This is a genomic window from Desulfurispirillum alkaliphilum (genome assembly GCF_055378285.1).
In genome coordinates, this window is sequence record NZ_AP042405.1 from 459,258 (window position 1) to 515,484 (window position 56,227).

The window sequence follows — 56,227 nt, forward strand, 5'->3', positions numbered from 1 at the left end:
TCGAGATAACGGGAATCGCGAGCTTGTCTGCCAGGCGAGGGCCCTGAGTGCCCTTGCCTGATCCCGGCGCTCCCAAAAGAATCAGTCGCATTATCTGCCTCCCGATCTGTTGGTGAGGAAGCCGTCATAGCTGCGTGAGAGCAGATGGGCTTCTATTTGATTCATGGTGTCCATGCCGACGCTGACCACGATCAGCAGTGCCGTTCCACCGAAATAAAAGGGCACGCTGAGGTATTTGATCAGGAAAGTTGGACTCACTGCCACGAGAGTCAGGTAAAGTGATCCGCCAAAGGTCAGACGCGAAAGCACATTATCCAGGTACATGGAAGTTTCTGCACCCGGGCGGATTGAGGGTATGTACCCGCCATTCTTGCGCAGGTTCTCGGCAACATCCTTGGTATTAAAGATAATCGCCGTATAGAAGTAGCAGAAGAAGATAATGAAGGCCGCCAGCAGTCCGGTATAGAGCCAGCCTCCCGGAGAGAACAGCTGCATGAACATTTCCACGTTGGGCGTCCGCTCCAGCATGTCGCCAAACGTCAGGGGAAAAGCGATGATACTGGAAGCAAAGATAACCGGGATAACACCAGCGGTGTTGACCTTCAGGGGGATGTAGGTGTTTTTGCCACCCACAACCTTCCCGGAGACCATACGCTTGGCATAGGCCACGGGTATTTTACGCTGACCACGCTCGATGAATACGATGGCGGCAGTCATGAACAGTGCCGCAAATACCAGCCCAAGGGCCAGGAATATGCTCATCTCGCCGGACTGCAGAAGCGTGTAGGACTGTACGATAGCGCCTGGGATAGCCGCCACAATACCAGCGAATATCAGCAGGGAAATCCCGTTTCCAACACCACGTTCAGTCACCTGCTCACCCAGCCACATCAGGAAGGTGGTTCCCGCAGCCAGGGAGATCGCCGTCATCAGCTGGAAGCTGAAGCCTCCATACATGACGATGGGCATGCCGCTGGGAGAGGTCATGGCCTCCAGTCCAATTCCTATGCCATAGCCCTGTACAAATGCCAGAACCACGGTGGCATAGCGGGTATACTCGGTGATTTTCTTCTGACCATCGGGTTCCTTCTTGAGTTTCTCAAGGGCTGGAACCACTACCGTCATCAGCTGCAGCACAATGGAGGCGCTGATATAGGGGATAACTCCCAGGGCAAAGAGGGTCACCCTCCCGAGCGCGCCACCACTGAACATGTCGAAAAACGTCAGGAGGGCACTGCTTTGGGCTGAGAAAAACTCAGACAGCGCCTGGGGGTCAATCCCCGGTAAGGGGATATGAGCACCCAGACGGTACACTGCCAGGACTCCCAGCGTAAACAGTACCTTCTTGCGCAGGTCGGGCAGCGTGAAAATGTGCTTGAATGCTCCCAGCACTACACAACCTCGGCCTGACCGCCTTTAGCCTCGATGGCTTCACGGGCGGATTTGCTGAATTTCACGGCCTTGACGACCAGTTTCTTCTCCAGTTCGCCATTCCCCAGAACTTTAATGCCATCAAGGGAGCTTTTCACCACTCCGGTCTTGCACAGCAGGTCCAGGTCAACAACGGTGCCCTCATCAAAGGAATTCAGCTGTGAAAGATTCACAATGGCATATTCCTTGCCACAGGGGTTTTTGAAGCCGCGCTTGGGCAGGCGACGATACAGAGGCATCTGACCACCCTCAAAACCAACGGCAACCTTACCACCACTGCGGGACTTCTGTCCCTTATGGCCCTTGCCGGCGGTCTTGCCCCAGCCACTACCGGGGCCGCGACCGATGCGCTTGCGATTTTTTCTTGAGCCGGGAGCCGGCTGCAGGTCATGCAAACCCATGCTTATATCTCCACTTCTTCCACTTTGATCAGGTGCTGAACCTTGCGGATCTGCCCTGCCATGGTTGGCACATTTTCCACGATACTGGAGCTGCCGATTTTGCCCAGTCCCAGGGACTTGACAACCCGGCGCTGCTTTTCAGGACGTCCGATGACACTACGCACCAGAGTCACTTTGACTTTTGCTGCCATGTTTACCCCCTGAGTTGTTCCACCGGGATACCCCGCATCTCAGCCACTTCTTCCGGTGACTTGAGGTTGCGCAGTCCCTCGATGGTGGCCTTGGCCATATTCTGTGGGTTGTTGCTGCCGAGGCTCTTGCTGAGGATATTGGTAACACCGGCTACTTCCAGCACAGCGCGCACCGCAGACCCGGCGATAATACCCGTACCTTCGGAGGCGGGCTTCAGGAGAACCTGGCCGCCGCCGAATTTACCGATAATTTCGCAGGGGATAGTGCCCTTGCGCAGGGGAACCGTAACCATATTCTTCTTCGCCTTCTCAATTCCCTTGCGAATAGCTTCGGGAACCTCACGGGCCTTGCCTTTTGCCACGCCAACACTGCCATTACCGTCACCGACAACAACCAGTGCTGTAAAGCTGAACCTTCTTCCGCCTTTTACCACTTTGGCCACGCGGCCAATGTGTATGATCTTATCCTGAAGCTCAGGTTGCTCAGAACGAATTTCGTCTCGCAAATTATCCTCCCTTGCCTGCCGTTAAAACTTCAGGCCGTTTTCCCTTGCAGCTTCGGCAAGGGCCTGAACGCGACCATGATAGATAAATCCGCCCCTGTCAAACACCACTGATTCGATGTTCTGCTCCTTGGCCTTGCGGGCCAGAAGAGCACCCACCTGCTTGGCGGCCTCAATGTTGCCACCGTTCTGCAGTGACTCCAGCTCTTTTGACAAAGAGCTGGCTGCGGCGAGGGTGATACCCTGAGCGTCATCGATAATCTGGGCGTATATGTGGGAGTTGCTACGGAACACCGCCAGGCGAGGCCGCTGGGTCGAACCCTGGACCTTCTTGCGCACCCTGCGATGGCGAGCCTGTCTGCGGATGACTGTATTACTGGTCTTTGCCATCTTTCACTACTCCTTGCGCTTACTTCTTCTTACCGGACTTGCCGGCTTTCATGCGAATGCGCTCGCCAGCGTAGCGAACACCTTTGCCCTTGTAGGGCTCGGGCTTACGGAAGAATCGGATCTCCGCTGCGGCCTGACCTACAAGCTGTTTATCGGCACCAAGAATATGAATCTTGTTCTGACCCTCGACTTCGATTTTCAGTCCGCTGGGTGTCGGGTAGACAACCGGGTGGCTGAAACCGAGGCTCAGTTCAAGGTTATTGCCCTTGAGGGCCGCACGGTAACCAACACCGACCAGTTCAAGGCTCTTCTTGAACCCAGTGCCTACTCCCACCACCATGTTGTTCACCAGGGTGCGGGTCAGGCCGTGCAGGCTGCGGTTTTCCTTGGAGTCGTCAGGGCGCACGACGCGCACGACGTTCCCTTCCATTTCCAGCTTCATATTGGGATGAACCTTACAGGTAAGTTCGCCCTGGGGTCCCTTGGCTTTGACCACACTCTCTTCAATGGTGAGGGTCACATTCGCCGGTACTTCGATTGGTTTATTGCCTATTCGAGACACAGCCCCTCCTTACCATACATAGGCGAGAAGTTCCCCGCCCACTTTTTGTTTGCGCGCCAGACGATCCACGATAACGCCACTGGACGTGGATACGATGGCTATACCCAGGCCGTTGAAAACCTTGGGAATCTCTTCACTCTTCACATACACTCTGCGTCCCGGACGGGATACACGCTTCAGACCGCTGATAACGCGATCTCCACTTGGAGTGTACTTCAGGCTGATTCGAATCACATCGAACTTGCCCTTCTTCATAACATTGTAACCGCGGATAAAACCCTCTTCCTTCAGCAGCTTCACAACGTGAAGCTTGAGCTTGGACAGGGGAACATCCACTTTATCGTGCTTTTCCTGGTTGGCGTTGCGTATCCTGGTAAGCATATCTGCAATTGGATCCGATGTCAGGTACATGCCTTGTTCTCCTTCTTACCAGCTTGACTTGGTTACCCCAGGCAATCGGCCCTCGCCTGCGAGTTTGCGGAAACATACACGGCAAATACGGAACTTTCTGATGTAAGCCCGAGGTCTGCCACATATTTCGCATCGGTTATATTGTTGAACGGCGAACTTGGGCTTGCGCTTCGCTTTCGCTATCATGGACTTTTTCGCCACAATTTCCTCCTGGCTATTTCTTGAAAGGCAGGCCCATTTCCCTCAGGAGAGCGCGCCCTTCTTCATCCGTTTTGGCGGTAGTTACAAGCGTGATGTCCATCCCGCGCAACTTGTCGATCTTATCGTAGGTGATCTCAGGGAAGATAATCTGTTCCTTCACACCCAGCGAATAGTTCCCCCGTCCATCAAAGGACTTCTCACTCAGGGGCTTGAGGTCGCGTACACGGGGCAGCGCGATGTTGACGAGTCGGTTGAGGAACTCGTACATACGCTGACCGCGCAGGGTCACTTTCAGCCCGATGGGCATTCCTTCGCGCAGGCGAAAGGTTGCCACTGATTTCTTGGCGCGGCACAGAAGGGGCTTCTGACCAGTAATGGCAATAAGCTCCTGTTCTGCAAACTCGATAATCTTCGCGTTTTGCACCGCTTCACCAAGGCCCATATTGACGACAATTTTCTCCAGTTTCGGAACCTGGTTGACGTTCTTATAGGAAAACTCTTTCATAAGAGCAGGAATGGTTTCCTGTTGAAATTTTTCCTTCAAGCCAGACATGAATCACTCCTTCCCGGCCTAGTCAATGACTTTTCCCGTTTGCTTGCAGTAACGGACTTTTTTCCCATCTTCAATCTTGAACCCGATCCTGCAGCCTTTGCCGGCGTCGGCGTCATAGTACATGACGTTTGAAACGTGCAGGGGCATCTCTTTTTCCACAATGCCACCTTCACTCATTTGCGTGGGCTTGCGATGACGCTTGACCACATTGATACCTTCAACGATCACTCTGCTTTTCTGGGGGTAGACTTTGGTCACACGACCAGTTTTACCCTTGTCCTTCCCGGCAATCACGATAACCTGATCGTCGCGCTTGATCTTCAGCTTTGCTTTGGACATGTTTAACACTGCCTCCTGTTGCTCCGGAGCTGGCAGCTCCGGGTTCGTTCCTTACCACGTTTCCCGGACGGGACAATGGCATAGGGAACATCGGGCCCGCTCAGACGACTTCTGGCGCCAGGGAAACTATCTTCATATAGTTCTTGGCTCTGAGCTCACGGGCTACTGCACCGAAAATACGTGAACCGACCGGCTCATTGTTCTTATTGATGATTACTGCCGCGTTACTGTCAAACTTCACATAGGAGCCATCGGCACGACGGACTTCCTTGGTGGTTCGCACAACAACAGCCCTTACCACTGAACCCTTCTTGACGTTGGAGTTGGGCAGGGCAGTTTTCACTGAGCAGATCACCACGTCACCCAGCGAGGCATAACGTTTCTTTGAACCACCAAGCACCTTGATACACATGAGCTGCTTGGCTCCAGAGTTGTCGGCCACGTTAAGCCTGGTCTGCATCTGAATCATGTGGTTCTCCCGTTCCTTACTTCGCGCGTTCCAAGATCTCGGTGACGACCCAGTGCTTTTCCTTGCTCAGAGGACGGCTTTCGATGATACGAACGGTATCTCCGGCATTGCACTGATTCTGCTCGTCATGAGCCTTGAACTTCTTGCGGTGCTTAACAAACTTCTTGAACTTGGGGTGCGGTTTGCGGGACTCGACAGAAACCACGACGGTCTTGTCCATCTTATCGCTGAGCACAACCCCAACAAAGGACTTCTTGCCACTTTTGCTTTGTTCTTCCATTGGGAAATCTCCTTAAAAGACCTTGAAATTGCTTACACAGCGCTCTGCGCGGATTTTTCACGCAGAACGGTCTTGATACGGGCAATTTCCTTGCGCTTCTTTTTCACGGAAGCAGTATCCTCCAGCTGATTCATCGCCAGTTGATACTTCAGGTGAAAGATTTCCTGACGCAAGTCCTGCTCTTTTGAGTGGAGATCTTCCACGGATAATTGTCTGAGCTCTTCCATCATTTACTTCTCACCCTCTTGCTCTGTTCGCTTCACGAAGCGGCACTTGATGGGAAGCTTGTGCATGGCAAGCCGCATCGCCTCGCGAGCCAGCTCTTCGCTTACACCATCCATTTCATACAGCATTGTACCGGGCTTCACCACGGCTACAAATCCTTCTACGCTGCCCTTTCCCTTACCCATGCGCGTTTCAGCAGGACGTGCGGAAATCGGCTTGTGGGGGAAAATGCGGATCCAGATCTTACCACCACGACGAATGGAGCGGGTCATAGCGATACGTGCCGCTTCAATCTGCCGTGAAGTTATCCAGGCTGGCTCCAGAGCCTGCAGGCCAAAATCGCCAAAGCTGACTTCATTGCCCTTTTGTGCAGTGCCCTTGATTTTGCCACGGAACTGTTTACGGTATTTCTGCTTTTTCGGCATCAACATATCTTGTGACTCCTCAAGCTTCTTTTACGGCTTCACGGGTTGCACCGGCAGCCGCCTCGACCTTCTGCGCCTTCTTGGAAGTGTCGAGTATTTCACCATGGGACATCCACACCTTGACACCGATGATGCCGTACGTGGTCTTGGCTTCAGCAAAGCCATAGTCAATGTCCGCTCTGAGGGTGTGCAGGGGAACCCGACCTTCGCGATACCATTCGGTACGAGCGATCTCAGCGCCGCCAAGTCGGCCGGCACAGGCGATCTTGATTCCTTCGCCACCCATCTTCATCGTCATGCCAACAGCCTTTTTCATGGCGCGGCGGAATGCCACACGACGCTCAAGCTGCATAGCTACGTTCTCGGCCACCAGTTGGGCGTCGAGCTCCGGCTTCTTCACTTCCTTGACATTGACGAAGATATTCTTCTTGGTCATGTCGGAAAGCGACTTGCGGACTTTCTCAATCTCTGCGCCTTTTTTCCCGATGACAATGCCTGGACGGGCGGTGTGCAGGGTAATGTTTACCTTCCCCGGCGCGCGCTCGATTTCAACACGGGAGATGCCGGCATGGTAAAGCTCCTTGCGCAGGTGCTTCTCGATGCGCAGGTCCTCATGCAGAAAATCTGCATAGTCCTTGTTGGCATACCATTTGGAATTCCATGTCTTTATGATTCCCAGGCGTAAACCCGTTGGATGAACCTTCTGACCCAAAATGTACCTCCAGTCAACTAGCCCAGTACAATGGTGATGTGGCTGGTGCGTTTTTTGATTTCATACGCCCTACCCATTGCACGGGGCATGAAGCGTTTCATGGTAGGACCCTGATCGACATATGCTTCGGTCACCACCATCTCATCGATGTTGGTGAGCTGGAAGTTCTCACGGGCATTGGCAACAGCGCTATCAAGAACCTTCTTGATATCCTCTGCAGCGCCCTTGGGGGAGAACTTCAGAATATTGTTGGCATCGTTGACCTTCTTCCCGCGAATCTGGTCGATAACCAATCTGGCTTTGCGCGGGGAGACCCGCACGAATCTGGCTTTAGCTTTTACTTCCATCTACCGCTCCATGGATCCCGTTTAACGCTTGGAACCTTTTTTCTTGTCCTTGTCGTGACCACGGTATGTCCTCGTCGGGCTGAACTCGCCCAGCTTGTGACCGATCATCTCCTCTGTGATATACACAGGGATAAACTGCTTGCCGTTGTGTACAGCAAAAGTGTGGCCGATAAACTCGGGAATAATGGTACTGCGACGGGACCAGGTCTTAATGACCTTTTTGTCTTTGGCCTCGTTAAGCTTCTCTACCTTTACGATCAGGTAGTTATCCACGAAGGGCCCCTTTTTAATTGAACGTGGCAAAGGATACCTCCTCGTCTTACTTTCTGCGGTTCACGATAAATTTGCTGGAGAGCTTCTTCTTATTGCGCGTCTTGTAACCCTTAGTCGGTTTGCCCCATGGAGTTACGGGATGACGGCCACCACTGGTGCGACCTTCACCACCACCATGGGGGTGATCGACGGGGTTCATGACAACGCCCCGGCTCTGGGGACGAACGCCCATCCAGCGGTTGCGTCCGGCTTTGCCCAGACTGCGCTGCTCGTGTTCGAGATTCCCAACCTGGCCGATAGTGGCCATGCACTCTGCCAGAATGTAACGAACTTCGCCACTGGTGAGTTTTACCAGAACATAGCGCTCTTCCTTACCCATAACCTGGGCGAAGGCTCCAGCACTGCGAACCAGCTGAGCTCCCTTGCCGGGACGCATCTCGATGTTGTGTACAATGGTACCAACCGGGATGTTCTTCAGCTTCATGGCGTTCCCGATGACAATGTCAGCAGCTTCGTCGGCAACCACGGTTGCGCCAACCTGCAGCTGCTTGGGAGCCAGAATGTAGCGTTTCTCGCCGTCACGGTAGTTCACCAGAGCAATCAGGGCACTGCGGTTTGGATCATATTCGATCGTGGCAACCTTGCCCTCGATACCGAATTTATCACGACGGAAGTCGATGATACGATATTTGCGCTTATGCCCGCCGCCACGGTGACGGCTGGTGATACGACCGTTGTTGTTACGTCCACCGGACTTCGGCAGAGCTTCAACCAGCTTTTTTTCGGGTTTTGACGCCGTTACGGCGGCAAAATCCATGGTGACCAGCTGGCGTCGACCCGGAGAAGTCGGCTTATGTCTTTTCACACCCATTGTGTCATTCCTCGCTCTTGGGTTATTCCTCGAAGATCTTGATCTGGCTGCCCGCTTCCAGGGTTACGATGGCCTTTTTCCAGTCTTTGCGTTTGCCCATGCCCATGCGGGTACGTTTCACTTTCCCGTTCATGTTCATGACGTTGACATTGGCAACCTTCACATCGAAGATCTTCTCAACGGCATTCTTGATCTCAATCTTGTTGGCGCGGGTGTCCACTTCAAAGGCCACCTGGTTGCGCTGTTCATTGAGTACAAAGGAACGCTCAGTCATGATGGGACGCTTGATAATGTCATACATCTGCATATTACTGCTCCCCCACACTCAGGCGTTCAGCCGTTGCCTTTTCAAAGGCCAGCACTTTGGCATTTACCACGTCGTACACATTCAGGCCCTCGGGCTTGATCAGCTTGACGAAGGGCAGGTTGCGCATGGCCAGCGCCTTGGGGCTGTCCATCTCATCCACCACAAACAGAACCTTGCGATCCAGGGAGCACTTGGCAAATACCTGGTTGGCCAGCTTTGTCTTGGGGGACTCCAGCGCGAAATCGTCAAACACCACGATGCTCTGCTGAGCGGCTTTTTCGCTGAGAGCTGAAACCAGTGCCTGGCGACGAACCTTTTTGTTCACCTTTTTCTCGTAGCTGCGGGGAGTTGGTCCGAAGATGACTCCACCAGTACGCCACAGAGGCGAACGGGAAGTACCAGCGCGGGCGCGACCGGTACCCTTCTGACGCCACGGCTTTGAGCCGCCACCGGAAACCGCGCTGCGGTTTTTCACCGCATGGGTTCCCTGCCTGCGGGCAGCAAGCTGGGCTACTACCACTTCATGCATGAGGTGGGGTTTTACGGCGCCACCGAAGAGCTCATCGCTCAGGGCAACCTCTCCCACCTTTTCGTTATTCACGTTTATAACGCTTACTACAGGCATCTACAAACTCCAATATCCTTTGTTAGGCCTTTTGCGACTGGCTGATTTCAATGATCCCGCCTTTGGAACCGGGGATGGCCCCTTTCACCAGCAACAGGTTCTGATCAGCCATGACCTTCACTACTTCAAGGCACTGCACGGTTGTGGTCTTTCCACCCATACGGCCAGGCATCTTCTTATTCTTGAAGGTGCGGCTGGGGGTAGCACACATACCGATGGAACCAGGGGCACGGTGGAATGTGGAGCCGTGAGTTGCCCGACCTCCGCCGAAGCCATGGCGTTTGATAACGCCCTGGAAACCTTTACCTTTAGAAGTGCCGGTGACATCAATTTTATCACCAGCAGCAAAAACTTCAGCCGTGAGTTGCTGACCTACGCTGAAACCAGCGGGGTCTTCTACACGGAACTCCTTCAAATGCCGCTGGGGAGCAACCCCGGACTTGGCAAAGTGGCCTTTGAGGGGCTTGGAAACTCTTTTTTCCTTCAGCGCCTCTTCAAAGCCAACCTGCACAGCGGCATAACCGTCACTATCCACTGTTTTCACCTGCACAACCGTGCAAGGACCAGCTTCCACAACTGTAACGGGAATGACTGTACCATCTTCACAGAAGATCTGAGTCATACCTATTTTTTTCCCGATTAGAGACTTCATCGAACCAACCCTCTCTAGAGTGTGTTACAGGCTCTTAGAGCTTGATCTCGACTTCCACACCGCTGGGAAGATTTAACTTCATCAAAGCGTCAGTGGTTTTGGAAGTCGGGTCCAGGATATCAATGAGTCGCACATGGGTCCTCATCTCAAATTGTTCCCTGGAGTTTTTGTTCACGTGGGGGCTGCGGATGACGCAGAACTTCTCGATCTTCGTGGGCAGAGGTACGGGACCTGCCACCTTAGCATCCGTACGACCAGCCGTTTCCACGATTTCCTTGGCTGCGGCGTCCAGGATCTTGTGGTCATAGGCCCGTAACTTGATACGGATCTTCTGGTTTGCTGCTGTCATAGCTTACTATCCTCTTCAGAAGGGGGGTTACCCCTTCACCTTCTCAATGATTTCTTGAGCGATGTTCTTGGGAACTTCCTCATAGTGATCGAACTGCATGCTGTACGCGGCGCGACCCTGGGTGGCGCTGCGCAGATCTGTCGCATATCCGAACATCTGGGCCAGAGGAACCATTGCCTTGATGACCTTGGCGGCTGCCTGGTCTGACATTCCTTCGATACGACCACGTCGGGAGTTAAGGTCGCCCATAACGTCGCCCATGTAGTCCTCGGGTGTCACCACCTCGACGGCCATGATTGGCTCAAGCAGCACAGGGCTGGCCTTGCGGCACGCTTCCTTGAAACAGATGCTGGCTGCGATCTTGAACGCCATCTCCGAGGAGTCAACATCGTGATAGGAGCCGTCGTATACGGCAGCACGCACGTCGACCATGGGGTAGCCAGCCATGACGCCACTGTCCAGAGCCTCGACAATACCCTTCTCAACGGCAGGGATGTATTCGCGGGGAATAACACCGCCTTTGATCTCGTCAATGAATTCAAAACCAGCGCCGGGCTCAAGGGGCTCGATACGCAGGAACACGTGGCCGTACTGACCTTTACCACCAGTCTGCTTGGCGTATTTGTGCTCCTGGGAAACCGTGCTGCGAATGGTCTCGCGGTAGGCAACCTGGGGAGCGCCCACGTTGGCATCTACCTTGAACTCGCGCAGCAGGCGGTCTACGATGATCTCCAGGTGCAGTTCGCCCATACCGGAGATAATCGTCTGACCTGTTTCGAGGTCACTGTTCACGCGGAAAGTAGGATCTTCCTGGGCCAGCTTCTGCAGGGAAATACCCAGCTTCTCCTGATCCGCTTTGGTCTTGGGTTCAATGGCAACCGAGATAACGGGATCCGGGAATACCATGGACTCCAGGATAACCAGTTTATCGGGATCGCACAGGGTGTCCCCGGTGGTGGTGTACTTCAGGCCAACCGCAGCAGCGATATCACCGGAAAACACTTCCTTGATCTCTTCACGCTTGTTGGCATGCATCTTCAGCAGACGGCCAACGCGCTCCTTTTTGTCCTTGGTGCTGTTATGCACATAGGACCCACTCTGGAGCACACCGGAGTAAACGCGGAAGAAGGTCAGGGTTCCCACAAAGGGGTCGGTCATGATTTTAAATGCCAGAGCGCTGAAGGGCTCGGCATCGTCAGCATGGCGCTCGATTTCCTCGCCCTGCATGTCCACGCCCTTGATGGCGGGGATATCGACAGGACTCGGCATGTAATCGATAACCGCATCCAGCAATGTCTGCACACCCTTGTTTTTGAAGGATGAGCCACACAGCACTGGAGTAAACAACAGGTCAATGGTTCCCTTGCGGATAGCCGCTTTCACTTCTTCCAGGGAGAGTTCTTCTCCGCCCAGGTATTTTTCAAGAAGGGTGTCATTGACCTCGGCAACTGCTTCAAGGAGTTTCTCACGATATTCCTCTGCCTGCTCCTGCAGCTCAGCGGGGATATCAATGATGTCATACTTGGCGCCCATGGTCTCGTCATTCCAGACGATACCGCGCATCTGCACCAGGTCAACGATACCGCGGAACTCGTCCTCGGCACCAATGGGCAGACACAGGGGAACAGGGTTCGCCCCCAGGCGCTCACGGATCATGTTCACGCCACGGAAGAAATCCGCGCCGATACGATCCATCTTGTTTACAAAGGCCATGCGGGGTACATGGTACTTGTCCGCCTGGCGCCACACAGTCTCAGACTGGGGCTCCACACCACCGACAGAGCAGAACACGGCGATAGCGCCATCGAGAACGCGAAGGGACCGTTCCACCTCTACGGTGAAGTCCACGTGTCCTGGAGTATCGATAATATTGATGCGGTTTTCTTTCCAGAAGCAGGTTGTGGCCGCGGAAGTAATCGTAATCCCGCGCTCTTTCTCCTGCTCCATCCAGTCCATGGTCGCCGCGCCATCGTGCACTTCGCCAATCTTGTGGCTTACGCCGGTGTAGAAAAGAATACGCTCGGTTGTCGTCGTCTTTCCTGCATCAATATGGGCCATGATGCCGATGTTGCGCGTGTTTTGCAGTGAAATCTCTCTAGCCAATTGAATCCTCTCCTTACCAGCGATAGTGGGCAAACGCTTTGTTTGCTTCCGCCATCTTGTGAGTGTCTTCCCGCTTCTTCACAGCTTCCCCGGAACTCTTTGACGCATCTGTAATCTCGTTGGCCAGTTTTTCAACCATACCCTTGCCCTTGCGCTTCTTGGCATAGGCAATGATCCAACGGATACTCAGTGTCTCCTGACGACGGGGCTTCACTTCAACGGGAACCTGGTAAGTTGCTCCACCGACGCGACGTGACTTGACTTCCAGAGCCGGCTTCACATTCTCCACCGCCTGCTGGAAAACGTTCAGGGCCTCGTCATCACCAAATCGCTCTTTCACCTTGTCAAGCGCACCGTAGAGAATACTCTCGGCCACGCTCTTCTTGCCGTCCCGCATCAGGCGGTTGACGAACTTGGAAACCAGCACGCTCCCGTAAATGGGATCAGGCAGTACTTCCCGTTTCTCCGGCACTCTTCTTCTAGGCATTCCTCAACTCCTCAAAACGACAGTTACTTCTTCGGCTTTTTCGCGCCATACTTGGAACGCGACTGAAGCCGACCATTGACGCCCGCCGTATCCAGCGCGCCGCGAATGACCTTGTACCGAACACCGGGAAGGTCTTTGGTACGGCCGCCACGACACAGGACAACCGAGTGCTCCTGAAGATTGTGCCCGATACCGGGAATGTACGACGTCACTTCGATGCCGTTTGTGAGCCTTACACGAGCTACTTTACGCAGCGCCGAGTTCGGCTTCTTGGGCGTCGTCGTGTACACGCGCGTACACACTCCCCGCTTCTGGGGGCAGTTCTTCAGGGCAGGTGAGCCCGTCTTGGACAACTGCAACTGACGGTTCTTGCGGACCAACTGATTAATTGTTGGCATCCGTAGTTACCTCCCTACATCAAAAAAATCCCGACACAAGACGCACTTGTGCCGTGTGCAAAAAACCTACGGAAGTTATCAAACCCCGTGGGGTCTGTCAAGGAGATTGAACGTTTTTTTTCATGCTGTAAAAAGGACTTGGCAGACGACACGCATTTTTTCATTGCACCGGCAGAAAAAATTTGTATAATTCGCAGGCTGTCAATATGGAAAAGTGTCCGAGCGGTTGAAGGAGCACGCCTGGAAAGCGTGTATACCTGCAAGGGTATCGGGGGTTCGAATCCCCCCTTTTCCGCCATTACGCACAGCCCGGCCCTGAATCGTAAAGATTCAGGGCCTTTTGCGTCGGGGAATTTTCAGCAGCGCCCGTCCATGGTACAGTCAGGCACCGGAAGAAACTTCACCGGAGACAGGCATGAACCCAAGCAACCCCAGACAGTGGCAGTTCTGGATCGACCGGGGCGGCACCTTCACCGATGTCATCGCCCGCACACCGGACGGCTCCATCCTCACCCGCAAGCTGCTTTCCGAAAATCCCGGCCACTATGATGACGCAGCCCTCCAGGGCATTCGCGACCTGCTGGGCCTGGACACCGCTGCCCCCATTCCCCCCGAACACATCAACGCGGTGAAAATGGGCACCACCGTTGCCACCAACGCCCTGCTGGAGCGCAAGGGCGAGCCCACCCTGCTGCTGGTGACCAGGGGTTTTGCCGATGCCCTGCGCATTGGCTATCAGGCCCGTCCCGATATCTTCGCTCTGGAAATCGCCCTGCCGGAACTGCTCTATGGCGATGTGGTGGAGGTGGATGAGCGAATCATGGCCGACGGCACCGTGCTGCAGGCCCCCGACGAACAACAGGTGCGAAGCGCGCTGCAGCAGGCGTATAATGGCGGCCTGCGCTCCTGTGCCATCGCCTTTCTCCACGGTTACCGCTTTCCCCGCCACGAACAGCAGGTGGCCCGGATCGCCCACGATCTGGGCTTTCCCCAGGTCAGTCTCTCCCACCAGGCCAGCCCCCTCATCAAGTTTGTGGGGCGGGGCGATACTACCGTGGTGGACGCCTACCTCTCCCCCATCCTGCGGCGTTACGCCAACCAGGTGGCAGCCGCCCTTGGCAACACCCGTCTGCAGTTCATGAAATCCGATGGCGGCCTGACCAATGCCCGCTGCTTTGCGGGCAAGGACGCCATTCTGTCCGGCCCGGCGGGCGGCATTGTGGGCGGCATTCACACCGCCCGCATTGCGGGGTACGACCAGGTCATCGGCTTTGACATGGGGGGTACCTCCACCGATGTTTCCCACTACAGCGGCGAACTGGAACGCAGCTTTGAAACCGTCATCGCCGGAGTGCGCATGCGCGTCCCCATGATGACCATTCACACCGTAGCCGCTGGCGGCGGCTCCATCCTCCATTTTGATGGCTCCCGCTACCGGGTCGGCCCCGATTCCGCCGGAGCCGACCCCGGCCCCGCCTGCTACCGGCGCGGTGGCCCCCTGAGCGTCACCGATATCAACGTCATGCTGGGCAAGCTGCAGCCCCGCTTCTTCCCCGCCGTCTTCGGCCCCCATGGCAACGAACCCCTGGATGCCGAAATTGTCGCCGAGCATTTCCAGGAGCTGACCCGGCAGATCCGCGCGGCCACCGGCGATGCACGCAGCCCCGAAGAGGTGGCCGAAGGCTTCCTGAAGATCGCCGTGGAAAACATGGCCAACGCCATCAAACGCATTTCCGTACAGCGCGGCCACGATATCACCCACTACACCCTCAACTGCTTCGGCGGAGCCGGAGGCCAGCACGCCTGCCTGGTGGCCGATACCCTGGGCATGCCACGGGTGCTGATTCATCCCCTGGCCGGAGTTCTGTCCGCCTATGGCATGGGTCTGGCCGACATGACCACCATCGGCGAAGCCACCGTGGAGGAGCCCCTGAGCCCCACCCTGTGCGAGCGCCTGCAACAGGTCATCCATGAACTGGAGCAGCAGGGCCGCAGGGAGCTGCTGGAGCAGGGAGCCGCACCGGAGAGCATCCACAGCCGACATCAGCTGCTGGTGCGCTACCAGGGCACCGACACCTCCCTGCTGGTGGATTTCGGAAGCGTCGGGTCCATTCGCCATGGCTTCGAAGCCCTCCATCAGCAGCAGTTTGGCTTCTGCACTCCCGATACGCCCCTGCTGGTCAGTGCCGCCGTGGTGGAAGTCATCAGCCGAAGCGCCAGCCTGCAGGACGAACCCGACCTTCCTTCCCCCGCAGGCCCACTCCCCAAGCCCCTGGACCTGGTGCGCACCTTCATGGCGGGCACCTTTCACGACGCCACCCCCGTCCATGACCGCCAGTACCTGCAGCCCGGCCACTGCCTGCAGGGCCCGGCCATTATTCAGGAGCCAGTGGGCACCATCGTGGTGGAGCCAGGCTGGCAGGCCAGCGTCAACCCCAAGGGACACATCATCCTGGAGCGCTATCAGGCGCGCCCCCGGCAGTACGCCGTGGGCACGGAAGTGGACCCGGTCATGCTGGAAGTGTTCAACAACCTCTTCATGTCCATCGCCGAGCAGATGGGCACCACCCTGGAAAAGACCGCCAGCTCCGCCAACATCAAGGAACGCCTGGACTTCTCCTGCGCCATCTTCGACCATGGCGGCGCCCTGGTGGCCAATGCGCCCCACGTGCCCGTGCACCTTGGCTCCATGGGCGAAAGCGTGCGGGCCATTCTTCAGCAGCGCCAGGGCACCATGCGGCCCGGCGATGTGTATATGCTCAACGACCCCTACCAGGGCGGCACCCACCTGCCCGACGTCACCGTGGTCACCCCTGTCTTTGACCACAGCGGCGCCGAAATTCTCTTCTATGTGGCCAGCCGCGCCCACCACGCCGATATCGGTGGCATTACCCCCGGTTCCATGCCCCCCGACAGCCGGGCCATTGAAGACGAAGGGGTCCTGATCACCAACTTCCAGGTAGTCAGGGACGGCCAACTGCTGGAGCCGCAAGTGCGCCGACTCTTCAGCAGCGGTGCTCACCCAGCCCGCAACCCCGACCAGAACATCAGCGACCTCAAAGCCCAGATCGCCGCCAACAACTGCGGCGTGCGGGAACTCCATAAAATGGTCGACCACTACAGCCTGCCCGTCGTCCACGCCTATATGCAGCACGTGCAGGACAACGCCGAGGAGCAGGTGCGCCGGGTGCTCCACGTCCTGGAAGATGGCCAGTGGGAAAAAATCATGGATTGCGGTGCCCGCATCCGCGTAACCATCCGCGTCGACCGCCACCATCGCAGCGCCACCGTCGACTTCACCGGCAGCTCCCCCCAGCAGCCCGGCAACTTCAACGCGCCCCGCGCCGTTACCCGCGCCGCCGTGCTCTACGTCCTGCGCACCCTCGTGCAGGACAATATCCCCCTCAACGACGGCTGCCTCAAGCCCATCCAGCTCATCATTCCCAAGGGCTCCATGCTCAGCCCCACTTACCCCGCCGCCGTCGTCGCCGGCAACGTGGAAGTCAGCCAGGTCATCACCGATACCCTCTACGCCGCCCTGGGCGTACTGGCCAACAGCCAGGGCACCATGAACAACCTCACCTTTGGCAACAGCCGCTACCAGCACTACGAAACCCTCTGTGGCGGAGCTGGAGCCGGTAACGGTTTTCACGGCGCCAGCGCCGTCCACGTCCACATGACCAACAGCCGCCTCACCGACCCCGAAATCCTGGAAACCCGCTTCCCCGTCCTGCTGGAAAGCTTCTCCATCCGCCATGGATCGGGAGGCGCAGGCACGTGGCAAGGCGGCAATGGCGCCGAGCGGCGCATCCGCGCCCTGGAGCCCATGGAAGTCGCCATCCTCGCCAACAGCCACCAGGTCGCCCCCAGCGGCCTGCAGGGCGGAAGCAATGGAGCCACCGGCCACTGCTGGGTGGAGCGCCGCGACGGCACGAAAGAAGTGCTGCTGAGCACCGGTAAAGCCACCATGCAAAAGGGTGATGTGGTTGTGGTGCAGACACCGGGAGGCGGAGGATTTGGCGCTGGTTGAGCGGAAAAAACCGAGATGGGAAAAGGCAGTACCCCACGCAAAGCTCTCAAAAGCTCAAAGAAAGGCAACAAGAGTATCTCACCCCCGTTCGCTGCGCTCACTCAAGGCGCAAGGTGGAATACGCTGACAACCATTCACGGTCTCACAGTAATATTTTGGCAGGAGCGCAAGTGTTGCTACACCGTGAAGAGTTACTTATGCTGTAACTTTTCCTTATTAAATGGCGAATATACAGGAAAACTATTACCCGGAGCTCATATGCCAAGTCTGCAGTGCCCCACATCCCCATTCCAGAACATCCTTGACCACAACCATATTCAGCTGCAGCGTCAGCCCATCACTACCCTGCAGATCAATGTAGGCAAGGTCTGCAACCAGTCCTGTACCCACTGCCATGTGGAAGCTGATCCGCTGCGCAGCGAGATGATGGAGGCCGCCACTTTCCAGCGACTGGTGGAGCTACTGCAGAATGCTCCTGGAGTGCACACCGTGGACATCACCGGGGGCGCGCCGGAATTGAATCCCCACTTCCGGGCCTTTGTGCGCACAGTGCATGCCATGGGCAGAACGCTTTTGCATCGCTGCAACCTCAGTGTGCTCTTTGAACCCGGGCAGGAAGATACCGCCGCCTTTCTGGCCGAACATGGCGTGGAAGTCATCGCCTCTCTGCCTTGCTACCTGAAAGCCAATGTCGACCGGCAACGGGGCGAAGGCGTTTTTGACAAGAGCATACGGGGACTACGCCTGCTCAATGAACTGGGCTATGGCCAGCCGGGCAGCAGCCTGAAGTTGAACCTGGTATATAATCCCAGCGGTGCCCACCTGCCCCCCAGCCAGTCGGCACTGGAGGAATCCTACCGCCAGCAGCTGGCCCAGCACTACGGCATCCTCTTCAACCATCTCTACACTCTTACCAATATTCCCGTCACCCGCTACGCCCGCCATCTGCGACATCACGGGCAGTATGACGACTATATGCAGATGCTGGTGGACAACTTCAACCCTGCGGCCGCCCACAACCTTATGTGCATGCAACAAGTATCGGTAGCCTGGGATGGCAGCCTCCATGACTGCGACTTCAACCAGATGGCAGGCCTGCCCATAGGTGGTACACCTCTGCATATATGGGATGTGCACAGCCTGGAGCAGATCCCCCGCTCCATTGCTACCGCCGAGCACTGCTTCGGCTGCACCGCCGGGGCGGGTAGCTCCTGCGGCGGGGCCATCGCATGAGAGTCGGCTCCATGGCCCTGGTGTTTCTTTTGCGTTCAGCTGCCTTCGAGGCTTCATCTATTCCCCTGCCCTTTGGGAGTATGCAGGACGGTATCAGCCCGCAGTGGCAAGCCCAGGAGTTTCGCGGCACCAGCCCCACCCATTATGAGCTGGTGGAAGAGGAAGGAACGCTGGTATTGCAGGCCAGCAGCCAGAACCAGGCATCGGGCCTGGTGCATGAAGTTGATATTGATCTCGCCACATACCCCATTCTGCAGTGGCGCTGGAAAGTGGAAAACATCATCCCCGATGGCAATGCCCTGACCAAAGCCGGAGACGACTACGCCGCACGGGTATATGTGGTCTTTCCCCACTGGTTCCGCCCCAACACCAAAAGCATCAACTATATCTGGGCCAACCATTTGCCCCAGGGGCAGATGGTGCCCAACCCCTTCTTCAGCAATGCCCGCATGGTGGCCGTGCAAAGTGGCAACCAACATGCCGAAACCTGGATTACCCAGTGCCGCAATGTCTACCAGGACTACCGGGAAATCTTTGGCAGCTCACCTCCAAAAGCTGGCGCCATTGCCCTGATGACCGACACTGACAATACCGGCGGCCAGACCCGCGCCTGGTACGCCGATATCCGCCTGATAGCCGCTGACTCCCATGCCGATCCACAAGAATATTGCCCATGAAAAGGAGAACCACATGCACATACCCACCAAGCCACTGAATGCCTATCCCTGGTGGCTGAAGCCCTTCTTCTGGAGCCAGAAACGCCGCTATGGCAGCGTACTGCAACCGGGTCTGCTCTGGGGCCGGGTGCCCAAACTCTTCGCCGCCGTGGCCATACTCTACGGCGTGCTTGATCGCCGCTCATCCCCCATCGATCCCGTGTTGCGTTCCCTGGTCACTGTGCGGGTATCCCAGATAAACTGGTGCCACTTCTGCGTGGATATCAACTCCGCTACCCTGGCCAGGCGCAGCGGCAGCATGGACAAGGTGGAAGCGCTGAGTGGCTGGCGTGAAAGCGACCTGTTTGATGAAATAGAGCGGACGGTGCTGGAGTACACCGAAGCCATAACCCGCACCGATGGGCAGATCAGTGATGATCTGATGGCGCGGCTGCGGATGTACTTTGACGATGACGCGCTGGTGGAGCTCACCGGCCTTATTGCCTTTCAGAACCTCTCCAGCAAGTTCAACGCCGCTTTGGATGTGCCAGCCCAGGGATTCTGCCAGGTGAAAACGCCGGAGAGTCAGGACACAGAAAAGACGGGGATAAGTGTCACGCAAATCCCACCAAAACACCAAGAAATAAAGAGTTGAAAGCAACCAACTTCTAATCCTCAACCTGAACGGGCGCCTTGCCTCCCACACACTGCTTGCTGCTCGCTACCAACAAAGATCAAAACCGCCGGAGAAAGCCTCTCTGGCTGAGCGATGGGGAAAGCGCGCGGATTTTTCTCTTTTGCCATGAAACTCCCTTGCCATAGGACTTGCAATGACATATAAGGATATTCGAATATCCATAGAGGAGTACCCATGCACCCTGAACAGTCGCAAAACTGGGCGGCCATACTCAAAGCCCTGGCCCATCCAACCCGTCTGCTGATTGCCGCTGAACTGCTGCAGGGAACGCGCTGCGTTACGGACATGGAAGACATCCTGCCCGCATCCCAGGCCAATATCTCCCAGCACCTGGCGGTGCTGCGCCATGCCGGCCTTGTGGACTTTGCCCAGGACGGTGCCCTGCGCTGCTACTACCTCAGCCGCCCCCAGTTGGTGGCCGGTTTCTTTGACTTGCTGGCCCAGGATAGTGGCCCTATCCACAAGACAAAGGAGCAGATTCAGCGGGAGAAGGAGTTACCTGCGGAGGTGAAAGGGTGAGCCTGATCTACCTTGACTCCAACGCCAGCACTCCCGTTGCCCCGGAAGTGCTGGCTGCCATGCAGCCATATCTGGAGGATCACTTCGGTAATCCTTCCAGCCAGCACTGGGCCAGCAGCGGTGCCAAAGATGCCCTGGAGGCAGCACGCGGCCAGGTGGCCAACCTGCTGGATTGCGACCCAACCGAAGTCGTCTTTACCAGTGGTGGCAGCGAAGCCAACAACCACGCCATCAAGGGCGTCTATTTTGCCCTGCGCCATCAAGGAAACCACATTATTACCAGCGCTGTGGAGCATCCAGCTGTACTGGAGCCCTGTCGCTTTCTGGAAAGCCTGGGCGCGCGGATAACCAGACTGCCGGTTGACGGCTACGGGATGGTTGACCCGGAGCAGGTGCGCCGGGCAATCGACAAAGACACCATCCTTATTTCCATCATGCACGCCAATAATGAAACCGGAACCATTCAACCAATAGAAGCCATTGGGGAAATTGCCAGGGCAGCAGGCATACTGTTCCACACCGATGCTGCCCAGAGTGTGGGGAAAATTCCCACGGTGATGGATGCCCTGGGCGTTGATTTGCTCAGTGTTGCCGGACACAAGCTCTCTGCACCCAAGGGGGTGGGAGCCCTGTACATCCGCGAAGGAACGCCCATCGTGCCTCTTGTGCATGGGGCGGCCCACGAGGCAGGCCGCCGCGCAGGAACGGAAAACGTTCTGCTGAATGTAGCCCTGGGTGCTGCCTGCGAACTGGCAGGAGAGTGGACAGGAGCCGCTGAAATGATCGCCATGCGTGATGAATTCTGGCAACACCTGCAAAACCAATTCGGCAACCGCATCAGTCTGAACGGACACCCCACTGAACGCCTTCCCAATACTCTCAACGTGAACTTTCACGGTGCTATCGGCGCGGAAATCCTGGAGCAAATGCCGGAAGTGGCGGCATCCACTGGCTCGGCCTGCCACGCTGGCGCTATCAGCCTCTCGCCGGTGCTTGAAGCCATGGGAGTTTCCGTAAGTGCGGGCATGGGAGCGGTGCGCTTCAGCCTGGGGCGTAACACCAAATATGCGGAGCTGCAGAGGGTGCTGGAGCTCCTGACACAAGTTGTGAATACCCATAACCCAACATAAAGGAGGCTATCATGAAAGTTCTGCTCATCTTCAATCGCGAACCCTACGATAACACCGACGTCACCTGGAATGGCCTGCGCCTGGCGGAACAGCTGCATAAGGACGCTCAGGAGGTGCGCGTCTTTCTGATGAACGATGCCGTGGATATGGCCCGCAACAGCTGCGTTCCGCCCGAGGGTTATGATCAGAATCTGAGCCAGATGCTCCGGGAGCTGATAGCCCAGGGCATCCCCGTCAAAGTGTGCGGTACCTGCATGGCCCGTTGCGGAATTTACAAAAATGAACCCTACTTTGAAGGTGCCGAAAAGTCCACCATGCAGCAACTTTCCCAGTGGGTTGTGGACAGCGACCGCGTCCTGAGTTTTTGATGGAGTGATACCATATGAAAATTCGTGACAGTGGTATGCCCGAAGAGTTGATGTGGGAGAGTTTCTTCGACGCTGAGCGTATTTTGCAAAGTTTTGGCCTGAACAAAGACACGCGTGACATCGTGGAGTTTGGCAGTGGCTATGGAACATTCACCCTGGCGGCTGCCGCCTTGATTCATGGAACTGTCTATGCTCTGGATATTGAGCCCTCCATGGTCCAGCGGGTAAAAGAGAAGTGTGCCCGCAGCAATATCGAAAACGTACATGTTCAGGTTCGTGATTTCATCGGGGAGGGCACCGGCCTGCCGCCTGGCAGCATGGATGCCGCCCTGCTCTTCAATATCCTCCATCACGAGCAGCCCCTGACACTGCTGCGGAAGCCAGCTCAGCACTGGTTCGAGGCGGTCGCATTGCTATTATCCACTGGAATCCCGATCCAGCTACTCCCAGAGGACCAGCCATGGATATCCGTCCCACGCCGCAGCAGTGCATTCAATGGGGCAAGCAGGCAGGGCTGGAATGTAGCCCTGGCACAGTGTTCGACTTCCCGCCCTACCACTACGGCCTGATACTGCGCAAGGTATAGTGACAATGAACCGCTTCAATGATGAGGCAGAGCGCTACGATGCCTGGTTCGATGAGCACTTGGAGATATTCCAGGCCGAGCTGGCAGTAATCCGAAACCTGCTCCCGAAACAGGGGAAAGGGGTGGAGGTCGGTGTCGGCACGGGACGCTTCGCGTCGGCCCTTGGTATCGGCCTGGGGGTGGAGCCCGCAGAGAACATGGCTTCCAGAGCGCGCTCACGGGGTCTAACCGTTGTTCCTGGCACCGCAGAAACGTTGCCGCTGCCCGATGAGAGCTTTGATTATGCCCTGCTGGTGACGGTGCTTTGCTTTGTGCAAAGCGTGCCCCGTGCCCTGCAGGAGGTCGCTCGGATTCTCAAACCCCATGGAGTGGTGGTCATTGGTTTCATTGAAAAAAGCAGTCCCCTGGCCAGGCGCACCGTGGCGATTGCCAATGAGGATTCACTCTTTCGAGGTGCGCGTTTTCCCCAGATGGATGAATTGCAAAAGCAGCTGCGGGAGTCGGGGTTTGGTGCGATTTCCTGTTGTCAGACTCTCTGTGATCACTTGCCCGACCCATTAAAAACCCATAAAGGCTATGATGGCGGAAATTTCGTCGTGATCCGTGCCACCAAAGGAGAACCTGGCTGAAGCCGGATTACAGCAGTCCCGTCATTGTGCCAGAGCTGGTCAGCACCAGCGACGATGCCATCTCCTGCATAGTGTACTCAGTAAAGTTAACGAGTCACTATTTCTTCTATGGGCGGGGTCATCAGCCATCATCTCCTGCGTAACATTCAAACCAGGCTCTGTTCAAGGCCTTGACTCCCTCAACAATCCTGCTCTCAGGAATGCTGCTAAATCCTACCAGGATGCAATTCATAAAACATCTATCCTTGTTTTGCCAGTATTGGGCCGTAGGATATACTTTCACTCCATGGCGACGGGCCTTTACTATCATCTCCTCCTGGGGTTCACCATTCAGGAACTCTATAAGAACATGGAGTCCGGCATTCTTACCATGTATGCGTACTTTGTTGTGCATGGATTCATCAATTGCCTGAACGAGCATATCGTGTCGCCTTCGGTAGCTCAGGCAAACGCGCCTCAGGTGTCGATCCCAGTAGCCCCTGGCAATAAAAAGGCTCATGATCTTCTGGTTCATCCATGGGACGGTTGAGTAGTATCCGGCAAAAACCTCGTGGTATTTTGGCAAAAATCTCTGGGGCATGATGATGTAGCTCATGCGTAACCCCGGTGATAGCGACTTGGAAAATGTACCGATGTAGATCACCCTTCCGTCGCTATCAATGGACTGAAGGGATGGTATGGGCCTGGTGCCATAACGCAATTCACTATCATAGTCATCTTCTATGATAGTCCCATTTCTTTGCCTGGCCCACTGCAATAGTTGAACGCGCTTCTTGATTGACATAACCACGCCAGTTGGAAACTGATGCGATGGGGTGATGTAGATGTGTTTTGCCGAGCATTTTTTCAGCTGCTCCATGTCTATACCATCGTCGCCAACGGAAACGGGATGAATGGCATACCTGTTGTGTTGGAAAATGATTTTTGCCCCGTCGTAACCAGGCTCCTCAACGGCTACTTCAGTAGTATCTCTCCCAAGTACCTGGCAAATTACGTCGAGTGCATACTGCGTCCCACAACAGAGAATTACTTGCTCTGGAATACACTGCACTCCTCTTGAATCCCTCAGGTAGGTGACAATTTCACGCCGCAGGCCAATATCTCCCTGTTTATCACCGTAATTACAAGCTTCCTGTGCAGAGGAAGAGGTGAGAACTTCAGCAGTCAGCCGGTGCCAGTCTTTCGATGGAAAGAGGGTATGATCAAGGTTGGTATACTGAAAATCATAGTGAACATCTGCCTGGTCATGGAATGCATCTTTGATCGCTGCACTCGAGCTGCCCTGGCCATTGCAACGACGCATCGCCACTTCCCGAAAGGGCAGGATGTCAGCCCGAACATCCTGCACCACAAATCCAGCCCCAGGTCTGCTCGCAATGTATCCTTCAAGGCACAGCTGGGCGTAGGCACTTTCGACAGTATTGCGGGCAACACACATATCCTTGGCCAGCGACCGGGTAGAGGTGAGCCGCGAGCCAGCCACCAGATCACCTGCGCTGATCTTGTCTCGTATTTGCTCATAAATCTGCTGATACAAAGGCACTTTCGAATCATTGCTTACGCAGATCACACCCACGCTCCCCTTCGCCATATCTACAGGGCATTGATTGCAGACCCCTGAGCTGTATCCATAAAATTTTCCAGAATTGGCACTTTTAATAGCGACACACATCCCCTATATAACCAATGCGCACTTTATGTCAAAAGATAATATGAACAACCAAGGAGAAAGCCATGCGCCGTAAGTATGCCGAAATCACTGACCGTGACGAAATAACCCGAATACTCAATGCAACGAATGTAGGACGCATGGCCACCATAGGCGCGCAAGGCTATCCGTACATCACTCCACTGAACTTTGTTGTTCTTGAGGGCTGCGTGTACTTCCACTGCGCGAACAGTGGTGAGAAACTTGACAATATCCTGCGGGATTCAAAAGTGTGTTTTGAAGTGGATGTTCCCCTGGCCTATCTTGCAGTGGAATTTACGCCGGAGAAAGACCCTTGCTGCACCCATCAGTACTATCATTGCGTCATTATCCGCGGGCATGCGCGAATAGTTCCAGGTGGCGAGCTAAAAACACGCGCGCTGAATGCCTTGATGGAAAAACACGAAGGCAATCGAAATTTCCCTGCCATCACTCCAGAGCAGCCAAAATACAATATGTGCACGGTAGTGGAAATTGCCCCCGAAAACATATCCGGGAAAGCCGACATAGCACAGAACAAAACTCCCGCCGACAAGCTTCATATTGCTGAGCACCTTGCGCTGCGGGGCTTACCGGGGGATCTGGAAGCCGTGCGCCATATGGGCTACACGCTGGAGGGCAATGGAGCCGGAGGGTGGAAGGTTCGGTTTTAGCGCAGTAAATGGTTATCTGAAATGAAACGACTCTCCCAAAAAAGACATGCCCCCTTGGCGTTATCGCCAGGGGGGCATGTTTGAGTATGATGCCTTGAGTTTAGCCCTTGGGTAAAAGGCCTACTGGGCTCGAAAGCTCTCCTGTCTGAAAAACACTGATTTGGTCTTGCACATCTGTGGCGAGGCGTGCCAAGTCGCTGGAAGCATGGCCAACCTCTTCAGATGCCTGTGCGGTTTGTTCTGATGCAGCAGAAATGGTTTGAATGTCGTCGCTGATCTGGTCTGAAGTAGTCGACATCTCTTCCATGGCAGCGGCGTTTTGCTCAATATTCTGCTGAAGGGTTTCCACGCTGGCGAGTATCTCCAAAAAGGCACTGTTCGTCTGAGTCGCCAGCTCACTGCCCGCCTGGGCTTTCCCGTTCACAGTCACCATGGAATCAGTTACCTGGCCAACACCATCCTGAATACTCTGGACAATAGATATAATCTCACCAGTAGACTCTGTGCTGCGCTCAGCGAGCTTGCGCACTTCATCAGCCACTACGGCAAAGCCTCTCCCGGCTTCCCCGGCTCTTGCTGCCTCTATGGCAGCGTTCAGGGCCAGCAGATTCGTTTGATCTGCAATGTCATTAATGACTGATATGACCTCTTCTACTCGTTTGGACTTTTCCACCAGGGCCTGGGCTGACTCAGAGGCAATCTTCGCCTGGTCCGCAATAGTTTCCATGGCAGTTGCCGTCTGCTGTACAATCCGTCCACCGCTACGAGCCTGGCTCAGAGCTTCCGTTGCACTTTCCTGGATCATGGCAATATTTCGCGTAACTTCATTGACGGTCTGAGACATTTGCAGTGATGCAGAAGCAATCTGGGATATACTCTCTGCCTGGGAGCTCATGCCTGAACTCATTTGGACAGATGAGCTGCTGAGTTGTTCGCTGGCAGAGGCGACGCCATCTGAAGACATGCGAATACCCTGCACCATACTGCGCAGGTTAACCACCATATCGTTCAGAGCCGAAGCCATAAGCCCTACCTCATCCCTCTGGTGTACCGTCATGGTGCGGGTCAAATCACCTTGTGATACCTGGCGAGTAAAATTGAGACTCTCCATGAGGGGCCGGGATATCAGCCGGGAGATATAGATGGAAAACAGGATGCCGAGTGCAACCGCCACAGCGGTGCTGGAGAAAAGGAGTGTAGTGATACGCGCAATGATTTCAGCCCGGTGTATCCGCGTTGCTTCGGTAATTGAATCAAAATATGACTGAGTGCGCTCATTGGCTTGCCGGAGAATCTCTTGCTGGGAGCGCATTGCCGCAACAGTTTTGACCAGGCTGGCCATAGAATCCTGATAGACTGCAGCGAGTTGCTGGGTGTGCTGAATTTCCTGCAGCACCTGGTCAGAGTTGTTCTCGCGTGCCCAGCGCTGCAGGGAGCCAAGCTCCGAGTTTACCTTGGCGACCGTCTCTTGTGCTTCTCTCAGAAAATGTTCATCTACATGGGTATAGTACCGCTCGACACTGAGGTTGATATAAAAAATATCAACTACCAACTGCTCCTGCTGCTGTTTTATGCTTTGCAGCTCACGTAGCCCCTCCTGACCACTTCCCTGGTTTATTGCTCGTGCTATTAAACTATCGATTCTGCGACCAATTTCCTGGGCAGCACGGCGCTGAGCTATGGCTTCACCAATAATTCTTGTACCAATCTCTTCATGCTGAAGCGCAACCTTGCGATACGATGCAAACGCTTCTCTGGAACCAGATAACCCTTGGCTGGCACGACTCACCTCCTGGGCATAGCGATCTGGGAGACTTTCAATGCGCTTGCCTGCTGCCTCAATCGAGCGAAGCACTTCGCTGGCATCGGCCTCAAGTCGGAAAACTGAATAGCGCAGGATTGAGGTAACCGCATTTTCAAAAGAGGCAGCAGCCTCCATGGAATTCGTGGTATAGCGGCCCGACTCGCGCACACTGTTCATGGAGTTCCAGCCAGTGAAACCAACAAAAATCGTGAGCAGTAAAAGCAGGCCAAAAGCAACTCCAAGTTTCTTACCAATGGTCAAGTTCCGCATGGTTACCTCTTCTTCAAAAAATATTGCACTTCATAGTTATGCTTGGTTTGCTGCTATATTGGTTCAAGAGTGTGACAGTTAATATTTCAGCAAATCGTCGACCAAACCGGGGAGCCATAGGTCTACGCGAAATTTACCATCCAACAATTTTTAAGAATTTGACACAAATCAAATCTGGGCCTGCGGGCCAGCATGTTTCAGCTGACTGAATCTTTCACATTAATCAAGATTCTCTTTGCATGCAGCACGCGCTACAATGATTACTGCGTGTTGTCGATAGTAGAGACATGCCAAGGAAGCTCTTTCGGGGTGCGCGTTTTCCCCAGATGGATGAATTGCAAAAGCAGCTGTGGAAGTCGGGGTTTGGCGCGATTTCCTGTTGTCAGACCCTCTGTGATGCCCGACCCATTAAAAACCCATAAGGGCTATGATGGCAGAAATTTCGTCGTGATCCGCGCCACCAAAGGAGAACCTGGCTGAAGACAGATTACAGCAGTCCCGTCATCATCCCAGTGGCGACCAGCGCCAGCACAACGGATACCACGGCACGTACTGTATGCAGGGTTATCTTTCCCAGGATTTTCGCGCCCAGGTACGCCCCCGCAAAGGCCGCTCCACTGGCAGCAATCACAAGTTGCCAATCAACCGCCTGGCTGCGTGCCAGAATATCCGTGCCGTAGATTACCAGGCGGGATATATCCACCATGACCGCCAACACCACACCAGTGGCCACAAAAGCTTCCTTGCTCAAACCAGCCTTGATCAGAAACATGCTGCGAAACGCCCCCTGGTGCCCCGATAGTCCCCCAAAGAACCCGCTGATCACTCCCCCAAAGGGAAGCCACTTGCGATCCAGGGCGATGCGGGAAAATGCCGGAGAAATTTCCAGTATGACGAAAAACATGATGAGAAAGCCGATAACAAGTTTCAGGGCAGAAATGTGGAATTCCCGTCCCCCCACGGCATAGGTGTGCAGCGAAGGCATCTCCCCAAGCCAGAGCAGCACCACGGCACCCGCAAAGGCTGCTGCCACGGCTGGCAGGCCAAATCGCACCAGCACCGACACATCGGCCTTCCGCCCCAGGAGTCCAACCTTGAAAATATTATTGGCCAGATGAACCATGGCCGTCATGGCTATGGCCAGCTCCAGTGGAAAGAACAGCGCAATCACCGGCATGAGCAGTGTGCCCAGTCCAAAACCGGAAAAGAGTGTCAGCAAAGAGGCCGTCAACGCAGCGATACAGACGATGAGAAATTCCATTTTTCCTCCGGTTACTTAGCTGGTTTTGTGTGGAACCTTCCCGTTTCGCGCTTTCCCTGGTTCCTTATCCTGCCTTACGCCACACTCTCCCCAACAGCCATCCCCCCAGCATCATTCCTATGACGGTCATAAAGAGTACGGGCAGAAAGTGCCAGATGATGAGCTGGGTGGGATCGTCGCTGGGGTCCACCAGGCGCAGCAGGATGTAGCCGAGACTGGCAACGCTGAGGCCGATCATGCTGCCGGCCCAGCAACAACGTGTAGGGGCGGCCCGCGAGGTGACAGAGAACATGATGCCCCCTGGCAGCAGGCCATAGAGGATGATACGGATGACGCAGTCGTAGCGGGCCAGCTGCAGGCACTGGCTGAGGGTGAGGGCACTGGTGGTCAGCATACCGTAGATGAGCATGCCGGCAAACGCTCCCAGGGGCAGCAGGGGCACAAAACGTATCCAGGATTTCTGGTTGGCATCGGGCAGGCTCAGCCAGCTGGCGGCCAGAGCGCTGAGCAGCGCGATGGCGAGCATCAAGAGAATTTCGCTGAGGTACAGGCTCTGCTGGAGCTTCTGCCCGATGTCGCTGCGCAGTCCGTGGATGGCCAGCAGGACGAAAAAGTAGAGAATCATAAATCCCAGCCAGCTCACCAGAATGCGAGCTGGCGGTGGTGCGGGCTTATGTGCGCCCTCACGGGCGAGCTGGGCTATAAGTTCGTTTGTCTGCATGTTACGTTTCCTGGCGAGCCATATTGGTCAGGGTCCTCATGGCCCGGTGGGCGGCCACTTTGACGGCGTTTTCATTCATCTTCAGTTCGGCACCTACTTCACGGGCGCTGTATCCTTCTATTTTCATCATCTGTATTATGGTTCGCTCCCGGGGCGATAAGGTTTCAAGTAATCGTTGCAGAAGTTGCCGATCGCCCAAATCCAGCGGCTCATCTGCTGCCGGAAGTTGCTCCTTCACATCGTCCACATCCACACTGCTGCCTGCAGCCTTGCGCCGGTAGTGAGCCCGCAGATAGTCTTTGAGTTTATGGTCGGCAATGGCAAACATCCAGTTCAGGAAGGAGCGCTCGGTGTTGAAGGTGTGGCTGGCACGGTGAATGGCCAGCAACACGTCCTGTACCCGGTCTTCCAGATCCTCATGGCCTCCCAGGCGTTTGGCGAGAAAGCCCCGGATCATGGGGGTGATTTTCACCAGCAGCTGGTGGTAGGCGCTCTGGTCACCAGTCTGGGCCTTGCGCATGGCCTGGGCCAGCTGCTGGTCGGTATGGCTGGAGCGGGGCATCAGGTGTCCTTGTTTCAGTATTCCGCGATATAGCTACTCAGCGGGTAACCTTTTCCATCCCACGGCGAAATACGGGATGCGTGAACAAGCAGCTGGACGTACACTATCCAGAATGTCGAATCGCAATCAACTATTATGTGAGCACCCATGAAATCCACTTTACGTATTGTCGCCATCCTGGCCCTGCTGGCAGCGGCCTGGCTTGTTCTCTCCCACTTTTTCGGAGCCTGTTTGAGCCTGGATGCCCTCAAAAGCCAGCATGGGCAGCTGGTGAATTACTACCGCGACAACCAGGCGCCGGCCATTGCCCTGTATATGGCCACCTATGTGGTGGTCACGGCCCTCTCTATTCCGGGGGCGGTGGTCATGACCCTGGCGGGCGGGGCCATCTTCGGCTTTGCTACCGGGCTGATGGCAGTCTCCTTTGCCAGCACCATCGGTGCCACCTGTGCCTTCCTGGTGGCGCGCTTTCTCTTACGTGATTTTGTCCAACAGCGCTTTGGAGAGCGCCTCAAACGCGTCAATGCCGGTGTGGAGCGCGAAGGGGCCTTCTATCTCTTTACCCTGCGGCTGATCCCCGTCTTTCCGTTTTTTCTCATCAATATTCTCATGGCCCTGACCCCCATGCGCACGGTCACGTTCTTTGTGGTCAGCCAGGTGGGCATGCTGGCGGGCACGGCGGTCTATGTCAACGCAGGAACCCAGCTGGCCCGGCTCGACTCCCTGCAGGGTATTCTCTCACCTGCCCTGATCTTCTCCTTTGCCCTGATCGGCGTTTTTCCCCTCGTCGCCAAAAAAGTGGTGGAGCTGCTGGTGGCCCGCAAACGCCTGGGACGCTTCCCCAAACCCAAGCGCTTTGACTACGATCTGGCCATTATCGGTGCTGGGTCGGCGGGACTGGTCAGTGCTTATGTGGGGCGCACCCTGAAGGCCCGCGTAGCCCTGATCGAGCGGGACAAGATGGGCGGAGACTGCCTGAATACGGGCTGCGTCCCCAGCAAGGCACTGCTGCACGCGGCCAAGGTGCGCCATATCCAGCGCCAGGGAAACAAACTGGGCATGCCGTGGCAGGAGCAGGCCCTGGACTTTGAACGGGTTATGGATCACGTCCGCGCCGCCATTGCCCGCATTGAACCCCACGACAGCGTGGAGCGCTACCAGGATGAGCTGGGGGCCCACTGCCTGCACGGCCACGCCCGCATTGTGGACCCGTACCATGTGAAGGTAGGCGACCAGACCATCAGCACCCGCAGCATTCTCATCGCCACTGGCGCTTCTCCGTGGGTCCCCGATTTGCCAGGTTTGGCACAGGTTCCCCACTATACCAGCGATACCATCTGGGACATGAAAGCCCTGCCCCAGCGCCTGGTAGTACTGGGGGGCGGCCCCATTGGCTGCGAACTGGCTCAGGCCTTTGCGCGCCTTGGCTCTGCAGTGACCATTGTCCAGCGCAATGCACAGCTGCTGCCCAAGGAGGACCGGGACGTGGCGCAGCTGATGGCCAACGTGCTGCAGGGCGAAGGGGTCGAAGTTCTGGTCAACCATGAAGCCAGGGAAGTGCAGAGTTCCGGTGAGAATTCACCAGCCCTGCTGGCGGTTGACCGTGAAACGGGGCAGGAGTTCGCCATAGTTTGCGATGCCATTCTGGTCGCCTTGGGACGCAAACCGCGCACCGAAGATTTCGGCCTGGCGGAGCTGGGCATAGAGACGGCTGCCGATGGCACCATTGTTACCGACAAATACCTGCGAACCACCATTCCCAATATCTACGCCTGTGGCGATGTGGCCGGTCCCTACCAGTTCACCCACACCGCTTCCCACCAGGCCGGTTACGCCTGCATCAATGCCCTGCTGCGCCCCCTGCACAAGCTGCGGGTGGACTATCGGGTCATTCCCTGGTGCACCTTCACCAGCCCTGAAGTGGCAAGGGTTGGCCTCAGTGAACGGGAAGCCAGGGAAAAGGGCGTTACCCATGAAGTCACCCGCTACGACCTGGCCGATCTGGACCGGGCCATCGCCGATGATTGCGCCCAGGGGTTTATCAAGGTACTGACGCCACCGGGCAAGGACAAAATACTGGGCGTTACCATTGTGGGGCCCCGGGCGGGAGATATCATCAGTGAGTGGATACTGGCCATGAAGCATGGACTGGGAATGAGTGAGGTGCTGGGAATCATCCACATCTACCCCACCTACGCCGAAGCCAATCGCTTTGCCGCCGGAAACTGGAAGAAGGCCCACGCCCCGGTCAAACTGCTGCAGTGGGTGGAGCGATTCCACCGCTGGCGCCGGGGAGGCTGAGGAGTCATGGCATTGTACCCGCAACTCTCCATTATCATCCCCGTTGCCCCAGGGGACACCACCTGGCGCGAACTGCTGCCCGATCTGCAGCCAGTACTGCAGGAAGGCTGCGAGGTGCTGCTGGTATCCCCTGAACCGCCACCGGATCGGGCGGCCAATACCCAGGCAGTGAAATGGATAGTGAGCGCGTCGGGCAGGGCACAGCAGATGAATGCCGGTGCGGGTCACAGTTCCCGTCAATGGCTGTGGTTTCTGCACGCCGACAGCCGCCTGGATCCAACCACTCTGCCCGCCCTGCACTCCATAATAGCAGGGGAACATGAGCCACGCCTGTGGTACTTTCGTCTGGAATTCCTGGCCGACGGCCCCGCCCTTATGCCCATCACCGCCTTTGGTGCTTGGCTGCGCTCCCGATACGGCGGCATGCCCTTCGGCGACCAGGGATTTTTGTTGCCGCGATCCCTTTTCCAACAGGTGGGAGGCTACGATGAAACCGCCCCCTACGGCGAGGACCACCTGCTGGCCTGGGCCGTGCGCCAGCACGGATTTTCCCTGGGCTGGAGTGGCGGCACCATCCGCACCAGCGCCCGCAAGTACCGGCAACAGGGCTGGCTGCGCACCAGCACCCGGCATGGCTTGCTGACCATTCGGCAGGCCGTGCCCCAGTACCTGAAGTGGCGTTCAACGCAACGAAATTCCAAACGGAGCCTGCCATGACCGCCGCCGCCATCTTTGTCAAAACCCCCGGATACTCCCCCCTCAAAACCCGCCTGGCTGCTGCCATCGGACAATCAGCGGCAGAGGAGTTTCACCGCCTCTCGGCCCTGGCGGTGGCTTCCGTTCTGAAACAGGCTGCCATCAGCCGGAATATCCAGCCCTACTGGGCTGTGGCGGAAGACAATGCCCTGCATGATCCCCTCTGGCAGGATTTTCCCACCACCAGCCAGGGAGAGGGTGGCCTCGGCGATCGCCTCCACCACGTCTATCAATGCCTTCAAAGTCGCCACGGCAGCGCCATCCTGCTGGGGGCCGACTCGCCCCAACTGCACATCAGCCTCATCGCCCAGGCGCAGGAAATCCTGGACAACTCCCAGCCCCGCGCGGTGCTTGGCCCCTGCACCGATGGCGGCTTCTATTTGTGCGGGGTGAATACTCCCCTGCCAGCCCAGGTGTGGACCAATGTTCCCTATAGCTGTGCTCAGACCGCTGCCCAGTGGACAGCGGGTGTGGAAAAGTTTGCACCGGTTACCAGTCTGGAGCCCCTGGCTGACGTGGATGTGGAGGATGATCTGGCACTGGTCATGTCGGCTCTGAAAAGGCAAGGGGAAAGGACCGCCGAACAACAGGCATTGCTGGAGTGGTATGGGCGTTATCTGGCAGACGGCTGGGTGAAACGGCCCGACGGCAGGAAAGAAGTACCCGTTGCTGAGTGACACGCGATAGTCTATTGCATTAGACTAAAATCATGGGTTATAGTCTAACGCAATAGACTAGCTTGCGGCAGTGTTTTCTCTGGAGGAAAGCCATGGAAGAGATTCTTCTCGGTGCCAAGCGCCTTTCGCTGCTCAAACAGAATATGCCCCTGCCAAAGTATCAGCGCTTTCACTATCCGCAGATCGCTGCTTCCCAAAGCCGCATCACGGGCGTTTACGGTGCCCGTGGCGTGGGGAAAACCACTCTGCTGCTACAGGTGCTGCGCAACCTGCCCCTCCAGTGGGAAAACACCCTCTATATCTCCTGTGATCATCCCATGCTGCAGGGAGTATCGCTTTTTGACCTTGTGGACAGCTTCTGCAAAAGCGGCGGCGAGTGCATGGTGATTGACGAAATTCACGAGGCAGAGGATTTTGAAGCCCACCTCAAATCCATCTATGACTTCCTGAATATTCGGGTGTACTTCTCCGGTTCTTCGGCAGTGCGCATCACCAACCCGGATTTTGCGCGCCGCTATTCCATGTACCACCTTCCCATCCTCTCACTGCGCGAGTACCTGGAAATCTCCCTGTCAATTCAGCTGGAACCAGTGACGTTGCCGGAGCTGCTGGCAGACCATGAAGCCCTGGCCCATCGCCTTATCCAGGCACTCCCAAACGGTAAAATACTCAAGTACTTTGAAGAGTACCTGCGTGTTGGCGCTTACCCCTTTTACTTTGAAGACACGCACAAGTATGTGGATCGTCTCGGCGAAACCATAAACACGGCCCTGCACAGCGACCTCGGCAAACTCTTCCATATCCCGCCCGACAAAATTGCCACCCTGAAGAAACTGCTGCACACCATCAGCATCTCGAAACCGCTGGAACTTTCCATCGACAAGCTGGCCTCCCTGACCGGTATAACCAAAACCACCCTGTACAAGTACATCGACTACCTCAGCCGCGCCGAACTGGTGCGCCACATAAGCCACGAAGCCAAACGCTTCGGAGCCATCCGCAAGGCCGATAAACTCTACCTGTCCAATACCAACCTCTTCTCCGCCCTCAGCGTGGAAAAGGAAAAAGGCACCCTGCGGGAAACCTTTTTTGCCAGCATGGCAGGCGTCCACCACCAGTTGCACTATCTGGATCAGGGCGACTTTCTTGTAGACGAAAAGTACACCATGGAAATTGGAGGCAGGACAAAGGGCTTCGGACAGGTACAGGATCTCGACAACGCCTGGGTCATCGCCGATGGTCTGGAAATCGGCTCGGGCAGAAAAGTGCCACTGTGGCTGTTTGGGTTCTTGTACTGAGGTGATGACGTGGAATGACAGGAATAACCGTATTTGCAAGAGAGAAAAGACAAATTTTAACTGCTTGCTGAAAACACATTATTCAGACAGGTAATTGAAAAGTCCCAAGGTGCAATGCCACAGCACAGGTGGGGACTTCTCAGCAGCCTGCAAAAGGAACCTTCCATGCATACCGATGCCGCTCTTTCCGTGCTCAATACCTTTCTCGCCCGTTCACCGCGCAGTGCCGTGGAGGTGCAGGTGCGCCTCGGCCATGATTCCTGGAGTTGGCGGCATGGTGATGTCGAGGGGATGGAGCTGCCGGTGTTTGAGGTCGGTTCGGTGGGCAAGCTCTTTACCACGACGCTGCTGGCGCTTTTGGTGCAGCGGGGCGATCTGGGTCTGACGGATCCGGTCAGCCGTTTCTTCCCTCAGTTTCCCTGGGCCGCAAACATGACTCTGCATCAGCTGGCCACCCATACTTCCGGTCTGCCCCGTGATGTGTTTCCCACCTGGCAGATGCTGCTGCGGGGGCGTCAGCTGGCTGAGGCGTTTGGTCCGGACGATCTGGGCCACTTTCTGCTGCGTCAGCCCCGTGTTCTGCGGGGTGCGGGCAAGATGCGTTACTCCAATGTGGGTATGGCGCTGCTGGGCCGCATTCTGGCTGAGGCATGTGGCAAGTCCTACGGGGATGCGGTGAGGGAGCTGATTCTGGAGCCTCTGGGAATGCGCGATACGGCCATTGACCATGAAGGCTATCCCGCCGAACGCCTGGTGCAGGGCCATGATTCACGGGGGCGGCAGGTGCCGCCCTTTCAGTGGCGTGGCATGGAGCCGGCGGGGGTGTGGCGCTCCACGGGGGAGGATATGATGAAGTTTCTGCTGGCCCAGATGGGTGCCTCCGGCGAGCCCTGGGTGTCGCTGGCGGGTTTGATGGTACAGCCCCAGGCCACTGCGGGCCGGGGTACCTGGATGGGGCTTGGCTGGATGCTGAGCCAGGATTCGCGCCTGGGCCGGGTGGCCTGGCACAGCGGCGGCACATTCGGGCAGCACGCCATGGCGGGTTGGTCGCTGGATATTCCCGTTGCAATCATGATTCTGACCAATCGCATTCCGCCCTGGTGGCACCACCTGTCCCCCGGTCGCAGCCTTGAGGGGCTTCCCCAGAAGCTGCTGGTGGCGCTGGCGCCGGAGCGTTTTTCCGCTGGCTGCGGAGGTGGCTGTGGCACTGGCAGGTGCTGAAACTCGTACAGGGGAGGGTTAAGCTATGAACTCTCAGGAAATTCTCGATGATATTGTCGCGGCGATTCGCCCGCAGCTCGGCAAAGCGGGGGCAGTCGCCAACTACATTCCAGCGTTGGCCCGGGTCAACCCCTGCCAGTTCGGCATCGCCCTGCGCACCCGCGATGGGGTCGAGGCCTGGGCTGGCGATGCCATGACGCCTTTTTCCATCCAGAGTATTTCCAAGGTCTTCTCGCTGACCATGGCCATGCGCCTGGCAGGGGAGCGTTTGTGGGAACGCATCGGCAGGGAGCCTTCCGGGAATCCCTTTAACTCCCTGATGCAGCTGGAGAGCGAGCAGGGCATTCCCCGTAATCCCTTTATCAACGCGGGTGCCATTGCGGTAGCCGACTGTCTGGTCACCTGCGGCGATGACCCCAAGTCCGAGATGCTGGCCCTGATATCCAGCCTCTGCGACGAGCCGGTACACATTGACGAGGAAGTGGCTGCTTCCGAAGCAGCCACCGGATTTCGCAACGTGGCGCTGGCGAACTTCATCAAGAGCTTCGGCAAACTGGACAATGGCGTCTGCACGGTGCTGGATGTCTACTTCCGCCAGTGCGCCATCCCCATGAATTGCCTGCAGCTGGCCCGGGCAGTCAATTTCCTGTGTCGCGATGGCAGCCACCCCTTCAGCGGGGTACAGGTGATCAGCGCCCGGCAGGCCCGCCGCATCAACGCCCTGATGCTGACCTGCGGCACCTATGACGCGGCCGGTGAATTCGCCTTTCTCATCGGCCTGCCCTGTAAAAGTGGTGTGGGAGGAGGTATTGTGGCGATTGTGCCGGACACCTTGAGCCTGTGCGTGTGGTCTCCGGCTCTGGATGCCAGCCACAACTCTCTGCTGGGACAGAAGGCCCTGGAGATGTTCACGTCACGCACCGGGCTCTCGATATTCTGATGGAGGAATTCGCGTGGGAAAGTATCTTGAACTGAAAAGCAGAGACGGCTGGGAGTATGTCAGCCGGGTACAGTGCGAAGGAGCGGTTATCGTCCTGATTCACAATCGCGATACGGGCCTCTACCTGATGGTGGAGCAGTACCGGCCACCGGTGGCCCAGCGGGTGCTGGAGTTCCCGGCCGGGCTGATAGATGCCGGAGAGACACCCCTGCAGACGGCAGTGCGCGAGCTGCGTGAAGAGGCGGGAATTGACGCGCAGCCCGGCGAGCTGCTTGATCTGGGATATGTCTACAGTTCTGTGGGCATGAGCGATGAGAAGGTCTTCTTCTTTGCCATTACCATCGACAACAGCCGGGAGGTGCATCCGCTGAACCTGCAGGGCGCTGAGGCCCATCACGGTCTGGTCAGCCGCTGGGTTCCCGAGGAAGCGGTGCTGACCAGCAAAGCCGCCAAAGCCCAGAGTATTCTGGCGCGCTTCCAGGCAAGCCGGAAGAATCCCGGGCTCAGATTCTGAAAGATACGGGGGAAGCTATGACCAGACGCTGTGACTGGTGCGGCGATGATCCGCTGTATATCGCCTACCACGATGAGGAGTGGGGGATTCCCGTCCATGATGATCGCAGGCTCTTTGAGATGCTGATTCTGGAAGGCGCCCAGGCGGGGCTGAGCTGGATAACCATTCTGCGCAAGCGGGAAAACTACCGCCGCGCTTTCGCCGGTTTTGCCATCGACAAGGTTGCAGCCTTCACGGAGGACGATGTGCAGCGCCTGCTGGCCGACGCGGGCATAGTGCGCAACCGCCTGAAAATCCGCTCCGCCATCGGCAACGCGCGGGCGGTACAGCAGATTCAGACCCAATATGGCTCTCTGGACGCCTTTTTGTGGGGCTATGTGGATAACCAGCCCATCGTCAACTCCTGGAGCCATATCAGCGAGGTACCGGCCAGCACGGCCCTCTCAGATCGTCTGAGCCGCGACCTGAAAAAACACGGGATGCGCTTTGTGGGATCAACGATCTGCTATGCCTTCATGCAGGCGGTGGGTATGGTCAACGACCATCTCACCAGCTGCCATCGCTACGACACCCTTGTAGCGTCAACGGGAAGAGAGAAAAACCAGGGGTAACCATTCACGGCTACCCTGCGTTTTTTTCAGCAGGAGCACCAGTATTCCGAGAGCGAGCCCGGATGGCGAGCGGCAGAGACGTAGGTCCTCGGACGAAAGTGAGCGTCTCTGGGAGGAATGCTGGCGCGAGTACCAACACACCGTAAATAATTACAACGAGGGCTGCTCCTCCACCTCGTCATCCGCGCCGGCAGAAAGTGCCAGCACGACACTGGTCTGATCGGCGGGCAGCTCTTCCACACTGCGCAGTTTGCGCTCCATCACCCGGGTGCGGCGCGAAGACTCATCCAGGGTGTTGGAGACGGTGTGAATCTGCTTCTTCACTTTCTCCAGCACATCGCCAAATTTCCCGAATTCGGTTTTCACAGCACCCAGCACCGTCCAGACTTCACTGGCGCGCTTCTCGATAACCAGCGTCTGGAAACCGACCCGCAGGCTGTTCAGTATGGCGGAAAGGGTGGTGGGGCCAGCCACCAGCACTCGGTGTTTCTGCTGCAGCTCATCGTGCAGCCCCGGCTGACGCAGCACCTCGGCAAAGAGCCCTTCGGTGGGCAGAAAGAGGATGGCAAAATCGGTGCTGACCGGCGGATTGATGTACTTCTCCTGGATATCCCGCGCCATCTTGGTCACGGCCCGGCACAGCTCCGCCGCCGCCTGCTGAGTCCCTTGGGCATCGGCAATGGTGGATGCCTCCACCAGCCGCTCGTATGCCTCTTTGGGAAACTTGGAGTCTATGGGCAGCCACACGGGATTATCATGCTGATCACTGCGCCCCGGCAGCTTGATGGCGAACTCCACACTTTCGCGTCCATCCTTGACCCGCACATTCTGTGCGTACTGCTCGGGGGTGAGGATTTCCGCCAGGATGGCACCCAGCTGGTACTCGCCCCAGGTGCCCCGCTCCTTGACGTTGCTGAGCACGCGCTTGAGGTCGCCGACACCGTTGGCCAGGGTCTGCATCTCCCCCAGTCCGCGCTGCACGGCCTCAAGGCGTTCACTGACCAGCTTGAAGGATTCACCCAGTCGCTTTTCCAGGGTGCTGTGAAGTTTCTCGTCCACCGTCTGGCGCATCTGATCCAGCTTCTTTTCGTTGCTCTCCTGTATCTGACGAAACTTCAAATCCAGAGCTTCGCGGGCTTTCTCCTGTTCCTGCCGCAGTGAGCGCTCCACGCTCTGCAGGGCGGTCACCACTTCACCCAGGTGTTTCTGCTGGTTTTCACCCATGCCGCGCAGCTTCTCATCCAGGGTCAGGCGAATGCGTTCAAAGCGCTCGTCGGTCGTGGCACGCACCTTTTCCAGCTTGATATCCGTGGTCGTCTGCACTTCTTTCAGGCCTTCGCCATTGCGCAGGATGAGCTGCTCTATCTCGGCGCGCATCTGGGTTCCCGCCGTGCTGGTCGCCTGGGTCAGTCTGTCCAGCAGGTTCTTCTGGTTATCCCCCAGGGTGTTCACGGTACTGACCAGCATCTCAGTGGCCTTTATCTGGGCTGAGGCCACTTCTTCGCGTAGCTCACGGGCCTGACGAGCCGTCTCATCGCGGGCGCTGCGGAGCTCTTCGCGCAGAGCGCGCTCCAGGGAGGTATCAGCCGGACGGCGCAGGGTATTCCAGATCAGGGCCAGCATAGCCAGGAGCAGCAGGTTGCCCCCCAGCAGAAGATAGGCAAACAGTGGTGACATAGTGAGCTCCTCAAAAAAAATAACGGATACAGGTTGAGAAACCACACCATAATCGGGAGCCGGTGTCAACGCAAAAAGCCCCCGCAGATTCTGCGGGGGCTTGATACGGGCGAAAGCGGATCAGCGGATCAGGAGTTGTGCTGAATTGCCTTCAGACCAGCCAGAGCGGTGAGGTTGACGATGTCCTCCACGGTGGAGCCGCGCTCCAGAACGTGGGCGGATTTGTCGAGGCCAACCAGGATCGGCCCGATGGCATCAACTTCAGCGGTGCGCATCAGCAGCTTGTAGGCGATGTTGGCCGAGCCAAGATCCGGGAAGATCAGGATATTGGGCTCTCCCTTGAGGGTGCAGAAGGGGAAGAGCTCGCCGCGCAGCTTCTCGTTGAAGGCGATATTGCCCTGCATTTCGCCGTCGATTTCCAGATCGGGAGCCCACTCTTTCACCAGGGCAGTGGCCTTGGCGATCTTCTGGGACTCGGGCACAGGAGCGGAGCCGAAGTTGGAGAAGGAGAGCATGGCCACTTTGGGAGTAATGGCGAACTCCTTGACAAACTTGGATACAGAGATGGCGATTTTAGCCAGCTGCTCGGCGGAGGGGTCGATGTTGACGGTGGTATCGGCAAAGAACATGGTGCGTCCTTTGAATACCATCATATAGACACCAGCCACGGCACCGTGGGGATCTTCGTTCTTGATACAGGTGAGGATGGGGCGGATGCCGTCGGGATAGCTCATATCCTGACCGCTGATCAGGCCGTCAACGTCACCCTTCTCCAGCATCATGGCACCGTAGTAGCCGGTATCCTTGTGCATGAGATCGCGGGCGCGGGAAATGGTCATGCCCTTGCGCTGACGTTTTTCGTAGATGCTCTGGGCATATTCATCACTTTTGCCGTTGCCCTGGGGATCAATAACAGTGACTTTGGACACGTCAATGGCGTGTTTTTCCAGCAGGCTGCCGATAGCGCCCTTGTCACCCAGCAGCACGGGGTGTACCAGGTTTTCGTCCAGAATACGACCAACGGCGCGAATAACCGTTTCGTTGGCACCTTCGGGGAATGCCACTTTGAAGTTGCGCTTCTTCACCTGGTTGAAGGCGTAGCGCATGATGGCCTTGGAGCGGCCCAGGGTGGATTCCAGCTGCTCGCGGTAGGCGTCGAAATCCTTGATGGGCTTGCGGGCCACACCGGTATCCATGGCCGCTTTGGCAACGGCTGGAGCAATGTAGAGCAGGGCGCGGGGATCGAAGGGCTTGGGAATGATGTATTCCTTGCCGTACTCGAAGTTATCCACACCATAGGCCTTGAGGACGGAATCGGGAACCTCTTCCTTGGCCAGGGCGGCGATGGCGCGTACAGCGGCGATCTTCATTTCGGCGTTGATTTTGGTGGCGCGCACATCCAGGGCTCCGCGGAACAGGAAGGGGAAGCACAGGACGTTGTTAACCTGGTTGGGGTAGTCGCTGCGGCCGGTGGCCATGATGCAGTCAGGGCGAGCTTCGACGGCATCGGGGTAGGTGATTTCTGGATCGGGGTTGGCCATGGCGAAGACAATGGGATTGGGGGCCATGGTTTTGAGCATCTCCTTGGTGACCGCTCCAGCGACGCTCACGCCGCAAAACAGGTCGGCTCCCACCATGGCTTCTTCCAGGGTGCGGGCGTCGGTTTCGACGGCAAAGCGCTCTTTGTATGGGTTCATGGACTGGGTGCGGCCCTTGTAGATGGTTCCTTTGGAGTCACATACCACCAGGTTTTCCTTGCGCAGGCCCAGGTCGACGAAGAGCTGGGCGCAGGCGATACCGGCAGCGCCAGCACCGTTGAAAACCGCTTTGATTTTACTGATATCCTTGCCGGTGATCTCGATGGCGTTGAGCAGAGCGGCGGCGGAGATGATGGCGGTGCCGTGCTGGTCGTCGTGGAAAACGGGGATGTCCACTTTCTCCTGCAGGGTTTCCTCAATGTAGAAGCAGTCGGGCGCGCCGATGTCTTCCAGGTTGATGCCACCGAAGGTGGGGGAGATCAGCTCACAGGTGCGGACGATCTCGTCCTTATCCTTGGATTGCAGTTCGATGTCGAAAACATCAATATCAGCAAACTTCTTGAACAGTGAACCCTTGCCTTCCATAACGGGCTTGCCAGCCAGGGCGCCGATGTCACCCAGGCCCAGGACGGCAGTACCGTTGGAGATAACGGCTACCAGGTTCCCTTTGGCAGTGTATTCGTAGGCGGCTTCCGGATCCTTGGCAATTTCCTCGCAAGGGCGGGCAACGCCGGGGCTGTAAGCCAGAGACAGGTCTTTTTGGGTCTCAAAAGGCTTGGTCACGATTACTTCGATCTTTCCCTTACGGCCGGTGCTGTGATATTCCAGGGACTCCTGGTATATATCCTTTTTTGTCATCGTTCTTCCTCACTTTCCTCTTTGTATTTACTTAAGATGAAATCCTGCAGCTATCCAACAGGTCCATATCGAGCAGGAACTGCTCCATGATGGTCCCGATATCAACAATGGTAGGGGCAACGCGGATACCGGCGTCTTTCATGGCACTGATCTTGGACTGGGCAGAGCCGGTATTGCCGCTGACAATGGCTCCGGCGTGGCCCATGCGCTTACCCTCGGGGGCCGTGGCGCCGGCAATAAAGCCAACAACTGGTTTGTGACGCATATTCTCCGCCACCCACTGGGCAGCCTTTTCCTCATTGGAACCGCCAATTTCGCCGATCATCACCACGGCCAGAGTATCATCGTCAGCGGCGAAGCGCTTCATGACATCCAGGTGCGTCAAGCCGTTGATGGGATCGCCACCAATGCCCACCACTGTGCTCTGTCCCAGATTGCGGGAGCTGAGCTGGTTGACCGCCTCATAGGTCAGGGTGCCGCTGCGCGAGACAATACCGATATGGCCCCGCTTGTGAATATATCCCGGCATGATGCCGATTTTACACTCGTCGGGGGTGATGATGCCGGGGCAGTTGGGGCCAATCAGCTTGATGTCCGGCGTGGTGCGCAGAAAGTCCTTGACGCGGATCATATCGAGAATGGGAATGCCCTCGGTTATGCAGGCGATGATTTCCACGCCCGCGTCGGCCGCTTCCATGATGGCGTCGGCGGCAAAGAGGGGCGGAACATAGATCATGGAGGCGTTGGCACCGGTTTCGCTTACGGCCTGGGCCACGGAGTTGAAGACGGGAACCTTGCCATCCAGGGCCGTCGTGCCACCCTTGCCGGGGGTTACGCCGCCCACCATTCTGGTGCCATACTTCAGGGCCATTTCTGTGTGAAACAGCCCCTGGCTGCCGGTGATGCCCTGGGTGATAACGCGGGTATCGGAGTTGACCAGGATACTCATGCCACACCTCCTCTGGCTTTTTCCACCGCAAGCTTGGCGGCTTCCTCCAGGGTTTTGGCCACAATCAGGTTCTGCCCCGACTGTTCGATAACCTTCATGCCTTCCTCCAGGTTGGTTCCCGCCAGGCGAATGATAATGGGTACCTTGACATCCATGGTCTTCGCGGCTTCCACCACACCCTGGGCAATGATGTCACACTTCATGATGCCACCGAAAATATTGACCAGGATGGCTTTGACCTTTTCGTCGCGCAGAATGATGCTGAAGGCGTTGGAAACCTTCTCTGTATTGGCACCGCCTCCCACATCCAGGAAATTGGCCGGCTCGCCGCCATAGTGCTGGATGATGTCCATGGTAGCCATGGCCAGGCCAGCGCCGTTGACCATACAGCCAATGGTGCCGTCAAGGGCGATGTAACTGAGATTATAGCGGCTGGCCTCCACTTCCAGGGGGTCCTCTTCGGCGAAATCCCGCAGCTCAAGAATTTCGGGATGACGCATCAGGGCGTTTTCATCGAAATTCACCTTGGCATCAAGGGCCAACAGGCTGCCATCGTCGGTGACAATCAGGGGGTTGATCTCAATCTGGCTGCAGTCTTTTTCCGTAAAGAGCTTATAGAGACCTTTGACAATGGTGGAAAACTGGCGGATCTGCTCCCCGGCCAGCCCGAGGGAAAAGGCCAGCTTGCGGATCTGGAAGTCCAGAATGCCGATGGAGAGCTCTATGTGCTCCATGAGAATTTTTTCGGGATGCTGCTCGGCGACTTCCTCAATATTCACACCGCCTTCGGTGGAGGCGATAATGGCAATGCGACGCTCTTCGCGGTCAACGATCATGCTCAGGTAGAATTCCTTGTTGATGACACGCTGCTCTTCCACCAGGATGCGCCGCACCTGCTTGGATTTCCCACCCGTCTGAGCCGTCTTGATGGGGGTATTAAAAAAGTGTTCTGCCAGATCCTTGGCTTCCTTGGAGCTGCTTACCAGCTTCACGCCACCACTGGCACCGCGGTTGCCCGCGTGGATTTGTACTTTAACGACAGATTTCCCGCCCAGGCTGCGGGTGATGTCTTCGGCCTGCCAGTTGGTGTAGGCCACTTTGCCCTTGGGAACAGGAATGCCATACTGCTCAAAAAGTTCTTTGCCCTGATACTCGTGAATGTTCATACACACTCCCTGCCAATGAAGGTTCTGGGCCAGTTAGCTGCAGACTGTTGAAAGGCGCTCACCTGCTGCCCGCAGTGAGACACTTTCCATTGTCTGCCTGTTTACGAAGTCTTCAGCAACCTGCACAATCAGCACAACAGTCTGACACTATACCGAAACCATTTCGCCAGAACATCGTTTCCGTTACCAACGGCAAAAAAAAAGCTTTGTGTTTCACTATGCCATGGAATTCGGCGCAGAAGCGAGCCCGGCAGTCAAAAAGTTTTTTTCATATTACGTTAAAAAGCTTGAGTTTTACTTGATATAATCCGCGCGGATACTATAATTCCATTTTGAAACCCCGGCGAGGAGGCACCATGAAACTCGGGCAGATCCTCTTGGAGATGGGTTGCATCTCCGAAGCACAGCTGCACAATGCACTGAATCAGCAACGCTACAGCGGCATGCGCATTGGTCAGCAGTGCTGTGAACTGGGTTTTATTGCAGAAGACCAACTCCTGCAAGCCCTCGCCACCCAGTTTCATTTTCCCATGGTTGATCTGAACAGAATCGCCATTGACAGGTCGCTTCAGGAGGGTCTGGAGGCCGCATGGCTCAGGGATGAAGGCATTCTGCCCCTGAGCCGCACCGAAAGCGGCGGCATCCTGCTGGGCATCGTGGACCCCCTCAATCTTGCCGCCGCCGACACCATCGGGCGCCACTTCGACACCTCCGTGCATAAAGCCCTCATCTCACAGTCCCTCCTGGAAGAACACCTGCTCCCCCCGCAGCCCTCCACCCAGACAGCCACCCTGCAGACCCATGACACCACCAGCCCGGAAGGAAGCAACCAGGCCATCGATATGGTCAATGGCCTGCTGCAGGCCGCCCTGCACATGGAAGCCAGCGACATCCATTTCGAAGCTGCCGGCCAGTTCATGCGCGTGCGCATGCGGGTGGACGGTTGCCTGATGGAGCACAGCATGATCCCCAAGCAACTGGAGCAGGCCGTCATCACGCGCATCAAAGTTTTGGCGCACCTGGATATTGCCCAGCGCCGCCTGCCCCAGGACGGCAAACTCCAGCACACTTTTCAGGCCAGGCGTTACGACATGCGCGTTTCCACCGTGGCCAATATCCACGGAGAAGGCGCCGTGCTGCGCATCCTGCCCTCCCCCGACAAGCAACCTACCCTTGAGGAGCTGGAGATGGGAGCCACGCTGCCTGAACTTCTGGTGCGACTTGGCAACAGCAGCGGCATGATTCTGGTCGCCGGCCCCACCGGCAGTGGCAAAACCACAACTCTGTACGCCATGATCCGCCACATCAACAGCCTGACCCGAAAAATCATCACCATCGAAGATCCCGTGGAACACCAGCTGCCCCTGGTGAACCAGATCCAGGTCAACACCAAAGCAGGGCTCGACTTTCCCACCCTGTTGCCCCACCTGCTGCGACAGGATCCCGACGTCATTGTGATCGGCGAAATTCGCGACCGCAAAACGGCAGCCATGGCCTGCCAGGCAGCCCTGACCGGGCACCTCGTACTTTCCACCATACACACCACCACCGCAGCCGCTGCCGTAAACCGCCTGCTGGACATCGGCGTGGAACCCTTTCTCGTCGCCTCCGGCCTCAGCGCCGTCATCGGGCAGCGTCTGGTGCGCAGACTCTGTCCCCATTGCCGCTGCAGCGAACCTTCGCCACAGCCGATCCCTCAGTTCACTGCCCCATACTTCACCGCGAAGGGATGTCCCCACTGCAACCACACCGGCTATCGCCACCGCAGCGGCGTCTTTGAGCTCCTCTGCGTCGACAGCCGGATCCGTCAGCTCATCAGCCACGCCACATCGGGACTTGAACTGGAAAGCGCCGCCAGAGAACAGATGCACTGCGGCACCCTGTGGGAGAATGGCCTTACCATGGCTGCCCACGGTGTAACCTCTCCAGAAGAAGTGCTGCGGGTATTGCCACGCGGCAACTGAAAAAGGATTGCTCCATGAACACCTCCACCTATCGCTATGAGGCGTATAGCACAGATGGCAAAAGGCACAACGGCACTCTTGCCTCCACCTCACGCATAGACGCCCTGAACAGCCTGCACGGACAAGGGCTGATTGTCACGGAACTCCAGGCAGACAGCGCTGGCAGGCGTACACCCCTGCTTCCCCGCGTCCTGCCCGCAACCGAGCGCATCTTCTTTCTGCATCAACTCAGCGCCCTGCTGGGTTGTGGAATTTCCCTGGCCACGGCTCTGTCCATGCTGGCGACATCCATGGAAAGCCCCACCTGGCACACCATTCTGACCAGGATGGAGCAGGATCTCTCCCGGGGACAGAGCGCCAGCAACACCTTTCGCAGCCATCGGTACGCCTTTGGCGACCTCCTGCCCTTCCTGGTGGAAGTGGGGGAACTTTCCGGGCGCCTTGAAGAGATGCTGCTGCGCGCCGCCTCCATCATGGAAAGCCAGCGCGAGTTCCGCAAAAGACTTGGTGACGCCCTGCGCTACCCCCTGATCGTCCTGACAAGCCTGCTCGGAGCCTTCGTCTTTGCCGTCACCATGATCATTCCCCGCTTCGCCGATATCTTCGCGCGCTCTGAAGCCACCCTTCCCCTGCTGACCCGGTTCCTGCTTGGTCTGTCATCGTTTTTCAGCCACTACGGTATCATCCTTCTGTCAACGCTCCTCCTGACAACAGCAGCCCTGCTGGCCGTTCACCGAAGGGTCCCGGGCGCAAGAAACTTTTTATTCCGCATGGGGTTAAGATTTCCCCTGCTCGGGACGATATTGCAGATAAGCATGGTCAGCCATCTGTTCATGACTCTGAAAACCATGCTGCAGGGAGGCATTCCTCTGGCAGCCGCCATGGAAATGGTTCGGGACACCACAGCCAACCCTCTGCTGCGACAGGAGCTGCAGCTGGCCCACGAACTGCTGAATCAGGGAGCTCCCTTTCACGCGGCACTTGAGGCCTGCACCATTTTCCCTGGCCTTGCGGTTCAGATGGCGCGCACTGGCGAAGAAGGCGGAACCCTTGAACAGATGCTTGAGAAAACCGCCACCTTCTACGAACAGCAGGCACAGCAGAAATTACGAACCCTTGCCGGATATACGGAACCTCTGCTATTGTTGCTCTCTGGGGTATTTGTCCTGATTCTGGCCCTGGGGATTCTGCTGCCTATGTGGCAGGTAACCAGACTCTAAAACGCCCAGCCACAGGCTCTGCCAGCAGGCACGGCAGTGTATCTTGAAGCTGAGAGCGCGCTTTCAGCGGATCACTCAAGGAGGCATTGACTTTGAAAATCTCTCTCAACGGCAAAACGGCCAATATTGACAAGCGAGGATGCCGCCACTTCAAGCACCTCATGGAGAAGGTGCAAAAAGAGCTTCTGGCGCAGAATGAAGTCGTGGTCAGCGTCATTTCCAACGGCACCGAGTACGCCAACCTTGATGAGAACCTGTGGGCCGATATCCCCTCTCCCCAGATTCAGGATCTGCAGATTGTCACCTCCTCCATCAAGGAGCTGTCGCTGCAGAGCATCAGCGATGTCCAGGAGTACCTCCTGAAGGTACACGGCGTCCTGCAGGGCGTCCGCAAGGACATCGGCACGAAAAAGAACTCCGGCAAGGCCATCGCCAGCTTCCACGATGTCATCAAACTTTTTGACGGCTGGATACTGCCTATAATTGACAGGTTGACGACTTTGTATAAAATATCGCTGCAGGACATTACCATCCAGGGAGTTCCCGCAATACAGTCCATCAACGACTTTATTGAAAGCATTGATGCTGGGGTATCTCACCTTGAGCGCAGCGCCTTTGAAGACTTCAGCCACTGCCTTGAAGAGCGCACTCTGCTGCACATCCGACATATACAGGGCCTTTTTGACCACCTGCACCAGTACATCAAAACCCATTCCAGGTAATGGGGGAGGTCATCCATGGACGATCGCGAAGTTATTGTCATTCAGCTTATCGGACTCACACGGGAACTGCGCAAGCACCTGGAAAACCAGGACGCTTCCGATGAAATCATGGACGAGCTGATCAACCGCCGTCAGTGGCTCATTCAACAACTGGCCCAGGCCTGTGAAAATGCCGGAGAAATCGGCGGTTCTGCCCTGCAGCTGCTGGAAGAGGATCGCAACCTGCTGGCCAGTGCCAATCAGGAAAAGATCAACATGGAGCGCCTGCTGGCCATGGAGAGCCGCAAAAGTGACATCAAGGGCAAGTACCGGCAGGTGCAGTCCATTCGCGGCCAGTCACTGCTGGTTGACCGCACCCTGTGACCCGGGGTTTCACCCTGATTGAAGCGCTGCTGGGTCTTGTGCTGCTGGCCCTGACCGCAGCGACAGCCGCGCAGTTTATCTCCTTCTTCCTCCGCAGCACCATGGCCCTGATACCGCAACAGGAAAGCACCGCCACCGCCGCCTTTCTGGCCGATGCCATGCACCCCCTTGCCACTGCCACTCCTGATCTCGCTCACCTCCAGGAGCCCTGGAGCTTCAACACCCTCGACCAGTGGCACGGACTGCAGGTCGAAGCGTCCCACCTGGGAATCGGCAGCAGTGCTCACCAGATGGACGTCACGGTTCAGTGCGCGCAGCTCGATGAAAGCAACCCTATCTGGAGCGCGAGCACCGGAGGCGACTGTTCCAGTGGCTGGCGCATCATACATATCCGCGCCAAGCACTCCTCTGCCGGAAGCAACGCCCAGCTGACCATGCTTCTGCCCACGCCATAACCCCCTGCCGGGGAATCGAAAATTGCTTTTCTTTCCATAGGCTTTTGGTTACATTATGCCATTCTTCCATGCGCCTGCCTGCAGGAGGGCCACCTCGGCTTCAGCAGGTCGGTGCGAATTTCTTTAAAGGCTGATATACTCATGAGAAAACCGCTGTATGGTGTTGCCCGCGAAGGCTATCCGCTGATTCTCCCTCCCATCGTCCTCGGGCTTCTGCTGCTGGGACTCGGCTTTACATTTACTCCGGCAATTCTGCTGTTTATCGGGTTTTTCTGCCTTTTCTTCTTCCGCGATCCGGAGCGTCGGGGCGACTTCTCCCCCTCCCAGCTCGTCTCGCCCGCAGACGGCAAGGTCATTGTCGTCAAGGAGCACGACCACGGGCCCATCGAAGGGCAGCGGGTGGTACAGATATCCATTTTCCTGAATATTTTCAATGTGCATGTCAACCGTTCGCCGGTCTTCGGCACCATCGTGGACGCCCAATACAAGCCTGGCCGCTTCCACGCCGCCGACAAGGACATCGCCGCCCTGGAGAACGAGCATACCCTGGTTACGGTGGATGTCACCAACGGGCCGCGCATCTGTTTCAAGCAGATTGCCGGACTGGTGGCACGCCGGGTGGTCTTCTGGGGGAAAAAAGGCGATCAGCTTGAAGCCGGCATGCGCATTGGCCTTATGAAGTTCAGCTCCCGCATGGATCTGTTTATCCCGGCCGACAAAATCTCCCTGCAGGTGCAGGAGGGACAGAAAGTACGCGCGGGAATAACCATACTGGGAGAATTCCGTGCATAAAGGGGTCTTCCTGCTGCCCAATATGGTGACCCTGATGGGGATGTTCTGCGGGTTTTACTCTATCCTTGCCTTGGTGCGGGAAGAGTATATGGCCGCAGCCATTGCCATTATCGTCGCAGCCGTTTTCGACGCCCTGGACGGTAAAGTGGCGCGACTGCTGAATGCCACCAGCCGCTTTGGCATGGAACTTGATTCCCTGAGCGACCTGGTCTGCTTCGGCGTGGCCCCGGCGGTACTCTTTTACATGTGGGCCCTGGAGCCCTACGGAAAAATCGGCTGGATGGCCGCCTTTATCTTTGTGGCCTGTGGCGCCCTGCGTCTGGCCCGCTTCAACGTCCACGCAGACGGGGCCAGCAGCTACTTCTCCGGCCTGCCCATACCGGCAGCGGCTGGGTTTATCGCCGCCTTCTTTATCTTCTACAACCACCTCCTTGGCGGCGAGCCACCCTTTGGTGGCTTTATCGTGCTGCTGGGGTACCTGCTGGCCTTCCTGATGGTCAGTAACATCCGCTACTACTCCTTCAAGGATTTCCGGCACCTGCGCCGCAAACCCTTTGGAATACTGGTCATTATCCTGTTGACCTTTGTGGTGATCGGCTCCTACCCGGAAATCATGCTCTTTGGCATCGGACTGGTCTACCTGATCAGCGGCCCGGTCGGAACACTGATGAACAAACGAAAACCCCTGCAAAAACCTGAACATACAGACGGAGAGGATCATGAGCAGAAAAATAATGGTATTTGATACCACCCTGCGTGATGGCGAACAGTCTCCTGGCTGTTCTATGAATACGGAAGAGAAAGTGGCCCTGGCCCGACAACTGGAACGCCTCAACGTGGACGTCATCGAGGCAGGCTTTCCCATTGCTTCCATCGGCGACTTCGAGGCCGTCAAGGCCGTAGCCCTGGCCCTGGAAAAGCCCATCATCGCTGGCCTGTGCCGCGCCAACGAAAAGGACATTCACCGCTGCTACGAGGCCGTCAGCCACGCCAGGCGCGGCCGCATTCACACCTTCCTGGCCACCAGCGACATCCACCTGCAGGCCAAGCTCAAAATGAGCCGCGAAGACGCCCTTGAGCGCGCTGTCAGCGCCGTGAAATACGCCCGCAGCCTCATCGATGACGTGGAGTTCTCCCTGGAAGACGCCGGGCGCACCGACTGGGACTACATGTGCCGCGTCGTGGAAGCGGTCATTGACGCCGGTGCCCGCACCATCAACCTGCCTGATACCGTGGGTTACACCATCCCCTTGGAATTCCACGAGATGATCACCTATGTGATGAACCGCGTCCCCAACATGGACAAGGCCATCATCAGCCTGCACTGCCACAACGACCTGGGTCTGGCCGTGGCCAACTCCCTGGCCGGTATTCTGGCTGGCGCCGGTCAGGTGGAGTGCACCATCAACGGCATCGGCGAACGGGCTGGCAATGCCGCCATGGAAGAAATCGTCATGGCTCTCAAGACCCGTGCCAACTATTTCGGCGCCCATACCGACATCGTCACCGAGGAGATCTACCGCTCCAGCAAGCTGCTCAGCTCCATTATCGGCGTGGAAGTTCAGCCCAATAAAGCCATTGTGGGCAAGAACGCCTTCGCCCACGAAGCAGGCATTCATCAGCACGGCATGCTCAGCGACAAGCGCACCTACGAAATCATGACCCCCGAGTCCATTGGCCTGTCCAAGACCGAGCTGGTACTGGGCAAGCACTCGGGCCGCCACGCCTTCAAGGCTCGCCTGGAAGAGCTGGGGTACAGCCTGAACCCCGAGAGCCTGGAAACCGCCTTCGAGAAGTTCAAAGCCCTGGCGGACCGCAAAAAGGAAATCTTCGACGAAGATCTGGAGCACATCGCCAACGAAGGGCTCAAACAGGTAACCGAGACCTTCATTCTGGACTATGTGGGCACCACCGCCGGCTCCTCAATCATCCCCACCTCCTGTGTGCGCATCTGCACCCGTGAAAACGGGGAAGAAAGGCTCATCACGGAAACTGCCATCGGCGATGGCCCGGTGGAGGCTTCCTACCACGCCATCAACAAGGCCACTGGCTACCAGGGCAAACTGCTGGAATACCAGGTCAAGGCCGTCTCCAAAGGCGAGGACGCCGTGGGTGATGTAACCGTGAAAATCGAGTTCACCGGCCTGGATCGCCCCATTACCGGCAAAGGTTCCAGTACCGATGTCCTGCACGGCAGCGCGCTGGCCTACGTGGACGCCGTCAACAAGGCCCGCATCCGCTTTGAGCTGCAGAAGCGGGAGACCCGGCAGGAAAGCATCTCGGAAAAAATCTGAACACCGCGTCAGATAAGGGAAGACACGTGGACTTATTTACCATAGCCGACATCATCGGCATCTGCGCCTTTGCCTTGGCGGGCTTCCTGGTGGGAGTCCGCAAGGAACTGGATATCCTGGGAATCTGCATCGCCGCTTTTCTCACGGCCCTTGGTGGAGGCATTATCCGCGACACCATCGTGCAGACCACTCCCTTCGCCTTCCGGGAGATCTACCCCTTCATCTGCATTGTCAGCGTCATCGTCCTGGCAATTGCCCTGAAGGTACACCAGCGCCAGAACCTGGATCAGAATCGCCTGTTCATCGTGGCCGACAGCATCGGGCTCGTGGCCTTCAGCATCACGGGAACGCTGATCGCCCTGGAGAACAACCTGAATATCTTCGGGGTAATCTTCCTGGCCTTTCTGACCGCCACCGGCGGCGGCATTGTGCGCGACGCCCTGGTGAATGAAATCCCCTTCGTGCTCAACGCCGATTTCTATGGCAGCGTGGCGATCATCACCGCCATGCTGATCCTGCTGGCTGACATGCTTGGCGTCCTGGATCACACCGCCATCTTTATCATCGGCACACTGTGCCTGGCCCTGCGTCTGTTTGCCTACTTCCGGGGCTGGCAACTGCCCAAGCTGATCAAAGGCGCTGCGGACAGCGAAAAAACCTGAAAACGACCATGAAACTGGAGGAGAACCGTGCTTGATATCAAAAGCATTCGCGATAACGGCGCTGAAGTGCAGGCCCGGCTGCACCGGCGCCACCCGGATCTGAACCTGGGCGACCTGCTGGCCCTTGACGTGCAGCGACGCGAGATCACCAGCGAACTGCAGGCCAAACAGAGCCTGCGCAACGACGCCAGCAAGCAGATTGGAAAACTCAAAGCCCAGGGGCAGGACACTGCTCCCATCATGGAGCAGATGAAGAGCCTGGCCGACGAGATCAAGGCCCTGGAACTGCGTTCACGGGAACTGGATGAGCAGCAGAACACCCTGCTGCTGGGATTCCCCAACCTCCCCCACCCAAGCGTTCCCGCAGGTGCTGGCGAAGAGGAAAACGTCGAAATACGCCGCTGGGGAACTCCGCGCCAGTTCGACTTCGAGCCCAGGCCCCACGATGAACTGGGAACAGCTCTGGGCATGCTGGATTTCGCCCGTGGCGTCAAAATCGCCCAGTCCCGCTTTACCCTGTACAAGGGCATGGGAGCGCGCCTGGAGCGAGCCCTGATCAACTTCATGCTGGACATCCACACCGGCGAACACGGTTACACTGAAGTTCAGCCACCCCTGCTGGTCAACCGCGAGAGCATGACCGCAACCGGACAGCTGCCCAAATTCGAGGAAGACCTCTTCGCCACCGAAGGGGGCAACCTGCTGCTCATACCCACCGCAGAAGTTCCCGTCACCAACATCCACCGTGACGAAATTCTGCCCGTGGATGCGCTGCCGCTGAACTACACCGCCTACACCCCCTGCTTCCGCCGCGAAGCAGGCTCCTATGGCAAAGACACCAAGGGCCTGATCCGCCAGCACCAGTTCAACAAGGTGGAGCTGGTGAAATTCTGCCACCCCGACACCTCCTATGAAGAGCTGGAAACACTGCTGCGCCACGCCGAAGTCATCCTGCAGCGGCTGGAACTGCCCTATCGGGTCGTCTGCCTGTGCAGTGGCGACCTGGGATTCAGCGCTGCCAAAACCTATGACATAGAAGTGTGGGTACCCTCCCAGAATACCTTCCGCGAGATATCATCCTGCTCGAACTTCGAGGATTTCCAGGCCCGCCGCGGAGCCATCCGCTTCAAGGATGCCCATGGCAAGAATCGCCTGGTTCACACCCTCAATGGCTCCGGACTGGCCGTTGGCCGCACCCTGGTGGCTATTCTGGAAAACTGCCAGAACTCCGACGGCAGCATAAGCATTCCGAAAGCTCTTATCCCGTATATGGGGGGGCTGGAACGCATTGACGCTATTGACAACGGCGCGGTTTTATAGGACGTTTAGCAAAAAAACATGGGCTGTCCAACGACAGCAATACACAGGAAAGGGGACGGGGACATGAAGAGGGAAAAGACCGATTACATCGTCCAGTCTGTTTACAATGCCCTTGACGTGCTGGAAAGCTTCAAGACCTCCGGAGAGCTTGATATCCGCACGCTGCGCGAGAAATTTGATCTGAGCAAGAATAACCTGTTTCGCCTGCTGGCTACCCTGGAAAAGCACGGCTATGTGGAGCGCAACCCCTATACCAAAAACTACCGCCTGGGGCTGAAGAACTTCGAGCTCTCCCAGGCCTACATCAATAAAATCGACCTGCTGCGCACCACCGAGCCCATTCTGCAGGAACTGGTGAACACGCTGAACGAATCAGCCTATATCGGTGTACTGCGCGGCAAGAACGTTGTCTACCTCAACGTCATTGAAACCACACAGTTTGTGCGCATCATTCCCCGCATTGGCAGCGTCGGTTCGCCCTTCTGCACCGCCATCGGCAAGTGCCAGCTCTTTGACCTCAACGGCGAGGAAATCAGGAAGCAGATCAGTGACGCCAAAATCCAGACCTCCTGCTCCGGAACCCCTTTCAAAGGCATTGACGCCTTTGTCGAGGAGATCGAAATGTCCCGCCCGCGCGGTTACACCATCGACGATGAAGAGTTTGAAATGGGCGTGCGCTGCGTGGGAGCACCACTGCGCAATTACACCGGCAAAATCGTGGCTGGTATGAGTGTATCTGGCCCAGTGCAGCGCATGTCCTACGAGCGCATTGAAAACGAGATCGGGCCCGCCCTGATCGAAAAGGCCCACAAGGCCAGCAAGCGCATGGGCTATTCGGAGCTGGTGCAAAGCGAGCTGGAAGCCGCCTCCTCCTGATCCCCAGGGGCTGCGCCCCGGCCACTCCCTCTCAATCCAGATTCCATCCCGGCACGCGCTGGGATGGAATTTTTATTTGTTACTATACCTTCCATTATGTTACTATCGGTCGATAAAGAAAAGTGACCCACGCCCGGAGCATCGATATGAGGCTTTACTTCAGCCTGCAGGAACTGCGCATTTCCCATAAGATATTCTTCCTCTTCTGCCTCTTCTACCTGCTGGCAGCTTTGTCACACTTTGCTATCATCCGCAATGCCGAGCAGGGTGAGCTGCTGCAGAACGCCCGAGTCGTCGGGCAGCTCCTCTCCTCGGAGACCTGGTGGAGCATGGAACCCGGCAAAGTCTTCCGTCAGCCTGCCGCCATGGACAGCCCCAGCCAGAGCAGCCAGAACTACTACTATCTGCCCATTGAAAGCGTCCGCAGCCAGGACGTCGGCGATTTTCCCGGCGCCACTCTGCTTGAGCATCTGGACCTGCAGCGCGGCGGCGAATACTATGAGTTTCACAACCACTCGTTCCACTATATCACCTCCCTGCACGTCCCCAGCCAGGCAGTACTGACCTTTCCCGAGGATAACCGCGTATACACCGCCGGCGAAATTCACGGAGTGCTCTATGTGGCACTACCTCAGAACCCCCCCCTTAAAACCATTATCAGCAACCTCAGCGCCACCCATATCGCACTGACCTTTGGCGCTGCCCTGCTGTTCTACCTCTT

64 protein-coding genes, 1 tRNA gene and 1 pseudogene (2 of these 66 only partly in view) are annotated in these 56,227 nt (G+C 56.8%); 31 read left to right on the forward strand and 35 right to left on the reverse strand.

Annotated features, from left to right (window positions below):
* From ACZ46I_RS02230 to rpsL, 26 genes are all read right to left on the reverse strand, one after another.
* On the reverse strand, positions 1–91 hold the start of the coding sequence (locus ACZ46I_RS02230; RefSeq protein ID WP_013504998.1) for an adenylate kinase. Its footprint begins 557 nt before the window's first position; 91 of the gene's 648 nt are visible here — the first part of the coding sequence; the start codon lies at positions 89–91; the stop codon falls past the left edge of the window.
* Positions 91–1,392: a preprotein translocase subunit SecY gene (gene secY / locus ACZ46I_RS02235; RefSeq protein WP_226508472.1), complete on the reverse strand. Its 1,302-nt coding sequence runs from the start codon at positions 1,390–1,392 to the stop codon at positions 91–93. Before secY ends, ACZ46I_RS02230 begins: the two co-directional genes overlap by 1 nt.
* A complete protein-coding gene (gene rplO, locus ACZ46I_RS02240; RefSeq protein WP_013504996.1) occupies positions 1,392–1,832 on the reverse strand; it encodes a 50S ribosomal protein L15 in 441 nt (146 codons plus the stop codon). Before rplO ends, secY begins: the two co-directional genes overlap by 1 nt.
* 2 nt (positions 1,833–1,834) lie before the next feature.
* Complete coding sequence (gene rpmD / locus ACZ46I_RS02245; protein ID WP_013504995.1) at positions 1,835–2,023, reverse strand: 50S ribosomal protein L30; 189 nt, start codon at positions 2,021–2,023, stop codon at positions 1,835–1,837.
* A 2-nt stretch (positions 2,024–2,025) separates the two neighbouring features.
* Positions 2,026–2,529, reverse strand: coding sequence for a 30S ribosomal protein S5 (gene rpsE, locus ACZ46I_RS02250; protein WP_013504994.1), 504 nt, complete (start codon positions 2,527–2,529; stop codon positions 2,026–2,028).
* A gap of 21 nt (positions 2,530–2,550) precedes the next feature.
* Positions 2,551–2,916: a 50S ribosomal protein L18 gene (gene rplR / locus ACZ46I_RS02255; protein WP_013504993.1), complete on the reverse strand. Its 366-nt coding sequence runs from the start codon at positions 2,914–2,916 to the stop codon at positions 2,551–2,553.
* Positions 2,917–2,935: 19 nt separating this feature from the next.
* Positions 2,936–3,478 carry a 50S ribosomal protein L6 gene (gene rplF, locus ACZ46I_RS02260; RefSeq protein WP_013504992.1) on the reverse strand — a complete coding sequence of 181 codons (543 nt, stop codon included), beginning with the start codon at positions 3,476–3,478 and terminating at the stop codon, positions 2,936–2,938.
* A gap of 9 nt (positions 3,479–3,487) precedes the next feature.
* Positions 3,488–3,889 (reverse strand): 30S ribosomal protein S8, encoded by a 402-nt coding sequence (gene rpsH, locus ACZ46I_RS02265; RefSeq protein WP_013504991.1) that lies wholly within the window; start codon positions 3,887–3,889, stop codon positions 3,488–3,490.
* A 15-nt stretch (positions 3,890–3,904) separates the two neighbouring features.
* The gene (locus ACZ46I_RS02270) at positions 3,905–4,090 is read right to left on the reverse strand and encodes a type Z 30S ribosomal protein S14 (RefSeq protein ID WP_013504990.1); all 186 of its coding nucleotides are present in this window, start codon (positions 4,088–4,090) and stop codon (positions 3,905–3,907) included.
* A gap of 13 nt (positions 4,091–4,103) precedes the next feature.
* Positions 4,104–4,643, reverse strand: a complete 540-nt coding sequence (rplE, locus tag ACZ46I_RS02275) for a 50S ribosomal protein L5 (RefSeq protein ID WP_013504989.1) — start codon at positions 4,641–4,643, stop codon at positions 4,104–4,106.
* A gap of 18 nt (positions 4,644–4,661) precedes the next feature.
* Complete coding sequence (rplX, locus tag ACZ46I_RS02280) at positions 4,662–4,982, reverse strand: 50S ribosomal protein L24 (protein ID WP_013504988.1); 321 nt, start codon at positions 4,980–4,982, stop codon at positions 4,662–4,664.
* Between the two features lie 100 nt (positions 4,983–5,082).
* Positions 5,083–5,451 (reverse strand): 50S ribosomal protein L14, encoded by a 369-nt coding sequence (gene rplN, locus ACZ46I_RS02285; RefSeq protein ID WP_013504987.1) that lies wholly within the window; start codon positions 5,449–5,451, stop codon positions 5,083–5,085.
* Between the two features lie 16 nt (positions 5,452–5,467).
* Entirely contained in the window at positions 5,468–5,731 is a 264-nt protein-coding gene (gene rpsQ, locus ACZ46I_RS02290; RefSeq protein WP_464281287.1) for a 30S ribosomal protein S17, read from the reverse strand.
* Positions 5,732–5,763: 32 nt separating this feature from the next.
* Complete coding sequence (gene rpmC, locus ACZ46I_RS02295) at positions 5,764–5,961, reverse strand: 50S ribosomal protein L29 (protein ID WP_464281288.1); 198 nt, start codon at positions 5,959–5,961, stop codon at positions 5,764–5,766.
* On the reverse strand, positions 5,962–6,387 hold the full coding sequence (rplP, locus tag ACZ46I_RS02300; protein ID WP_013504984.1) for a 50S ribosomal protein L16: 426 nt from the start codon (positions 6,385–6,387) through the stop codon (positions 5,962–5,964).
* 13 nt (positions 6,388–6,400) lie between these two features.
* Entirely contained in the window at positions 6,401–7,093 is a 693-nt protein-coding gene (gene rpsC, locus ACZ46I_RS02305) for a 30S ribosomal protein S3 (RefSeq protein WP_464281289.1), read from the reverse strand.
* 17 nt (positions 7,094–7,110) lie between these two features.
* On the reverse strand, positions 7,111–7,440 hold the full coding sequence (gene rplV / locus ACZ46I_RS02310) for a 50S ribosomal protein L22 (protein ID WP_013504982.1): 330 nt from the start codon (positions 7,438–7,440) through the stop codon (positions 7,111–7,113).
* A 21-nt stretch (positions 7,441–7,461) separates the two neighbouring features.
* Entirely contained in the window at positions 7,462–7,743 is a 282-nt protein-coding gene (rpsS, locus tag ACZ46I_RS02315; RefSeq protein ID WP_013504981.1) for a 30S ribosomal protein S19, read from the reverse strand.
* A 16-nt stretch (positions 7,744–7,759) separates the two neighbouring features.
* A complete protein-coding gene (gene rplB / locus ACZ46I_RS02320; RefSeq protein WP_013504980.1) occupies positions 7,760–8,584 on the reverse strand; it encodes a 50S ribosomal protein L2 in 825 nt (274 codons plus the stop codon).
* Between the two features lie 22 nt (positions 8,585–8,606).
* The gene (rplW, locus tag ACZ46I_RS02325) at positions 8,607–8,891 is read right to left on the reverse strand and encodes a 50S ribosomal protein L23 (RefSeq protein WP_013504979.1); all 285 of its coding nucleotides are present in this window, start codon (positions 8,889–8,891) and stop codon (positions 8,607–8,609) included.
* 1 nt (position 8,892) lies between these two features.
* Positions 8,893–9,516 carry a 50S ribosomal protein L4 gene (gene rplD / locus ACZ46I_RS02330; RefSeq protein ID WP_464281290.1) on the reverse strand — a complete coding sequence of 208 codons (624 nt, stop codon included), beginning with the start codon at positions 9,514–9,516 and terminating at the stop codon, positions 8,893–8,895.
* Positions 9,517–9,538: 22 nt separating this feature from the next.
* On the reverse strand, positions 9,539–10,168 hold the full coding sequence (gene rplC, locus ACZ46I_RS02335; protein WP_013504977.1) for a 50S ribosomal protein L3: 630 nt from the start codon (positions 10,166–10,168) through the stop codon (positions 9,539–9,541).
* A gap of 34 nt (positions 10,169–10,202) precedes the next feature.
* Positions 10,203–10,517 carry a 30S ribosomal protein S10 gene (gene rpsJ / locus ACZ46I_RS02340; protein WP_013504976.1) on the reverse strand — a complete coding sequence of 105 codons (315 nt, stop codon included), beginning with the start codon at positions 10,515–10,517 and terminating at the stop codon, positions 10,203–10,205.
* Positions 10,518–10,544: 27 nt separating this feature from the next.
* Complete coding sequence (gene fusA, locus ACZ46I_RS02345; protein WP_464281291.1) at positions 10,545–12,620, reverse strand: elongation factor G; 2,076 nt, start codon at positions 12,618–12,620, stop codon at positions 10,545–10,547.
* A 13-nt stretch (positions 12,621–12,633) separates the two neighbouring features.
* Positions 12,634–13,107, reverse strand: coding sequence for a 30S ribosomal protein S7 (rpsG, locus tag ACZ46I_RS02350; protein WP_013504974.1), 474 nt, complete (start codon positions 13,105–13,107; stop codon positions 12,634–12,636).
* 23 nt (positions 13,108–13,130) lie between these two features.
* Positions 13,131–13,505: a 30S ribosomal protein S12 gene (gene rpsL / locus ACZ46I_RS02355; protein WP_013504973.1), complete on the reverse strand. Its 375-nt coding sequence runs from the start codon at positions 13,503–13,505 to the stop codon at positions 13,131–13,133.
* A gap of 208 nt (positions 13,506–13,713) precedes the next feature.
* On the opposite strand from rpsL, the gene ACZ46I_RS02360 reads away from it, so the two are divergent.
* From ACZ46I_RS02360 to ACZ46I_RS02405, 10 genes and pseudogenes are all read left to right on the forward strand, one after another.
* Positions 13,714–13,803, forward strand: a tRNA-Ser gene (locus ACZ46I_RS02360).
* A 117-nt stretch (positions 13,804–13,920) separates the two neighbouring features.
* Positions 13,921–17,535 (forward strand): hydantoinase B/oxoprolinase family protein, encoded by a 3,615-nt coding sequence (locus tag ACZ46I_RS02365; protein WP_464281292.1) that lies wholly within the window; start codon positions 13,921–13,923, stop codon positions 17,533–17,535.
* Between the two features lie 258 nt (positions 17,536–17,793).
* The gene (arsS, locus tag ACZ46I_RS02370) at positions 17,794–18,768 is read left to right on the forward strand and encodes an arsenosugar biosynthesis radical SAM (seleno)protein ArsS (RefSeq protein ID WP_464281293.1); all 975 of its coding nucleotides are present in this window, start codon (positions 17,794–17,796) and stop codon (positions 18,766–18,768) included.
* On the forward strand, positions 18,765–19,445 hold the full coding sequence (locus ACZ46I_RS02375; protein ID WP_464281294.1) for a DUF3047 domain-containing protein: 681 nt from the start codon (positions 18,765–18,767) through the stop codon (positions 19,443–19,445). The genes arsS and ACZ46I_RS02375 overlap by 4 nt, the downstream gene beginning before the upstream one ends.
* Before the next feature lie 13 nt (positions 19,446–19,458).
* Positions 19,459–20,079 carry a carboxymuconolactone decarboxylase family protein gene (locus ACZ46I_RS02380; protein ID WP_464281295.1) on the forward strand — a complete coding sequence of 207 codons (621 nt, stop codon included), beginning with the start codon at positions 19,459–19,461 and terminating at the stop codon, positions 20,077–20,079.
* Positions 20,080–20,295: 216 nt separating this feature from the next.
* Complete coding sequence (locus ACZ46I_RS02385; RefSeq protein WP_464281296.1) at positions 20,296–20,640, forward strand: ArsR/SmtB family transcription factor; 345 nt, start codon at positions 20,296–20,298, stop codon at positions 20,638–20,640.
* Positions 20,637–21,770 (forward strand): cysteine desulfurase family protein, encoded by a 1,134-nt coding sequence (locus tag ACZ46I_RS02390; RefSeq protein WP_464281297.1) that lies wholly within the window; start codon positions 20,637–20,639, stop codon positions 21,768–21,770. The genes ACZ46I_RS02385 and ACZ46I_RS02390 overlap by 4 nt, the downstream gene beginning before the upstream one ends.
* A gap of 11 nt (positions 21,771–21,781) precedes the next feature.
* On the forward strand, positions 21,782–22,138 hold the full coding sequence (locus ACZ46I_RS02395) for a DsrE/DsrF/TusD sulfur relay family protein (RefSeq protein WP_464281298.1): 357 nt from the start codon (positions 21,782–21,784) through the stop codon (positions 22,136–22,138).
* A gap of 14 nt (positions 22,139–22,152) precedes the next feature.
* Positions 22,153–22,724, forward strand: a pseudogene (locus ACZ46I_RS02400) (class I SAM-dependent methyltransferase).
* 5 nt (positions 22,725–22,729) lie between these two features.
* Entirely contained in the window at positions 22,730–23,353 is a 624-nt protein-coding gene (locus ACZ46I_RS02405; protein ID WP_464281299.1) for a class I SAM-dependent methyltransferase, read from the forward strand.
* 121 nt (positions 23,354–23,474) lie between these two features.
* On the opposite strand, the gene pdxR is transcribed toward ACZ46I_RS02405, so the two are convergent.
* Positions 23,475–24,929, reverse strand: a complete 1,455-nt coding sequence (pdxR, locus tag ACZ46I_RS02410) for a MocR-like pyridoxine biosynthesis transcription factor PdxR (RefSeq protein WP_464281300.1) — start codon at positions 24,927–24,929, stop codon at positions 23,475–23,477.
* A gap of 158 nt (positions 24,930–25,087) precedes the next feature.
* On the opposite strand from pdxR, the gene ACZ46I_RS02415 reads away from it, so the two are divergent.
* On the forward strand, positions 25,088–25,714 hold the full coding sequence (locus ACZ46I_RS02415) for a pyridoxamine 5'-phosphate oxidase family protein (RefSeq protein WP_464281301.1): 627 nt from the start codon (positions 25,088–25,090) through the stop codon (positions 25,712–25,714).
* Positions 25,715–25,814: 100 nt separating this feature from the next.
* On the opposite strand, the gene ACZ46I_RS02420 is transcribed toward ACZ46I_RS02415, so the two are convergent.
* From ACZ46I_RS02420 to ACZ46I_RS02435, 4 genes are all read right to left on the reverse strand, one after another.
* Positions 25,815–27,788: a HAMP domain-containing methyl-accepting chemotaxis protein gene (locus tag ACZ46I_RS02420; protein WP_464281302.1), complete on the reverse strand. Its 1,974-nt coding sequence runs from the start codon at positions 27,786–27,788 to the stop codon at positions 25,815–25,817.
* A gap of 487 nt (positions 27,789–28,275) precedes the next feature.
* On the reverse strand, positions 28,276–29,049 hold the full coding sequence (locus ACZ46I_RS02425) for a TSUP family transporter (RefSeq protein ID WP_464281303.1): 774 nt from the start codon (positions 29,047–29,049) through the stop codon (positions 28,276–28,278).
* A 64-nt stretch (positions 29,050–29,113) separates the two neighbouring features.
* On the reverse strand, positions 29,114–29,770 hold the full coding sequence (locus ACZ46I_RS02430) for an NrsF family protein (RefSeq protein WP_464281304.1): 657 nt from the start codon (positions 29,768–29,770) through the stop codon (positions 29,114–29,116).
* A 1-nt stretch (position 29,771) separates the two neighbouring features.
* Complete coding sequence (locus tag ACZ46I_RS02435) at positions 29,772–30,332, reverse strand: sigma-70 family RNA polymerase sigma factor (RefSeq protein ID WP_464281305.1); 561 nt, start codon at positions 30,330–30,332, stop codon at positions 29,772–29,774.
* 147 nt (positions 30,333–30,479) lie between these two features.
* Between ACZ46I_RS02435 and ACZ46I_RS02440 the strand changes: the two genes are divergently transcribed.
* From ACZ46I_RS02440 to ACZ46I_RS02475, 8 genes are all read left to right on the forward strand, one after another.
* Positions 30,480–32,633, forward strand: coding sequence for an FAD-dependent oxidoreductase (locus ACZ46I_RS02440; protein ID WP_464281306.1), 2,154 nt, complete (start codon positions 30,480–30,482; stop codon positions 32,631–32,633).
* A 6-nt stretch (positions 32,634–32,639) separates the two neighbouring features.
* On the forward strand, positions 32,640–33,350 hold the full coding sequence (locus ACZ46I_RS02445) for a TIGR04283 family arsenosugar biosynthesis glycosyltransferase (RefSeq protein WP_464281307.1): 711 nt from the start codon (positions 32,640–32,642) through the stop codon (positions 33,348–33,350).
* Positions 33,347–34,066: a TIGR04282 family arsenosugar biosynthesis glycosyltransferase gene (locus ACZ46I_RS02450; protein ID WP_464281308.1), complete on the forward strand. Its 720-nt coding sequence runs from the start codon at positions 33,347–33,349 to the stop codon at positions 34,064–34,066. The genes ACZ46I_RS02445 and ACZ46I_RS02450 overlap by 4 nt, the downstream gene beginning before the upstream one ends.
* 92 nt (positions 34,067–34,158) lie before the next feature.
* Complete coding sequence (locus ACZ46I_RS02455; protein WP_464281309.1) at positions 34,159–35,364, forward strand: ATP-binding protein; 1,206 nt, start codon at positions 34,159–34,161, stop codon at positions 35,362–35,364.
* Positions 35,365–35,529: 165 nt separating this feature from the next.
* On the forward strand, positions 35,530–36,585 hold the full coding sequence (locus tag ACZ46I_RS02460; RefSeq protein WP_464281310.1) for a serine hydrolase domain-containing protein: 1,056 nt from the start codon (positions 35,530–35,532) through the stop codon (positions 36,583–36,585).
* A gap of 25 nt (positions 36,586–36,610) precedes the next feature.
* Positions 36,611–37,525, forward strand: a complete 915-nt coding sequence (locus ACZ46I_RS02465; protein ID WP_464281311.1) for a glutaminase — start codon at positions 36,611–36,613, stop codon at positions 37,523–37,525.
* A gap of 13 nt (positions 37,526–37,538) precedes the next feature.
* Positions 37,539–38,039 carry an NUDIX hydrolase gene (locus ACZ46I_RS02470; RefSeq protein WP_464281312.1) on the forward strand — a complete coding sequence of 167 codons (501 nt, stop codon included), beginning with the start codon at positions 37,539–37,541 and terminating at the stop codon, positions 38,037–38,039.
* Between the two features lie 17 nt (positions 38,040–38,056).
* A complete protein-coding gene (locus ACZ46I_RS02475) occupies positions 38,057–38,650 on the forward strand; it encodes a DNA-3-methyladenine glycosylase I (RefSeq protein WP_464281313.1) in 594 nt (197 codons plus the stop codon).
* Between the two features lie 150 nt (positions 38,651–38,800).
* Here ACZ46I_RS02475 and ACZ46I_RS02480 read toward each other — a convergent pair whose 3' ends face one another.
* The 4 genes from ACZ46I_RS02480 to sucC form a co-directional block, all read right to left on the reverse strand.
* The gene (locus tag ACZ46I_RS02480) at positions 38,801–40,327 is read right to left on the reverse strand and encodes a DNA recombination protein RmuC (protein WP_464281314.1); all 1,527 of its coding nucleotides are present in this window, start codon (positions 40,325–40,327) and stop codon (positions 38,801–38,803) included.
* Between the two features lie 128 nt (positions 40,328–40,455).
* Positions 40,456–42,723, reverse strand: a complete 2,268-nt coding sequence (locus tag ACZ46I_RS02485) for an NADP-dependent malic enzyme (RefSeq protein ID WP_464281315.1) — start codon at positions 42,721–42,723, stop codon at positions 40,456–40,458.
* 31 nt (positions 42,724–42,754) lie between these two features.
* Positions 42,755–43,672 carry a succinate--CoA ligase subunit alpha gene (gene sucD, locus ACZ46I_RS02490; protein ID WP_464281316.1) on the reverse strand — a complete coding sequence of 306 codons (918 nt, stop codon included), beginning with the start codon at positions 43,670–43,672 and terminating at the stop codon, positions 42,755–42,757.
* Positions 43,669–44,838 (reverse strand): ADP-forming succinate--CoA ligase subunit beta, encoded by a 1,170-nt coding sequence (sucC, locus tag ACZ46I_RS02495; RefSeq protein ID WP_013504948.1) that lies wholly within the window; start codon positions 44,836–44,838, stop codon positions 43,669–43,671. Before sucC ends, sucD begins: the two co-directional genes overlap by 4 nt.
* Positions 44,839–45,194: 356 nt before the next feature.
* Between sucC and ACZ46I_RS02500 the strand changes: the two genes are divergently transcribed.
* The 12 genes from ACZ46I_RS02500 to ACZ46I_RS02555 form a co-directional block, all read left to right on the forward strand.
* Positions 45,195–46,802, forward strand: coding sequence for a GspE/PulE family protein (locus ACZ46I_RS02500; protein WP_226508455.1), 1,608 nt, complete (start codon positions 45,195–45,197; stop codon positions 46,800–46,802).
* A gap of 14 nt (positions 46,803–46,816) precedes the next feature.
* Positions 46,817–48,022 (forward strand): type II secretion system F family protein, encoded by a 1,206-nt coding sequence (locus ACZ46I_RS02505; RefSeq protein WP_464281317.1) that lies wholly within the window; start codon positions 46,817–46,819, stop codon positions 48,020–48,022.
* Positions 48,023–48,114: 92 nt separating this feature from the next.
* Positions 48,115–48,744, forward strand: a complete 630-nt coding sequence (locus tag ACZ46I_RS02510) for a hypothetical protein (RefSeq protein ID WP_013504945.1) — start codon at positions 48,115–48,117, stop codon at positions 48,742–48,744.
* A 15-nt stretch (positions 48,745–48,759) separates the two neighbouring features.
* A complete protein-coding gene (locus tag ACZ46I_RS02515) occupies positions 48,760–49,107 on the forward strand; it encodes a hypothetical protein (RefSeq protein WP_013504944.1) in 348 nt (115 codons plus the stop codon).
* Entirely contained in the window at positions 49,104–49,562 is a 459-nt protein-coding gene (locus ACZ46I_RS02520) for a hypothetical protein (RefSeq protein WP_464281318.1), read from the forward strand. The genes ACZ46I_RS02515 and ACZ46I_RS02520 overlap by 4 nt, the downstream gene beginning before the upstream one ends.
* Positions 49,563–49,703: 141 nt before the next feature.
* Positions 49,704–50,354 carry a phosphatidylserine decarboxylase gene (locus ACZ46I_RS02525; protein ID WP_013504942.1) on the forward strand — a complete coding sequence of 217 codons (651 nt, stop codon included), beginning with the start codon at positions 49,704–49,706 and terminating at the stop codon, positions 50,352–50,354.
* Positions 50,347–51,099, forward strand: coding sequence for a CDP-diacylglycerol--serine O-phosphatidyltransferase (gene pssA, locus ACZ46I_RS02530; protein WP_464281319.1), 753 nt, complete (start codon positions 50,347–50,349; stop codon positions 51,097–51,099). Before ACZ46I_RS02525 ends, pssA begins: the two co-directional genes overlap by 8 nt.
* Positions 51,074–52,648, forward strand: a complete 1,575-nt coding sequence (locus ACZ46I_RS02535; protein WP_464281321.1) for a 2-isopropylmalate synthase — start codon at positions 51,074–51,076, stop codon at positions 52,646–52,648. Before pssA ends, ACZ46I_RS02535 begins: the two co-directional genes overlap by 26 nt.
* Before the next feature lie 26 nt (positions 52,649–52,674).
* Positions 52,675–53,310: a trimeric intracellular cation channel family protein gene (locus ACZ46I_RS02540; RefSeq protein ID WP_013504939.1), complete on the forward strand. Its 636-nt coding sequence runs from the start codon at positions 52,675–52,677 to the stop codon at positions 53,308–53,310.
* A gap of 27 nt (positions 53,311–53,337) precedes the next feature.
* Positions 53,338–54,630: a serine--tRNA ligase gene (serS, locus tag ACZ46I_RS02545; RefSeq protein WP_464281322.1), complete on the forward strand. Its 1,293-nt coding sequence runs from the start codon at positions 53,338–53,340 to the stop codon at positions 54,628–54,630.
* Positions 54,631–54,693: 63 nt separating this feature from the next.
* Positions 54,694–55,506, forward strand: coding sequence for an IclR family transcriptional regulator (locus tag ACZ46I_RS02550; protein WP_013504937.1), 813 nt, complete (start codon positions 54,694–54,696; stop codon positions 55,504–55,506).
* Positions 55,507–55,652: 146 nt separating this feature from the next.
* Positions 55,653–56,227, forward strand: the 5' end (the start) of a protein-coding gene (locus ACZ46I_RS02555; protein WP_464281323.1) for an HD-GYP domain-containing protein. The gene runs 829 nt beyond the window's last position; the window shows 575 of its 1,404 coding nt (coding positions 1–575); its start codon is at positions 55,653–55,655; its stop codon lies off the right edge, out of view.

Coding starts and splice junctions, on each gene's coding strand:
- rpsH (WP_013504991.1), bottom strand. CDS start 3,889: ATGTACCTGACATCGGATCCAATTGCAGATATGCTTACCAGGATACGC.
- ACZ46I_RS02405 (WP_464281299.1), top strand. CDS start 22,730: ATGAACCGCTTCAATGATGAGGCAGAGCGCTACGATGCCTGGTTCGAT.
- rplE (WP_013504989.1), bottom strand. CDS start 4,643: ATGTCTGGCTTGAAGGAAAAATTTCAACAGGAAACCATTCCTGCTCTT.
- ACZ46I_RS02475 (WP_464281313.1), top strand. CDS start 38,057: ATGACCAGACGCTGTGACTGGTGCGGCGATGATCCGCTGTATATCGCC.
- ACZ46I_RS02365 (WP_464281292.1), top strand. CDS start 13,921: ATGAACCCAAGCAACCCCAGACAGTGGCAGTTCTGGATCGACCGGGGC.
- sucC (WP_013504948.1), bottom strand. CDS start 44,838: ATGAACATTCACGAGTATCAGGGCAAAGAACTTTTTGAGCAGTATGGC.
- rpsL (WP_013504973.1), bottom strand. CDS start 13,505: ATGCCAACAATTAATCAGTTGGTCCGCAAGAACCGTCAGTTGCAGTTG.
- ACZ46I_RS02440 (WP_464281306.1), top strand. CDS start 30,480: ATGAAATCCACTTTACGTATTGTCGCCATCCTGGCCCTGCTGGCAGCG.
- rplB (WP_013504980.1), bottom strand. CDS start 8,584: ATGGGTGTGAAAAGACATAAGCCGACTTCTCCGGGTCGACGCCAGCTG.
- rplR (WP_013504993.1), bottom strand. CDS start 2,916: ATGGCAAAGACCAGTAATACAGTCATCCGCAGACAGGCTCGCCATCGC.
- ACZ46I_RS02445 (WP_464281307.1), top strand. CDS start 32,640: ATGGCATTGTACCCGCAACTCTCCATTATCATCCCCGTTGCCCCAGGG.
- rplD (WP_464281290.1), bottom strand. CDS start 9,516: ATGCCTGTAGTAAGCGTTATAAACGTGAATAACGAAAAGGTGGGAGAG.
- ACZ46I_RS02465 (WP_464281311.1), top strand. CDS start 36,611: ATGAACTCTCAGGAAATTCTCGATGATATTGTCGCGGCGATTCGCCCG.
- rplW (WP_013504979.1), bottom strand. CDS start 8,891: ATGCAGATGTATGACATTATCAAGCGTCCCATCATGACTGAGCGTTCC.
- ACZ46I_RS02415 (WP_464281301.1), top strand. CDS start 25,088: ATGCGCCGTAAGTATGCCGAAATCACTGACCGTGACGAAATAACCCGA.
- rplP (WP_013504984.1), bottom strand. CDS start 6,387: ATGTTGATGCCGAAAAAGCAGAAATACCGTAAACAGTTCCGTGGCAAA.
- ACZ46I_RS02450 (WP_464281308.1), top strand. CDS start 33,347: ATGACCGCCGCCGCCATCTTTGTCAAAACCCCCGGATACTCCCCCCTC.
- ACZ46I_RS02455 (WP_464281309.1), top strand. CDS start 34,159: ATGGAAGAGATTCTTCTCGGTGCCAAGCGCCTTTCGCTGCTCAAACAG.
- arsS (WP_464281293.1), top strand. CDS start 17,794: ATGCCAAGTCTGCAGTGCCCCACATCCCCATTCCAGAACATCCTTGAC.
- ACZ46I_RS02425 (WP_464281303.1), bottom strand. CDS start 29,049: ATGGAATTTCTCATCGTCTGTATCGCTGCGTTGACGGCCTCTTTGCTG.
- ACZ46I_RS02435 (WP_464281305.1), bottom strand. CDS start 30,332: ATGCCCCGCTCCAGCCATACCGACCAGCAGCTGGCCCAGGCCATGCGC.
- rplN (WP_013504987.1), bottom strand. CDS start 5,451: ATGATTCAGATGCAGACCAGGCTTAACGTGGCCGACAACTCTGGAGCC.
- rpsG (WP_013504974.1), bottom strand. CDS start 13,107: ATGCCTAGAAGAAGAGTGCCGGAGAAACGGGAAGTACTGCCTGATCCC.
- ACZ46I_RS02480 (WP_464281314.1), bottom strand. CDS start 40,327: ATGTCACCACTGTTTGCCTATCTTCTGCTGGGGGGCAACCTGCTGCTC.
- sucD (WP_464281316.1), bottom strand. CDS start 43,672: ATGAGTATCCTGGTCAACTCCGATACCCGCGTTATCACCCAGGGCATC.
- rpmC (WP_464281288.1), bottom strand. CDS start 5,961: ATGATGGAAGAGCTCAGACAATTATCCGTGGAAGATCTCCACTCAAAA.
- ACZ46I_RS02460 (WP_464281310.1), top strand. CDS start 35,530: ATGCATACCGATGCCGCTCTTTCCGTGCTCAATACCTTTCTCGCCCGT.
- ACZ46I_RS02430 (WP_464281304.1), bottom strand. CDS start 29,770: ATGCAGACAAACGAACTTATAGCCCAGCTCGCCCGTGAGGGCGCACAT.
- ACZ46I_RS02505 (WP_464281317.1), top strand. CDS start 46,817: ATGAACACCTCCACCTATCGCTATGAGGCGTATAGCACAGATGGCAAA.
- ACZ46I_RS02380 (WP_464281295.1), top strand. CDS start 19,459: ATGCACATACCCACCAAGCCACTGAATGCCTATCCCTGGTGGCTGAAG.
- ACZ46I_RS02500 (WP_226508455.1), top strand. CDS start 45,195: ATGAAACTCGGGCAGATCCTCTTGGAGATGGGTTGCATCTCCGAAGCA.
- rpsJ (WP_013504976.1), bottom strand. CDS start 10,517: ATGACAGCAGCAAACCAGAAGATCCGTATCAAGTTACGGGCCTATGAC.
- rplO (WP_013504996.1), bottom strand. CDS start 1,832: ATGGGTTTGCATGACCTGCAGCCGGCTCCCGGCTCAAGAAAAAATCGC.
- ACZ46I_RS02485 (WP_464281315.1), bottom strand. CDS start 42,723: ATGACAAAAAAGGATATATACCAGGAGTCCCTGGAATATCACAGCACC.
- rplX (WP_013504988.1), bottom strand. CDS start 4,982: ATGTCCAAAGCAAAGCTGAAGATCAAGCGCGACGATCAGGTTATCGTG.
- rpsQ (WP_464281287.1), bottom strand. CDS start 5,731: ATGGAAGAACAAAGCAAAAGTGGCAAGAAGTCCTTTGTTGGGGTTGTG.
- ACZ46I_RS02420 (WP_464281302.1), bottom strand. CDS start 27,788: ATGCGGAACTTGACCATTGGTAAGAAACTTGGAGTTGCTTTTGGCCTG.
- rpmD (WP_013504995.1), bottom strand. CDS start 2,023: ATGGCAGCAAAAGTCAAAGTGACTCTGGTGCGTAGTGTCATCGGACGT.
- rplV (WP_013504982.1), bottom strand. CDS start 7,440: ATGGAAGTAAAAGCTAAAGCCAGATTCGTGCGGGTCTCCCCGCGCAAA.
- ACZ46I_RS02385 (WP_464281296.1), top strand. CDS start 20,296: ATGCACCCTGAACAGTCGCAAAACTGGGCGGCCATACTCAAAGCCCTG.
- ACZ46I_RS02550 (WP_013504937.1), top strand. CDS start 54,694: ATGAAGAGGGAAAAGACCGATTACATCGTCCAGTCTGTTTACAATGCC.
- ACZ46I_RS02535 (WP_464281321.1), top strand. CDS start 51,074: ATGAGCAGAAAAATAATGGTATTTGATACCACCCTGCGTGATGGCGAA.
- ACZ46I_RS02395 (WP_464281298.1), top strand. CDS start 21,782: ATGAAAGTTCTGCTCATCTTCAATCGCGAACCCTACGATAACACCGAC.
- ACZ46I_RS02515 (WP_013504944.1), top strand. CDS start 48,760: ATGGACGATCGCGAAGTTATTGTCATTCAGCTTATCGGACTCACACGG.
- rplC (WP_013504977.1), bottom strand. CDS start 10,168: ATGAAGTCTCTAATCGGGAAAAAAATAGGTATGACTCAGATCTTCTGT.
- ACZ46I_RS02525 (WP_013504942.1), top strand. CDS start 49,704: ATGAGAAAACCGCTGTATGGTGTTGCCCGCGAAGGCTATCCGCTGATT.
- ACZ46I_RS02375 (WP_464281294.1), top strand. CDS start 18,765: ATGAGAGTCGGCTCCATGGCCCTGGTGTTTCTTTTGCGTTCAGCTGCC.